The following is a 47922-nucleotide window of genomic DNA, read 5'->3' as shown; positions in this document are numbered from 1 at the left end:
TCGTCGAGGACGCCTGGCAGCGGCCGGGCGGCGGCGGCGGACGCAGCCGGGTGCTGGCCAAGGGCGCGCTGTTCGAGCAGGCCGGCGTCAACTTCTCCCATGTTTATGGCGATGCGCTGCCCGCTTCCGCCACCGCCCATCGGCCGGAACTGGCCGGCCGCGGCTTCCAGGCCATGGGCGTATCGCTGGTGATCCATCCGGAGAACCCGCACATCCCCACCAGCCACGCCAATGTCCGCTTCTTCATCGCGGAGAAGGACGGCGAGGCCCCGGTGTGGTGGTTCGGCGGCGGCTTCGACCTGACGCCCTTCTATCCGGTGGAGGCCGACGCGGTGCACTGGCACCGCGTGGCCCGCGACTTGTGCCTGCCTTTTGGCGAACAGGTCTACCCGGACTACAAGCGCTGGTGCGACGAGTACTTTTTCCTGAAGCACCGCAACGAGGCGCGCGGCATCGGCGGCCTGTTCTTCGACGATCTGAACGCCTGGGGCTTCGATTCCTGTTTCCGCTTCATGCAGGCGGTGGGCAACGGCTTCACCGATGCCTATCTGCCCATCGTCGAGCGTCGCCGGCACGACAGCTGGGGACAGCGCGAGCGCCAGTTCCAGCTCTATCGCCGCGGCCGATATGTAGAATTCAACCTGGTCTGGGACCGCGGCACCCTGTTCGGCCTGCAATCCGGCGGCCGCACCGAATCCATCCTGATGTCGATGCCTCCGTTGGCGCGCTGGGAGTACGATTACCAGCCGGAACCGGGCAGCCCGGAAGCGGCGCTGAGCGAACGCTTCCTGACGCCGCGCGACTGGCTGGCCTGAGCCGGCGCAGCGGCCCGGCCAATCACAAGGACCACGAAATCGGGTATCCTTGCGCAGCCATTCATAATCATTCACACAAAATCCGTTCCGCATGAGCCAACCCCTTTCCTCGGCCGGCCGCTCCGGCCTTGCCGCCCGTTTCCGTGTGGAAACGGCGCTGTGGCTATTGTTCGCCGCCATCTGGTTTGGCTCGCTCGGCTACCGCGGGCTGATACACGCCGACGAGGGCCGCTACGCCACGCTATCGCTGTTCATGTTGCATAGCGGCGACTGGATCACCCCGCGCCTGAACGGTCTGCTGTATTTCGAAAAACCGGCGCTGCAATACTGGATGGGCGCGCTGAGCTTCGCCGCCTTCGGCGTCAACGAGTTCGCCGCCCGCTTCTGGCCGGGCCTGACCGGCTTCTTGACGGTGGCGATGTGCGGCTTCACCGCGCGCCGGCTGTGGGGCGTCGATGCCGGTCGCTACGCGGCGCTGGCCGCCGGCAGCTGCGCCTGGATCATCGCCAACAGCCACTTCCTGGCGCTGGACATGGGGGTCAGCTTCTTCCTGACCGTGGCGCTGTGCGGCTTCCTGCTGGCGCAGCATGACGGCGCCGACGCGCGCGCAAGCCGCAACTGGATGTGGGTCACCTGGGCGGCGATGGCCGCCGCCACGCTGAGCAAGGGCTTGATCGGCCTGCTGATTCCCGGCGCCACCCTGGTGCTGTACAGCCTGCTGAACTGGCAATGGGCATTCTGGAAGCGCATGCACTGGCTCAGCGGGCTGGCCTTGTTCCTGCTGCTGACCGCGCCGTGGTTCATCCTGGTGTCGCAGCGCAACCCCGATTTCGCCCATTTCTTCTTCATCCGCGAGCACCTGGAACGTTTCCTCACCACCGAGCACAAACGCACCGGCGCGCCGTGGTATTTCGTGCCCTATCTGCTGCTGGGCCTGCTGCCCTGGACCAGCTTGCTGCCGGCGCTGTGCCGCGACGGCTGGCGCGAGCCGGGCGCGCGACTGCGCGTCGGCCGCCTGTTGCTGATCTGGTCGGTCTTCATCTTCGCCTTCTTCAGCAAGTCCAGTTCCAAGCTGCCGTCCTACATCCTGCCGATGTTCCCGGCGCTGGCGCTGCTGCTGGCGCCCACGCTGCAGCGCATGCCGGCCGCCGCGCTGAAAAAGCACCTGCTGCCGGCGCTGCTGCTGTGGCTGGTGGCGCTGGCCGTGTATCCCTTCGTCGACCGCTTCGCCTCCGAGGACACGCCGCTGCCGGTGCTGCACGGCTTCGCCCATTTCGTCGCCGTCGCGGCGCTGCTGTTCCTGGGCTGCGCCGTCGCCGCCTGGCGCCTGCTGGGCCGCGAGCGCAAGCTGGCCGCGCTGAGCTGGCTGGCCTTCGGCAGCCTGCTCGCCGTCAGCATCGCCGCCGCCGGCCATGACAGCTACGGCAAGCTGAAGGGCAGCAAGGAGATCGTGGCCCAGATTCAGCCTTATCTGCGCGCGGACACGCCGGTGTTCTCGGTGCGTTACTACGACCAGACCTTCCCCTTCTACCTGGGCCGGCCGGTCACCCTGGTGCAGTTCGTCGACGAGTTCGAATTCGGCGAAGGCCAGGAACCGCAGCGCTGGATGCCGCGGCTGGAACAATTCGTCGCCGCCTGGAACGCCGCGCCGCGCGCGCTGGCGATGACCGACCCCGCCACCTTCCAGGAGCTGCAAGCGCTGCGCCTGCCGATGCGGGTGGTGTACCAGGACCCGCGCCGCATGGTGGTGGCCAAGCCCTGAAACTGCTAAAACCAATGGACTCTTTATGAAGTTGATCGAATTCAGCCTGATCCTGCTCGGCGTCTTGCTCAATGCCGCCGCCCAGCTGTGCCTGAAAGCCGGCGTGCGCCAGATCGGCCATTTCGACTTTTCCGCCGCCAACGCGCTGCCGATAGGCTGGTCGCTGGCCACCAATCTGCCCATCATCGGCGGCCTGTCCTGCTACGTGGTCAGCGTGGTGGTGTGGATCATGGCGCTGTCGCGGGTGGAAGTCAGCGTCGCCTATCCCATGCTGTCCATCGGCTATGTGGTCAACGCGCTGCTGGCCTACTGGCTGTTCGGCGAAGCGCTGAGCGCGCAGAAGCTGATCGGCATCGGCGTCATCATCATCGGCGTGGTGCTGGTGGCACGTAGTTAAGGCTTATTTTTGCCACGGAAACACACGGAATGACACGGAAAATAAAACGCCCACTCAGCAGCAGACAAGATTCAATGATGCAAAACGAATTTGAATGACTGTTTTTGTCCGTGCATTTCCGTGTGCTTCCGTGGCTAATTTTCAGGGTTTGAATATGGATTTTCTACCGTTTACCCGCCCGGACATCGACGAAGCCACCATCGCCGCCGTCGGCGAGGTGCTGCGCTCCGGCTGGATCACCACTGGTCCCAAGTCCCGTCAGTTGGAAGCCGAGCTGTCCGCCCATGTCGGCGGCCGTCCGGTGCGGGTGGTGGCCTCCGCCACCGCAGCGCTGGAAATGGCGCTGCAAGTGGCCGGCGTCGGCCCCGGCGACGAGGTGATCACCTGCCCGCTGAGCTGGGTGGCCACCGCCAACGTGATTCTGAAAGTCGGCGCCAAACCGGTGTTCGTCGACGCCGACCGCGCCAGCCGCAATATCGACCTGAACCTGGTGGAAGCGGCGATCACCCCGCGCACCCGCGCCATCATCCCGGTGGACCTGGCCGGCTTGCCGGTGGACCGCGACCGCCTGTACGACATCGCCAAGCGCCATCGGCTGCGCGTGATCGAGGACGCCGCCCAGTCCATGGGCGCCAACTGGCGCGGCCGCCGCATCGGCAGCGACGGCGACCTGGTGTCGTTCAGTTTCCACGCCAACAAGAACATGACCAGCGGCGAAGGCGGCTGCCTGGTGCTGAACGACGAGGACGAGGCGCGCCTGTTCGAGAAGCTGCGGCTGCAGGGCGTCACCCGCCACGCCGACGGCGGCATGGATGTGGACGTGCTGGGCGGCAAGTCCAATATGACCGACATCGCCGCCGCCATCGGCCTGGGCCAGCTGCCGCGGCTGGAGGGCTTCAACGCCCGCCGCCGCGCACTGGCCGCGCGGTATTTCCGCCATTTCGACCGCGCGCTGGGCTGCGAGCTGCCGTTGGAAGACATGTCCCAGAGCAACTGGCATATGTTCCAGCCGCTGCTGCCGCTGGATCGGATGAGCATTGACCGCGGCGAATTCATCGCCCGGATGAAAGACCTGGGCATAGGCGTGGGCGTGCACTACCCCGCCATGCATTTGTTCACCCTGTTCCGCGAGATGGGCTTCCAACCGGGTGATTTCCCGGTGGCGGAAGACATCGGCCGCCGCACCGTCACCCTGCCGCTGTTCCCGGCCATGGCCGACGAGGACGTGGAACGCGTGTGCGCCGCCGTGAGCGGCGTGCTGAAGCCCGTGCTGAGCGTATAAAACATTATGAAAAGCGTAATCGATCTTTCCGTCGTCATCCCGGTATACAACGAGCAGGACGTGCTGCCGGCGCTGTTCGACCGCCTCTACCCGGCGCTGGACGCGCTGGGCGTGTGTTATGAAATCGTCTTCGTCAACGACGGCAGCCGCGACAAGAGCCCGGCCATGCTCGCCGCGCAGTTCGACCAGCGCCCGGACGTGACCCGGGTGGTGCTGTTCAACGGCAACTTCGGCCAGCATCGCGCCATCCTCGCCGGTTTCGAATACAGCCGCGGCGAACGGGTGGTGACACTGGACGCCGACCTGCAAAACCCGCCGGAAGACATCAAGCTGCTGCTGGCGGAAATGGACAAGGGCCACGACTACGTCGGCTCCATCCGCCGCCAACGCAACGACAGCCTGTGGCGCCACCTAGCCAGCCGCGCGATGAACCACCTGCGCGAGAAGCTGACCCGCATCAAGATGACCGACCAGGGCTGCATGATGCGCGCCTACAGCCGCCGCATCATCGACACCATCAATCAGTGCAACGAGCTGCACACCTTCATCCCGGCGCTGGCCTACCAGTTCGCGCAGAATCCGACCGAAGTCACCGTCGGCCATGAAGAACGCTTCGCCGGCGAATCCAAGTATTCGCTGTACAGCCTGATCCGTCTGAATTTCGATCTGATGACCGGCTTCTCCATCGTGCCGCTGCAGTTGTTCTCGCTGCTGGGCATGCTGGTTTCCGCCGGCTCCGGCGTGCTGGTGGTCTACCTGGTGCTGCGCCGGCTCATCGTCGGCCCGGAAGTGGGCGGACTGTTCACCCTGTTCGCCATCGCCTTCCTGCTGATCGGCATCGCGCTGTTCGGCATCGGCCTGCTCGGCGAATATATCGGCCGCATCTACCAGGAAGTGCGGGATAGGCCGCGCTATGTGATCGGCGCGGTGCTGGAGCAAAAGGACAAGCCATGAAAGCCGTGGTGTTCGCTTATCACAATGTCGGCGTGCGCTGCCTGAAGGCGCTGCTCGGCGGCGGCGTGGAGGTGGCGCTGGTGGTCACCCACCGCGACAATCCCAAGGAAAACATCTGGTTCGCCAGCGTGGAGCAGGTCGCCCGCGACCATGGCATCCCGGTGATCACCCCGGACGACCCGAACACGCCGGAAGTGCTGGCCCGGGTGCAGGCGGCGCGACCGGACTTCCTGTTCTCCTTCTACTACCGCCACATGCTGAAGGCCCCGCTGCTGGAGTGCGCGGCGCGCGGCGCCTTCAATATGCACGGCTCGCTGCTGCCCAGATACCGTGGCCGGGTGCCGATCAACTGGGCCATCATCCACGGCGAAACCGAAACCGGCGCCACCTTGCACGTGATGAACGTCAAACCGGACAACGGCCCCATCGTCGATCAGATGGCGGTGCCCATCCTGCCAGACGATAATGCCGACGAGGTGTTCGCCAAGGTCACCGTGGCCGCGGAAATGGTGTTGGCGCGCAGCCTGCCGGCGCTGCTCGCCGGCCAGACTGAATTCCGCCAGCAGGACTTGAGCCTGGGCGGCTATTTCGGCGGCCGCAAGCCGGAGGACGGCCGCATCGACCCGCTGGCCGGCGCCGCCCAGCTGCACAACTTCGTGCGCGCGCTGAGCCACCCGTTCCCGGGCGCCTTCGCCGACACCGAAAGCGGCCGGCTGGTGATCTGGAAAACGCTGCGCGCCGGCAGCCACGGCCAGGCGCTGCAAGGCGCGCGGCTGCGCGCCGATGACGGCGCCTTGTGGCTGGAAGCGGTGGACGGCGGTTGCCTGAAAGTATTATCCGCCACGCTGGACGGCGCGCCGCTGGAACAACTGGCGGAACCGCTGGCGCTGAATTGACACGACGGTGACAGGGCCGCGGCGCCCTTCGCCGCGCGAAACACTTATGCAAATCAAGGTCCCCCAAGGGGACGATGAAGGAAATCTCAATGAAAAAAGTACTGATCCTGGGCGTGAACGGCTTCATCGGCCACCACCTGACCAAGCGCATCATCGAAACCACCGACTGGCACATCTACGGCATGGACATGCACGATGACCGCGTGGCCGAGTGGAAAGACCATCCGCGCTTCCACTTCTTCGAAGGCGACATCACCATCAACAAGGAGTGGATCGAATACCACGTGAAGAAGTGCGACGTGGTGCTGCCGCTGGTGGCCATCGCCACCCCATCCACCTATGTCAACAATCCGCTGCGCGTGTTCGAGCTGGACTTCGAAGCCAACCTGCCCATCGTGCGCCAGTGCGTGCAGTACAAGAAACACCTGGTGTTCCCGTCCACTTCGGAAGTCTACGGCATGTGCCATGACGAAGAGTTCGACCCGGAGAACTCCGAGCTGATCTGCGGCCCGATCAACAAGCCGCGCTGGATCTACTCCTGCTCCAAGCAGCTGATGGACCGCGTGATCCACGCCTACGGCATGCAGGAAGGCCTGAACTACACCCTGTTCCGCCCGTTCAACTGGATCGGCGGCGGCCTGGACAATATCAACACGCCGAAGGAAGGCTCCAGCCGCGTGATCACCCAGTTCCTGGGCCACATCGTGCGCGGCGAAACCATCAAGCTGGTGGACGGCGGCCATCAGAAACGCGCGTTCACCTATGTCGACGACGGCATCAGCGCGCTGATGAAGATCATCGAGAACAAGGACGGCAAGGCTTCCGGCCAGATCTACAACATCGGCAATCCGACCAATAACTACTCCATCCGCGAACTGTCCGCGATGATGCTGGACCTAGCCCGCGTCTACCCGGAATACCAGCTGAACGCCGACAAGGTGAAGATCGAGGAAACCACCTCCGGCGCTTACTACGGCAAGGGTTATCAGGACGTGCAGAACCGCGTGCCCAAGATCGCCAACACCATGGCGGACCTGGACTGGAAGCCGAGCGTGACCATGGCCGACGCGCTGCGCGGCATCTACGACTACTACCGCGACCAAGTGGCCGCCAGCCGCGACCTGTCCGAGTAAGCGGCTCCCGGCGCCAGGCGAGATAGAAAGTCCGGCGCCGGTTTCAGAGATACCCCATGAAAAAACTCGCCCTTAAAATCGACGTCGACACCTGGCGCGGCACCCGCGACGGCGTGCCGCGGCTGATGCACATGCTGCAGCAGCATCACGCCAAGGCCACGTTTTTGTTCAGCCTGGGTCCGGACCACACCGGCCGCGCGATCAAGCGGGTGTTCCGCCCCGGCTTCCTGTCCAAGGTGTCGCGCACCTCGGTGGTGGAGCACTACGGCATCCGCACCCTGCTGTACGGCACCGTGCTGCCCGGCCCGGACATCGGCAAGCGCGAAGCCGAGCTGATGCGCGAAGTGCGCGCGCAGGGCTTCGAGGTCGGCATCCACACCTGGGACCACATCAAGTGGCAGGACTACGTCGCCGGCAAGGACGCCGCCTGGACCCGCGCCGAAATGCGCAAGGCGGCCGAACGCTTCGAACGGATCTTCGGCGAACCGGCGCGCACCCACGGCGCCGCTGGCTGGCAGATCAACGACGCGGCGCTGGCCTATGAGCGTGAACTGGGCATGCTTTACGCGTCCGATGGCCGCGGCAGCCACCCGTTCCAGCCGGTGGACGCCGCCGGCCAGCCCTTGGGCGTGCCGCAGCTGCCCACCACGCTGCCGACGCTGGACGAGTTGATCGGCCTGGACGGCCTCACCGCCGACAATGTGCACAAGCACATTCTGGAACTGACCGAGGACGAGCCCGCCACCGGCCATGTCTACACGCTGCACGCCGAACTGGAAGGCCTGCGCCTGGGCTACACCTTCGAACACCTATTGGTGGGCTGGAAGGCCCAGGGCTATCAGCTGTGCAGCTGCATAGAACTGTTCAGCAGCCTGGACGCCGCCTCCCTGCCCAATGGCCGCGTGGTGATGGGCGAGATCCCCGGCCGCAGCGGCACGCTGGCGTTGCAGGCCTGAATTCAGCCGCCGGCCAGCCGGTCCAGCAGCGCGCGCAGCCGTTCCATCCGTTCGGCCAGCCCCTCGGTGATGCCCTGCAGCAGCATGTCCTCCAGTCCTCGCGCCAGCTCGGCCAGTTCCGGCTGGCGCATGGTCAAGGCCGCGCCGTAAATGCGATGCAGATGCTGGCTGGCGGACGACCATTGCGTGTTCTGAATCGCCAGCACCGCCTTGTGGTAATCCCGCTCGTTGTGCTCGACGAACAGCGTCCATAAATCTTCCGACTGCTCCGAACGCTGCGCCGCCACCGCCGGTAGCGCGTCCGGCAGCCACAGAAACAATATCTGCTGCAAGTCCTTGATCCGCAATGGCTTGACCAACACCCCGTTCATGCCGCTGCTCATGCACTTTTCCCTGTGCGCATCGTCATTGGCCGCCGAGATCGCCACGATGGGCACCAGCGCGCGGCCCTCCGCCCGTTCCTGCGCGCGTATCCGCCGCGCCGCCTCGTAGCCGTTGATATCCGGCAGGCTGCAATCCATCAGAATCAGCTGGATATCCGGCTTGCCCTTCAAGATGGACAGGCTGCTCAGTCCAGTGCTGGCCACCGTGGTGGCGCAGCCCAATTGCCGCAACTGCTCGCAGATCATCAATTGATTGGCCGGGTGATCCTCCACCACCAACACCAGTTGTCCCTGCCCCACTTTTTGCGGCGGCTCCGCCAGCGGCGGCTCTGGCTCCCGCCGCGCCAGTTCCTGCCCCAATTGCACCGGCAGCGTGATGGTGAAGGTGGCGCCGGACACACCATCGCTGTCCAGCGCGATGCGTCCTCTCATCAGCTCCACCAAGCGCTTGCAGATGGCCAACCCCAGGCCGGAACCGCCGAATTTGCGGTTGATGTCGGCATCCGCCTGCACGAAAGCGTCGAAAATGGTTTTCTGCGCCGCCAGCGGCACGCCGATGCCGGTGTCCATCACTTGGCACACCAGCCAGCCACGCTCGGCGCCCGGCTTGCCTTCGCGGAAATCCGCCTTCAGCGTCACCGCGCCCTGGTCGGTGAACTTGATCGCATTGGAAATCAGATTGTGCAACACCCGCTGCAGGTGCGAAGGGTCCAGGCATAGCGCCCGCGGCGGCAGATTGCAAACGTAATGCAGCTCCAGCCCCTTCATCTTGGCCGCCAGCGCATACAGTCTGACCAGCCCTTCCAGAATGCCGCCGACATCGACGAAGAACGGTTCCAGCCGCTCCTGGCCGGCATCCAGCCGCGAGGCGTTGAGAATATTGTTGAGCAATTGCAACATGCTGTTGGCCGCCAGATTGGACTGCAGCACCAATTCGCGCTGCTGCTCGCCCAGCGGCATGGTTTGCAGTAACTCGCCGGCGGCGATGATGGCGTTCATCGGCGTGCGGATTTCATGGCTGACCACCGCCAGAAACTCGCTCTTGGCCGCCTCGCCCATCCGCGCCTTGCGCAGCAGCTTGGTGGTGGTGCGTATCGCCAGCAGCAGCGCGAAGAACAGCAGCACCAGCACGATGCCCTCGCCGGCATAGCTGCGGAACACATTGTAGACCGACGGCCGCGCCGCCACCTGCTCCTCCCAGGCGGAGCGGGCCGCGTCGACATCGTCGGCCGACATCCGCTCCAGGCTGCGCCGCAAAATGGCATAGAGCAGCGGCTGGCTCTTGCTGACCCCCATGCGGTAGATCGCGTAATAGCCCGGCAGCGCGCCGGAACTGGTCAGTTCGGGAAAACGATGGCGCAGCAGGAAGCGCGCATAGCTTTCCGGCACCAGGCCGACATCGGCGCGCCGCTCCTGAATGGCCAATAGCGCCTGCGTCGGCGTTTCCACCGGCACCAGTTTCAGGCTGGCATTGTCTCCCAGCAGCCAGGAACGGGAATTGTCGTTGAAGATGAAGGCGACCTTCTGGCCGTGCAGATTGTTGAAGTCGTAGACCACCGGATGATCGCGGCGGGTGATCGCCATCAAGGGCTGCGAGGAGTACGGCTGAGTGAAATAGTAATGCTTGTTCAGGTTCAAATCGCCGATCGCGTCCTGATTGATGCTGGCCAGCATCATCGCCCGCCCGCCCAGGGTGGCCGCCATCAGTTCCTGGACCGAATGCGCCTGCACGATATTGAAGCGCAGCCCGGTCTGCGCCTCGACATATTGCAGGAAATACGCCTCCATGCCCTTGAAGGGCACGCCGCTGTTCTTGCGCTCCGGCAATGGCTTGGACCTGAGCACATACACATCCACCACCGGGTGCTGCCGCGCCCATGCGGCCTCTTCACGGGTCAGCCAGGTCTTGCCGACCGGATCGCCGCAGCCGGACAGCAAGCCCAGCAGCAACACCCAGACGCTCAGGTGTAGAAGTCGCACCATTACTCCAATTTGGAATGCAGTAAAAACAGCTCGCGGTCAGTGCTGATGCCCAGCTTCTGGAACGCCGCCTTCTTCTGGGTGCTGACCGTCTTGATGCTGCGTGAGAATTTGTCCGCGATCTGGCTGGTGCTCATGCCGTCCAGACAGCAACGCACCACTTCGCGCTCACGCGGCGACAAGCGCGAATAAGGGTCCAGCGTGTTGCCGTCCCCTCGTTTACAGTCGCCCGACAGCAGCAGGTCCATCTCGCTCATCATTTTGGCGGTCAGATACACCCGGCCAGCATGCACGCTGCGGATCGCACCAGCCAGCGCGTCCACCGGCTGCGCCTTGCTGAAAAACCCTCTGGCGCCCGCGCGCAACATCAAGTTGATGGTGCCGACCAGGTCCACCGACGACAGCACCAGGATCTTGCACTCTGGATAACGCACGCTGATGGACTGGATCAGGTTCAGGCCGTCCACTTCGTCGCTGCCCAGGGAGAAATCCATCAGCAGCACGTCCGGCAGGCGTTCGCGGAAAACCGACAACAGCTGGGTGCTATGGGCGAAGCTGCCGATGATCTCGAACTCCGGGTAGCGCTTGAGGCTGGCCTCCAGCCCTACCCTGACCACGTCGTGATCATCCAGGATCATCAGCGATATTCTTTTTTTCATGCCATTCTCATTAAAATTGGCTCAATATGGTTAGCGTCGCGACTTGCGGAAACCATTCCCGGATATCCCCTCCCCCGCAAGCCTGTGTCGTGACGCAACCATCCCTAGCCGCTGTCGCCGCGCGCGCCGCGCCGGCATCGCGTCAATGCCACGCCATCCGCTCCTGCTGCAACAATTCGATGTAGCGCTGCGGCGCCATCGGGCGATGCAGGCCGAAGCCCTGGCCCACTTCGCAGCCCATCTCCCGCAAAGCCTTGATATGCCTTGAGCTCTCCACCCCTTCCGCCACCACCTGCAGCTTCAACTCCTTGCCCAGTTGGATGGAGGAACGGACGATTTCATAGTGCCGCGAGCTTTCCAGCATGGAGGCGACGAACAACTGGTCCAGCTTCAAGGAAGAGAAAGGCATGTCGGACAGCATCTTCAACGAGGAAATGCCGATGCCGTAGTCGTCGCAGGCGATGCCGAAACCATTGGCGCGCAGCTGGTTCAGCGCCACCATCAGGTCCAGGCCGATTTCAGGCTCAATGTTTTCCGTCAGCTCTATCACCAGCAAGGAACGCGACAGCTTGGCGCGGTCCCAGCGCGACATGATCTCGCTGACGATATTGGGCGATGCCAACGTGCCGGCCGAGGCGTTGATGGCGATGGGCAATTGCACACCCTGCCCGGCCAAGGCCTGCTGCGTGGCGATCACCCCGCCCAACACATGGAAAAACAACAACAAATCCAGACCCAGCTTGTTCACCACCGGCAAAAACACCGCGGGGCGGATATTGCCGCGGGTCGGATGCGAACAGCGCGCCAGCGCCTCGGCGCCTATCACCGCGCCATCGCGCAGCCGCACCAAGGGCTGCAGGTCAATCGAGATCGTGCCCTTGGAACACAGCGCCTCTATCACCTCCTGCTCGCTGAACGGACGGGTGCCCAGCCGCCCCGGCACGCCATGGGCGCCGGCCGCCTCGGCCATGGCCGCGCGCGCCTGCACCACCTGGCGCAACAAACGCAAACAGGCATCGGCATCCATGGGCAGGCTGGCCGCCCAGACGTAGTTGAAACCCGCCTCGCGCGCCAACCTCACATGGGACTCCTGCAAAGTCTTGCTGGCCCGGCTGTGCCACAGCAACATCGGCGCATCCGCCAGTTCGCCGCGGCGCAGGCCGGCATGCACCTTCGCAACCAGCTCGGCGCCGCCGCCATCGGGCATCTGGATATCGCAAATCAGCAAGTCCACCGGCTCGCGCAACAGCTCCTGTTCCGCCTCGCGAATATGGCCGCAACAGCGGATATTGCGAATACCGGCCTGCAACAGCAGGCGCTGGAGCGGTTCGCTTTCCCGCTGCGGCCCGGACACCAGCATAATGTTAAGATTTTCCATCGATTCCCTACCTTTTGGAATACCGGCAGCCTGATATCCGCAAATATGGCATTTGCGCGCTGTCGTTTTTCAACATCCCAAAAGCATGCATTAGATAAGCTTAATTGCCAGGGTTCCTTGTTTGGCTTTTAAATGACAATGTGGCATCACAGTGCCGCGTAAGCTGGAATCGCGTCAATGAATCTAAAGAATCGTTCAACAATCCCTGCCAGACCTCCCGCCAGCACCATGCCGCCGGCAAGGCCTTGATTCACATCACAGCACCACATGACAAAGGGATTTTTATTTTTTATTGCTTCATCAGTCATTTATTTGGAAAAAGCCACCTTTCCATAAAAACCACTGGTAAACGCAGCGACCCATCATCGCCACTTTCGCCCAGCGCGTCCCTGTATTTAATCAAGCTTAATTGCGCTGCTTTAATTAGGCTTTACCAGACCATAGTAAAAAGCGTCCCCAAAACCACAAATAGGATTTGTCTTAAATTACATCGCATACATCTTTTGATGCTCATTTAATTTATTTTAGATATTAATGTTTTGGTAAATATTAATGAATTAAATAAGCGAACACCATATGCAACGCTCAGGAAAAAGGACGCACCAGCGCAGATGGAGCATTGAGCAAGACAAAGGGGAAGCAACAAATTTATCCGCTAGATGGTCTGGGTCTGACAGCAGGCCCGCCGCGGCATCGCTGCGCGGTCGGCCAACTCTCAAATGCGGAACAATGGAGGGACGGAAGTGGACATCAGACAGGTGGCGACGCCCCCTGTCTGGCGAGAAGACTCAGGGTGAGCAGCGACGCTCAATCTCGCTTGTTCAGACGCAAAGTCAGCATCAGCTCGCCTTCGCCATCGTTCTGCGACTGGATATTCTTCAAAGTAATGCCGCTAGGCAGCAACACGCTGATGCCGTGGCCGACACCATACTTGGACAAGGTTTTTTCCAGTTGCCGCGCCACCCCCTTGGCCGGCAAGCGCGCCTCTTCGTCCAGCGCGAAGCCATAGGATTCGGCGGCGGAACCCATCGCCTGCTCCACCTGTTCACGCGGCACGAACTTCTCGGCGGCGCTGGCCAATTGCCTGGCCGATACATCCTCCTCGCCGCTCACCAGATTGAGAAACTCGTCCTTGAAGCGCGCCTGCTGCATGGGATCGTCGATTTCCTCGGACAGCTGTTCCACCACGCTGGCCATCATCTTGCTGCTGGAGGCCTTGTCCGGCACCCGCATCGCCTTCAGGAAATCCTCCAGCCAGAACTTGGCCTCGCGGCTGAGTCGATCCACCGCGTACACCGTGGGACCGTGCTCCAGGATCAGCGCGCCCTTGTCGATCAGCCGCGGATTGATGCCCGAGGCGTGGCTGATGTCGAACACATCGCCGGACTCCACCACGGTGAGGAAATCATCGCGGATCTCGGACTTGAACACCCCCAGCGCGCGCAGTTCGCGGTCGCCGTCATTGAGACCGGAAAACAAGATCACCAGCAAATCGCCGGCATTGATGTTGGGATGCTGCGAACGCGCATACAAATGCTTGGCGATGCGCTGCGACACCTCGAGGAAATCCAGCTCGCCGCGGAAGAACTGGCGGGTGAAATGGTAAATCTCATTGAGATTGAGATCGGACTCATGGAAAAACTGGTGCTGGCGCTTGTCCGACACGATGTTCTTCAAATAGCCGCCCAGCAGCAAGGAAGACACTTCCTCGTCCACCGCGCTGGCCCGCTCGGACAGACGCGCGCCCTCGCCGCGCGAGGCATTGCCCACCCGGTGCACCACCAGCCGCTCCACTCTGCATTCGCCTATCGCCAACATGCCCACGCTCCCGCCTAAAATCGAATGCGCGATTATTGCCACTGCGCCCGGGCTTGGCAACCGCGAAAGCGGCCTGCTATTCCGGTAAAGCCAGCGGATCGTCGGTCAGGGAGTCCGCCAGGAAGTCCATCAGCAGACGCACCTTGGGCGACAGTTGACGGTTCTGCGGCGTCAGCGCCCAAATGCCTTCGTCCGGCTCGCGGTAATCGGCCAGCACTTCGACCAGTTCGCCGCTGGCCAGGCCGGCGGCGACGTAGTAATCCGGCAACTGCGCCAGGCCCAGCCCCTGCCGCGCCGCGTGCGCCAGCGCGTGGCCGCTATTGCAGCGCAGGCTGCCCTTGACCCGCACCTGCCGCCGCCGGCCGCCATCCAGCAGATGCCAGTGCTCGCTCCCCAGCGACAGACAGCTGTGGTGCTCCAGATCCGCCGGTTCCAACGGCCGGCCATGCAGCGCCAGATAGGCCGGCGCCGCGCACACATGATGACGGCGCGAGGCCAGCCGCCGCGCCATCAGCGAGGAATCCTCCAGATGGCCGATGCGAATCGCAAGGTCGTAGCCGTCCTGCACCAGGTCCAGCACCTGATTGGACAGGTTCAGCGTCGCTTCCAGCTGCGGATGACGCTGCAGGAAGCGCACCAGCAAAGGCGCGATATGGCTCTGGCCGTAAGCCAGTGGCGCGGTCAGCTTGAGCTTGCCCTGAGGCTGCGCCTGGTGGCGCGAGATCGCCTGCTCCGCCTCGGCCAGCGAATCCAGCAGCTGGCGGCAGTGGCGCAGATACAACGCTCCGATCTCGGTCAGCGCCTGATGGCGCGTGGTGCGATACAGCAGCTTGGCGCCCAAGCGCTGCTCCAGCTGCGTGACCTGGCGGCTGACCTGGGCGACGGAAATGCCCAGCGCCTGCGCCGCCTTGGTGAAACTGCCCTGCTCCGCCACGCTGACGAATTCGCAAATGCCTTCCCAACCCAACATTATTTCACCTCGGAAAAAATCATTTACCAATTGCGACGATTATCTATTCAAACGAGGGAAATACAATCAAAGTTTTGCCGTCGCGGCCTTCGGCCCGCTACGGCGATCCAACACCAAGGAGAGCTCATGAGCCAGGACATCATCAAGTGCAAGGCCGCCGTGGCCTGGGCCGCGGGCCAGCCGCTGAGCATAGAAGAAGTGGAAGTGCAGCCGCCGCGCGCCGGCGAGGTGCGGGTGAAAATGGTGGCCACCGGTGTGTGCCACACCGATGCCTTCACCCTGTCCGGAGAAGACCCGGAAGGCGTGTTCCCCTGCATCCTGGGCCATGAAGGCGGTGGCATCGTCGAATCCGTCGGCCCCGGCGTCAGCAGCGTGGCGGTGGGCGATCATGTGATCCCGCTGTACACCCCGGAATGCCGCGAGTGCAAATTCTGTCTGTCCGGCAAGACCAATCTGTGCCAGAAAATCCGCGCCACCCAGGGCAAGGGCCTGATGCCGGATGGCAGCACCCGCTTCTCCAAGGACGGCAAGCCCATCTACCACTATATGGGCACCTCCACCTTCGCCGAATACACGGTGCTGCCGGAAATCTCGCTGGCCAAGGTCAACCCGGCCGCGCCGCTGGAAGAAGTGTGCCTGCTGGGCTGCGGCGTCACCACCGGCATGGGCGCGGTGATCAACACCGCCAAGGTCAAGGCCGGCGACAGCGTGGCCATCTTCGGCCTGGGCGGCATCGGCCTGTCCGCCATCATCGGCGCGCGCATGGCCGGCGCCGGCCGCATCATCGGCATCGACATCAACGACAGCAAGTTCGAGCTGGCGAAAAAGCTGGGCGCCAGCGACTGCGTCAACCCCAACGATTTCGACAAGCCGATCCAGGACGTGATCGTGGAGATGACCGACGGCGGCGTCGACTTCTCCTTCGAATGCATAGGCAATGTCAAAGTGATGCGCGCGGCGCTGGAATGCTGCCACAAGGGCTGGGGCGAATCGGTGATCATAGGCGTGGCCGGCGCCGGGCAGGAAATCTCCACCCGTCCGTTCCAGCTGGTCACCGGCCGGGTATGGCGCGGCTCCGCCTTCGGCGGCGTGCGCGGCCGCAGCGAGCTGCCGGACTACGTGGAGCGTTATCTGAAGGGCGAATTCCGCCTGGACGACTTCATCACTCACACCATGCCGCTGGAGCGCGTCAACGAAGCCTTCGATCTGATGCACGAGGGCAAGAGCATCCGTTCCGTGATCCATTACTGAGCCGGAGACCCGAGTGAACCTGGAAAACATCAGCGCCAACAAGTCGTTCGGCGGCTGGCAGCGGCAGTATCTGCATGATTCGACGACGCTGGGCTGCCGCATGCGCTTCGCCGTCTATCTGCCGCCGCAGGCCAGCCCGCAGCGGCGCGTGCCGGTGCTGTACTGGCTGTCCGGCCTGACCTGCACCGACGAGAACTTCATGCACAAGGCCGGCGCTCAGCGCGTGGCCGCCGAGCTGGGCCTGGCCATCGTCGCGCCGGACACCAGCCCGCGCGGCGCGGACGTGGCCGATGACGAAGCCTTCGACCTGGGCCAGGGCGCCGGCTTCTACCTGAACGCCACCCAGGCGCCCTGGGATCGTCACTACCGGATGTACGACTACGTCAGCCAGGAGTTGCCGGCGCTGATCGCCGCCCACTTCCCGGTGACCGGCAAGCCCGCCATCGCCGGCCATTCCATGGGCGGCCACGGCGCGCTGATCTGCGCGCTGAAACGGCCGCAGGACTATGCGTCGGTGTCGGCGTTCAGCCCGATCTGCCATCCGCTCAACGCGCCCTGGGGCCAGAAGGCCTTCGCCGCCTATCTGGGCGAAGACCGCGACACCTGGCAGGAATGGGATGCCAGCCTGCTGCTCGCCGCCGCGCCGCAGCGCCTGCCGCTGCGCGTGGACGTGGGCCTGGCCGACAGCTTCCTCGACACCCAGCTGCAGCCGGAAGCGCTGGAGCAAGCGGCCCAGGCCTGCGGCTATCCGCTGGAACTGTACCGCCACGCCGAGTACGACCATAGCTACTACTTTGTCGCCAGCCTGATCGAGGAACAGCTGCGCTTCCATGCGCGCCATCTCGGCCTGTGACACGGCGGAACGCAAAAAAGCCAGGCATAGCCTGGCTTTTTTGTTGAATCTGGTGGAGGGAGAAGGATTCGAACCTTCGAAGGCAGAGCCGTCAGATTTACAGTCTGATCCCTTTGACCGCTCGGGAACCCCTCCAGAGAGAGGCGCATAATATAGCTCCTCGGCGCCGGCGTCAATCCTCCGCGCGCCATCGCCTGTCCTGGCCACCGCCGCCGCGCCTGTGGATTTGGCAAATCTGCGCGCGCCGACGCGCAGCCTCGCCAAGAAATCCAGCCTTGCCATTGGCATGATCTCCGCCATCAGGGACTCGCCCTGACCACTGGAGACAACAATGCCCAAGCTCCCTCTCGCCGCGCTATGCCTGAGCCTCGCCGCCGCCTTGCTCGCGCAGCCGGCGCTGGCCGCGCCCAAAGCGCAGAAAGTGCCGCACCAGGCCCAGGCGCAAGCGCGCCCGAAACAGGCGCCGCCGCCGCGGCAATGGCAGCAACGTCCGCCAAGCGACGCGCAATCCCGCTACCGGCTGCCCGACGCCAAGACCGTGATCGGCAAGCCCAAGAGCAAATTGATTGCCCACGCCGCCACCGCCCAATGCCAGGACATGAAAGTCATGGCCGGTTACAGCGGCGCGGCGCTGGCCAACTACCTGGTGGGCCTGCCCGACTACACCTGCACCTACGGCCTGTTCTCGCTGGACAGCAAGCTGGCCGCCACCCTCTACAGCCCGGCCAACCTCAACGCCGTCGCCGGACGCTTCGCCCAGGAAGCAGCCGCCTACAACGCCGGCTCCATGGCCCTGGTCAACCTCACCCTCTATCTGCGCGCCGGCTACTACCTGGCCAGCGGCGGCACCCTGCCGGCGCCGGACGCCAATCTGCAAACCGTGCTGCGCCCCGGCATCAAGCGGCTGGCCGATGGCAGCGCGCTGTTCGCCGCCAATGCCCAGGCGCCCACCACCGCCGGCGAAGTGATGAAGCTGATCACCAATATGGCGGACGAGGCCTACTACCTGCCCAGCATGCGCGCCATCGTGCAGCGCTACACCAATGACGCCACCCAGCCCAACGCCGCCCAAGCGCTGCGCGAAACCACCGCCAGCCAGGGCTTCACCGGCGCGCTGACCGTGTTCTTCTACGCCCACGGTCGCGCCAACGCCGCGCCGCTGCTGCAGAACGACGGCAGCTATTCGGCGGCGCTGACCCGCTTCGCGCAAGCCAACAAGGCCGCCCTGCTCGGCACCGAGAGCGCCTTCCAGCTGGGCGACGCCACTCGCGAAGGGCTGCGCTTCATGCAATACCCGGCGCTGAAACCGGCGATCAAGCCGCAGGCGCAAGCCATCCTGGCCGCCAGCAGCATGACCGGCAACGACAATGAACTGTGGCTGGCCGCCGCCGAAGCGGTGAAGTATTACGATGCCGCCAGCTGCGCCGACTACGGCACTTGCAACTTCGAAACCCGGCTCGCCGACGCCATCCTGGTCAACCGCTACACCTGCAGCGCCAGCATCCGCATCCGCGCCCAGGAAATGAGCCAGGAACAACTGCAAAACTCCTGCGCGCTGCTGCAAAAAGAAGAGTCCTACTTCCACCAGATGCTGCAAACCCGCAAACAGCCGGTGGCCAACGACAACAACACCTCGCTGGAAGTGGTGGTGTTCGACGATTACAACAACTACGCCAAGTACGCGTCGGTGATCTACGGCATCAGCACCGACAACGGCGGCATGTATCTGGAAGGCGATCCGGCCGCGGCCGGCAACCAGGCGCGCTTCATCGCCCACGAAGCCTCCTGGCTGCGCCCAACCTTCAAGATCTGGAACCTGGAGCACGAATACATCCACTACCTGGACGGCCGCTTCGACATGTACGGCGACTTCGGCGCCAGCACCCGCCAGCCCACGGTGTGGTGGATAGAAGGCCTGGCCGAATACCTGTCGCTGGGCAATGGCAACCAGCCGGCGATAGACGCCGCCCGCAGCGGCAACTACGCGCTGAGCCAGATCTTCGGCAACACCTACGACATGCCGGACTACGTGACCCGCGCCTATCGTTGGGGCTATATGGCCACCCGCTTCATGATGGAGCGCCACCGCGCCGATGTGGACGGTTTCCTCACCCGCTTCCGCAGCGGCGATTACAACGGCTACATGGACCAGATGCGCCTGATAGGCAAGCGCTACGACGCCGAGTTCGCCAGCTGGGCGCAAAGCGCCACCACCGCCGGCCAGCCGCCGCTGCCGTCCGAGCCCGGCCTGCCGCCGTGCAAGGAAACCTCGCCCAACTACCTGGGCAAAAACTGCGCCATCGGCGGCCTTTCCGCTTCCACCTCCGGCGCGGCCTACGCCGCCATCCTGCTGCCGGCCGGCGCGCGCAACCTCAAGCTGTGGACCAGCGGCGGCAGCGGCGACGTCGATCTCTACGTGGCGCTGGACCGCTACCCGACGCCGGCCAGCTATGACAACGCCTCGGCCGGCGCCGGCAACGAGGAAAGCGTCAGCATCGCCGCGCCGCAGACCGGCCGCTGGTACTACCTGACGCTGCAGGCGCGACAGGCGTTCGCCAATGTCAGCGTCAGCGCCAGCTACGATTAAGACCCGTTAACAAAACCCCTGATCCTGAGCTGCGCCTCCCTGTCGTGCCACGGGTACTGCCAGCGGCGGCGCGCCTTGGATCAGGTTCTCTGCTTGGTTTTGTTCGCGGTTCTAAACGTTCACCCGCAAGCGCCAGTCCTTGAACCGGCCCAACGCGCCCATGCCTTCCGCCGCGGCTCCCGTCGCGGCGGACTTGCAAAACGCATGAAAGTAATGCATTTTATTTTCAAGAAATGCCAATTGAATGACAGGAAGATTGATTAGATAGACAAACCCACCGCCGGCCCGCCGGCGCCGCTCAAGGACAAGCGCCGCGTCCATGCAGCTTCTTCATCCCTACATCGTCAGCGACCTCAACGCCATGCGCTCCATGGCGTCGTTGTTCGATCCGCTTCCCGATGTGGTCTTCTCGGTCAAGGACCTGCAATCCCGCTACCTGGCGTTGAGCGAGGGCTGCGTCGGCCGCTGCGCCTTGCGCAACAAATGGCAGGCGGAAGGCATGACCGCGCATGAGCTGTTTCCCAGCGCCATGGCCAACCGCTACCGCGATCAGGACCGGCAAGTGTTCGCCGAGTCCCAGCCCATGCGCAACCGGCTGGACCTCACCGTCTACCACGACCGCGCGCCTGGCTGGTGCCTGACCAACAAACAATCGCTGCACCACCCGGACGGGCGGCTGATGGGCTTGGTCTGCATCTCCAAGGACCTGACCGAGCTGACGCGGGAACGGCTGCTGGACGAGCGCTTCGCCGCCTGCGTCGATCACATCCAGACCCAATACCATCGCCCGCTGCGGCTGGAAGAACTGTGCGAATTGTCCGGCCTCAGCATCGGCCAGCTGGACCGGCGCATGAAGCGGGTGTTTCAGGCCAGCGTCGGCGAATTCATACGCCGCACCCGCATGGAAGCCGCCAGCCACGCCATCCAGCACAGCGGCCAGCCGCTGGCCGACATCGCCGCCAGCTGCGGCTTTTCCGACCAGAGCGCGCTGACCCGGCTATGCCGGCAAATGCTGGGCCTCAGCCCGCGCCAGCTGCGGCTGCGCACACTGTCCCAACGGCGCTAGCCCGCGCGCCAGGCCGCCACCGTCGCCACGCTCAACCAGGCCGCGCGCAGAATGCGCTCGCAATCGGCGAACGGCGCCTTGCCGCCGTCCAGCATGCCGTACATGCCCTCGAACAAACGCACCAGGAATTCGGTGGCGATGCGCACATCGGTCTCAGGCGGCAGCTCGCCCTGGGCAATCGCGCGCCGCAGCTGGCGGCGCACATAATGCAGGGTGGCGCGGTCCATCAGCTCGCGGCGGCGCAGAATGCCGCGGTTCTCCCGGTTGCGCTCGCACTTGTGATACAGAAACTCCGTCACCCGCTGCGCCGGCCCCGGCTCGTGAAACTGGCGCAGGTAATACATGCCCACCGCCACCAGGGTGTCGCCCGCCGACGCCTGCTCCGCCGGGAAACGCAGCGCGTCCAGTTCGAACACGCGGTCCACCATGGCCCGGCACACTTCCATTTTGTTGTCGTAATGGCCGTAGACCGCGCCGCGCGACACCCCGGCCTCATCGGCGATCTGCGCCATGGTGGCGCTGGCCACCCCCTGGCGCAGAAACACCCGTTCCGCGCCGTCCAGGATCGCGTCCCGGGTCTTTTGCGATTCTTCCTTGGTTTTTCTGGCCATATCCGCCTCTGAACTTTTCCCCAGATGCTACCTCAAATGATTAATTAATCAACCGTGATTGATTAATTAAACGGACGACACTCGGCGCGCTCAAGGCAAGGCGCGCCGGCCTGGCGTCCCTCGATCTTTTGAAACTCTTCTTAGGCACTACCCATGTCACACACAACGACAAACCACCGCGATCTGGACACGTTGCCGGTGTCCAAACTGTTCTGGCAATACACCATTCCCTCCCTGGCCGGCATGCTGGCCACCGGCCTTTACGTGGTCATCGACGGCATCTTCGTCGGCCACTTCGTCGGCAGCCACGGCCTGGCGGCCATCTCGCTGGCCTACCCGCTGGTGATGCTGCAAGTGGGCCTGGGCGCCATGCTGAGCATGGGCGCGGCCACCCGCATCGCCATCCTGCAAGGCGGCGGCGACTACGCCGCCGCGCGCGGCACCCTGGTTTCCGCGCTGGCCTTGCTGGCCTTGATCAGCCTGGCCATCCCGCTGCTGGGCCTCACTTATCTGGACACCCTGCTGCAATGGCTGCAAGCCGACCAACAGCCCGCGGTGATGACCGAGGCGCGCAACTACCTGCAATGGATGCTGGGCGGCGCGCTGTTCACCATGGGCCAGATGGTGGCCACCTATCTGCTGCGCAACGACGGCCGCCCGCGGCTGGCCACGCTGCTGATGGTGGTGGGATCGCTGCTCAACGTGGTGTTCAACTACCTGTTCGTCGGCGTGTTCAAGCTGGGCCTGGCCGGCTCGGCCCAGGCCACGCTGCTGTCCGAATCGGTGGTGATACTGGCCGGACTCGGCTATTTCTTCACCCGTCACGCGCGGCTGCGGCTGCGGCTCTCGCATCTGCGGCTGGACTGGCGCTACTGCGGCCCCATCCTGGCGCTGGGCCTGTCCAGCCTGTTGATGGAGTTCAACCTGGCCTTGCTGATGTTCGCCCACAACTTCCAGCTGCTGCGCTGGGGCACGGACCTGAGCGTGGCCGCCTACGCCACCGCCGGCTACAGCGAAGCGCTGTTCACCCTGGTGGTGCATGGACTGGCGGTGGGCCTGCAGCCGCTGCTCAGCCACTCCACCGGCGCGGGCCGGCCGGAGCGCACCCGCGAAGCGCTGCGCTACGGCCTGCGCGTGACCCTGCTGCTGGGCGTGACCGCGCTGGCGGTGGTGCAGCTGTTCCCCACCCTGATCGTGCGCATGTACAACAGCGAAGACCAGGCGCTGATCGCCGCCGGCAGCCACGCGCTGCGCCTGCACCTGCTGGCCATGCCCTTCGACGGGCTGGTGATCGTGGGCATTCTCGCGCTGCAAGCGATGGCGCTGACGCGGACGGCGCTGCTGCTGACCGTGGGCAAGACCCTGCTGCTGCTGCCGGCCTTATGGCTGCTGCCGCTGTGGCTGGCGCTGGACGGCGTGTGGCTGGCGATGCCGCTGGTCAACTTATTGCTGGGCACCGCCGCCGCGCTGGCCCTGTGGGGCGCGCTGCGCCGGCTGAAACGCGAGGCCGGCGCGCCAGCCGCGGCGTGATCCATACCGTTCTCGACACAATGGCCGGATTTCCGGCCATTTTTTTTAGGCATTGGCGAACCGGTTCCAATTGCCATTGTCTATATCCTTCGCGCGCTCGCTCGCGCCTCCTTGCTCTCGCATCCCGCGCCGGCTCCCGGCCGCCCCCACACCTTGTCTTGTTTCGAGGTCGCGGGATCGCGGGCCGATTCGTATAGTGATAACACCCGTCTGTTGGCAACCACGCCGCGGCTTGACTCCACCCCGTCAATAACAAGGAAAACAATGTCTCTGACCACCATTCCCCGCTGGACCGTCGCCGCCCCGCTTGTCGCCTGGGGCGCAATCCTGGCCTCATCCTCATTTTCTTCCTCCGCCTGGTTCATCGCCCTGCTGGCGGTGCTGCTGGCCGGCACCGTCTTCGCCGCCGTCCATCACGCGGAAGTGGTGGCCCACAAAGTGGGCGAGCCTTATGGAACGCTGATCCTGGCGCTGGCGGTGACGGTGATTGAAGTGGCGCTGATCGTCTCCTTCATGCTGGCCGGCGGCGAAAGCAAGCTGGCGCTGGCGCGCGACACCATCTTTTCCGCCATCATGATCACCTGCAACGGCATCCTCGGCATCTGCCTGCTGCTGGGCGGCTTGCGCCATCGCGAACAAAACTTCCAGCTCAGCGGCGCCAAGGCGGCGCTGACCGTGCTGGCCGCCATCTCGGTGCTGGCGCTGGTGCTGCCCAACTACGGCACTAGCGAGCCCGGCCCGCTGCTGTCCTCCTCGCAGCTGGCCTTCACCGGCGTGGTGTCGCTGGTGCTGTACGGCGCCTTCGTCTTCGTGCAGACCATACGTCACCGCGACTACTTCCTGGTGGAAGGCAGCCATAGCGAGGACGAACACGCGCCGCCGCCGTCCGCCAAAGTGACCATGATCAGCCTGGCGCTGCTGCTGGTCTGCCTGGTGGGCGTGGTCAGCCTGGCCAAGCTGCTGTCGCCGTCGATCGAAGGCTTCGTGGAAGCCGCCGGCGCGCCGGCCGCGGTGGTGGGCATCATCATCGCCGCGCTGGTGCTGCTGCCGGAAGGCCTGGCCGCCGCCAACGCCGCGCGCGCCGACCGGGTGCAGACCAGCCTCAACCTGGCGCTGGGTTCCGCCTTGGCCTCCATCGGCCTGACCATTCCCACCGTGGCGATGATCTTCGTCGTCATGGGAGAACCGCTGATCCTGGGCCTGGAAAACAAGGAAACCATCTTCCTGGTGCTGACCCTGGTGGCCAGCTCGCTGTCCTTGTCGGTGGGCCGCACCACCATTCTGCAGGGCATCGTCCACCTGGTGATCTTCGCGTCCTTCGTGTTCTTCGCCATCAGCCCCTGAGTTTTCCAGGCGCAAAACAAAACCGCCACCCGTTGCCGGCTGGCGGTTTTTTCATTGGCGGACCTGGTTCTCAGAACCGGTTCATGATCTCGCGAGCTAAGGCGAGACAAGGCGAAAACGGCTGAGAAAGCGGAGTGTACACACGGTACATGAGCATTTCGAAGCCGGTACTCACCGTGTGACGCTCCACGACGCGCAGCAGATCATAAACAGGTTCTCAGGCCCGCATCGCTTCCAGCACCTTGGCGCTGTCCACGATCTGCACGAACTTGACGATCTTGCCGTCCCGCAGCGTGTAGATGTGGGCGAAAGAAGCGACGAAGCCCTTGCCGGTGGCGCGGTAAACGCCGTGATAGAAGCCCTGGGCGATCACGTGATCGCCGGCGTCGTAGAAGCTGTCCACCGCCGCGCGGTAGCCTTCCCACTCGCGGCCCAGCCGCTCGTGCACGTTCTTGACGATGGATTCCGCGCCGACATAGGTGCCGGCATAGGGGAAGCCGGCGGCTTCGGTCCATTCCGCATCCGGCGCCAGCGCGGCCAAGAGATTGCGGCCATTGGCCTCGGAATCGCCTTCATAAGTGGCGCGGACGATGTCCACATTGCTCAGGTGGCCCTGGCCGGGGGTGTGATTAACGTTCATGGTGTTCCATCCAAAAATCGGTTTGCTCATGCCCTTCCTTCATTGCGGCAACACACAGCTGTCCGGCCCGCAGACCAGCGCCTCCGTCGTCGTGGCGGCCGCGGCCGGCAACGCCTGGCTCAGACGGGCGCGCCAGGCGTCCGGCCGGCCCAGGTAGGCGCCCAGGTCCAACACCGTCAGCTGGCCGTTTTCCTCCAGCGCCAGCGTGGGGAAGCCCTGGCCGCCCACTTGCGCCAACAGCCGGCGGCTGTCCTGGAAGTGAGCGTTGGTGGCCGCGCCTTCCAAACGATGGAAAGCCGCGGCGAACGCTGCCGCGTCCAGACCGATGTCGGCGGCCAACTCGGTCAACACCTCGGTTTCGGCAATGCGGCGGCCTTCGACGAAATGGGCGCGCTGAATGCGGTGCAACAGCGCCAGGCCCTGGCCGGCCAGTTCCTCCGCCGCCAGCATCGCGGTGGTGGGCGGCGCGGAATCCATCACCGCGCCATGATCCTTGAGCAGGCCATCGAAATAAGCGGCGCCAAACGGCTGGCCGGACACTTCGGCGATGCGGCGGTCGTGCGGCAGCACGAACTGCCGCCACTCCGGGCTGACCTGGCGGCGATTGGCGCCCACCATCATGCCGCCGCCGTGAAATTCCACCGCCAAGCCCGGCACGGCGCGCGCAATCTCCAGCAAGGGCGCGGCGCCGTAGCACCAGCCGCACAGCGGATCAAAAATATAGTGCAAAGTCGCAGCGGACATAGCGGTTTCCTTTCTTGCGCCGCCCGCGACGCGGGCGGCCATACATTCAAATCATCAGACGTAGCAAGCATCAAGGGCGGCAAACGAATCCTGAGGCAAGGCGCGCCGACGCCGGCAGCACATGGAGTACGGCAAGCGGCGCCGCGCGGCATCAGGACTTTCGCTGGCTGCCCTCAGAGCCTTATTGCGGCCATTTCATCTCGCCCTTCAACACCTTGGCGCTCAGCTCCAGATCGGACACGCCGTCCAGCTTCGGATAACGCTGCTTCATCGCCGTCACCAGCTCGGCCGAATTCTTGGCCTTGGGCAGTTCCGCTTCCAGCGTCTTCAGGTAGTCGCTGGTGAACTTCACCGAAGCCAGGGTATGCGGCGCGTTGTTCAGGAAATGGCCAGGCACCACGACCTTGGGCTTCAGCGCTTGCAGGTTCTTCAAGGACTTCTGCCAGTCGGCGCGGTCTTTCGGGGTTTGGGTGTCCGCGGTCCAGACATGCATATTGCCGTAGGTCAGCACGCCGCCCATCGCGGTCTTGATCGACGGCGCCCAGATATAGGTGCGGTCCGGGGTCGGGCCTTTCAGACCCATGACCTGCAGCTTCTGGCCATCCACTTTCAGGGTGTCGCCCTGGATGGGTTCCGGCACGATCACGGTCTTGGGTGCGTTATCCTTCAGGATCGGGCCCCAGTAAGCCATCTTGCCGTCCTTGCTGGCCTTGATCGCTTCAATGGTGGCCGCGGTGGCCAGCACCTTGACGTCCGGGAAAGCGGCCTTGATCACGTCCAGGCCAAAGTAGAAGTCCGGGTCCGGATGGGAGATGAACACCGTGGTCAGCTTCTTGCCGCTGGCCTTGACCTTGGCCACCAGGGCTTCGGCGTCGTTGCGCTGGAACTGAGCGTCGATCAGCACGGCCTCGCTCTTGCCGGTGACCAGCTCCGAGGACACCGGGAACAGGCTCTTGGCGCCGGGGTTGTAAACGTCGACTTTCAAAGCCTCGGCTTGGGCGAAGGTGGCGGACAACAACAGGGCGCCTGCTACAAAGCTGCCGGAGATGCGGTGTTGAATCATGATGGTTTCCATTTGAGTGTTTGGGATCGGTCGGCTTGGTAGCAAGCCTGATGTGAATCATAGATTGCTATTTTCGAATCAAAAACCGGATAATAAGCAATGGTTAGTTGCATAAATCGAGCAAATCATGGATAGGATCACCGCGGCGCAAGTGTTTGTGACCATCACCGAGCGCGGCAGCCTGGTCGCGGCGGCGGACACGCTGGACATGTCGCGGGCGATGGTGACCCGTTACCTGGCGGAAATGGAAGAATGGGCCGGCACCCGGCTACTGCATCGCACCACGCGGCGGCTGAGCCTGACCCCGGCCGGCGAGGAAACGCTGGCGCGTTGCCGGCAGATGCTGGAAATCGCCGGGCAGATGCCGGCGGCCAACAGCGCCGACCCAGGCCAGCCTCAGGGCCTGCTGCGCATCAGCTGCGCGCAATCGCTGGCGCAGGACGCGCTGGCGGCGGCGATGACCGAGTTTCTGCGCCGCTACCCGCAAACCGCCATCGATCTGCAGATCAGCAACCGCGCGGTCAATCTGGTGGAAGAAAGAATCGACCTGGCCATCCGCATCACCAATGCGCTGGACCCCAATCTGATCGCGCGGCCGCTGGCCAGCTGCGCGTCGGTGATCTGCGCCTCTCCGGCCTACCTGGCCGCCCACGGCGCGCCCAAGCGGCTGGAGGATTTGTCGCTACACAACTGTCTGACCTATTCCTATTTCGGCAAGAGCTTGTGGCGCTTTCAGCGTCACGGCGAGCAGTTGGCGGTGCCGGTCAGCGGCAATCTGAGCGCCAATGAATCCATGGTGTTGTTGTCCGCCACCGCGGCCGGCGCGGGCATCGCCTTGCAGCCCTTGTATTCCGCGGCGCCGCTGATCGCCAGCGGTCAGTTGGTGGCTTTGTTGCCGGAGTATCAGCCGCAGGAGTTGGGCATTTACGGTATTTACGCTTCGCGTCGGCAGATGCCGGCCACCTTGCGGGCGATGCTGGATTTTCTGGTGGAGCGTTTTGCCAGTGATCCGGCCTGGCAGGCGCGTACCGCCGGGGGCTGAGGTCGGGTGGGTATGGGTGGCTCGTGACTTCGTGAACAGGCTTCACACCCTACAGCCCGGTAGCTTCATGAAGGTTATTTTCTGTTGAATCCGCTACGCGGATATTGATTTAGGGCCGGTTCCGCCCGGCGAACGGGGAGGGGGCGGACCGCCGCCCCCTTCCAGCCCCCCTCGTCCCCCAGGACGCGAAACCCCGAAGAAAAAGGGGTCTGCAAGGCGCGGCTGAACTCGCGATTTGCTAACGTCAAATCGCTCAAACAAAGCAGCCGCTTAAAACCTTGCAGACCCCTTTTTCTCCGGCGCGCCCCGAGGGGACACTTGGGCGCTACACGAGGTGGTCTTTTTCTTGAAAAGAAAGAGTGATTTGACCTCGTGAGTTATTTTTGTGGATAACCACCCAGTTTGCCCCCGCCTGTGGATATCTCGAAAGAGCCAAGAAGAAACCACGTTTGCAACGCGCTCCAGGTCCCTTCAAGCCTGCCGCCGGGTGGCAGGCCCGAGATTTTAGCTACTCAGAAACTTCGCTTCGCTCGTTTTAAGCGGCTGCCTGTTCGAGCAGCGCAGACATCAGCGCGCCATCACTGATGCCAATCAAAGATTCACATATAGAGAGTTCAGCCGCACCTCGGATCTGACAAGCTCCGGCGAGAAGCCGCAGGCCAAGCTAGTACCTTCGTGGGGCACACCACATACGTAGTTTCTTTTGGGGAGCACGGTTTATCCATAACAAAAGGCAATGGAGCCAAGTTACCCACAAGAATGGCCCACTTCGTTAAACCACCCCTCTTAATTCAAAAAAGACCACCTCGTGTAGCGCCCAAGTGTCCCCTCGGGGCGCGCCGGAGAAAAAGAGGTCTGCAAGGTCTTAAGCGGCTGCTTTGTTTGAGCGATTTGACGCTAGCAAATCGCGAGTTCAGCCGCGCCTTGCAGGCCTCTTTTTCTTCGGGGTTTCGCGCCCTGGGGGACGAGGGGGGCTGGAAGGGGGCGGCGGTCCGCCCCCTCCCCGTTCGCCGGGCGGAACCGGCCCTAAATCAATATCCGCGCAGCGGATTCAAAACCAGATCACTCAACTAGTAAGCCACGCTCAAGCAAAGCAACCACCCCACCTTGACCCCAACCGCCCCCTCGGCAACAATCCCCACGTTGCCGCCCACATGCGGCACACGGGATTGGCGTCCCGTCGCTAGCATTAACCCCGGACCCGCGCAGCAATTGCGTGGCCTGCTTTACCATCCATGACCACGCCATTCAGCAGGTGCATGGTGGACTATGAGTCGGCACGGACAACGATTTGATTTATTTAGACGCCAATCCTGTTCCCTCTTTATGGGCTCAGGTGCTTCATCTTGTGTCATTCACTAGGAGAAACACCATGCAACACGCTCAAACCTTCCCCCCTCGTCGTCGCTACAAACTGAACACCCTGGAACAACAGGAAACCCTACTTCCCTTCGTCCACCTCTGCCCCGGCCGCACCTATGCGCATTACTGGCACATGCCCGCCCCCAGCAAGCATGCGCCCACTGACCACGCCTACGGCCGCGAATGCGCGGCCCACCTGCTGCAATGGCTGAAGGACAACCGCGCATACGTCGGCAAAGGCCTGCTCAGCCGCGTCGCGCGCGACATCGACTTTGACGACCGCGATGGCCGCGGCCAGTGGATGGGCTTCTTCAACTATCTGGAAATCATGATGCTGCTGGGCGCCGACCGGGTCCGGGTCTATCGCCATGTGGATAGCCAACACCAGCTTTACCTGGCACAAGAACAGCGTTTCAGCCTGGAGGCGCGTTTCCGCCGCATCCGCTTGCGCAATAGCTAGCACACCGGGCTCGCCGCGCCGTGGGGGCTGCGCCTTCCCTCACGGCGCCGCCAGATAATCCTGCAGGCACGCCTGCAAATACTCCCGCAAGGCCACCACCGCCGGCGACAACATCAGCCGATGCGGCGTCACCAGATACAGCGGCGTCGCCTCGGTCTGCCAATCCTTCAACAGCAACAGCAAACGGCCGGCGCGCAGATCGTCCAGCACGTCCAAACGCGATTTATAGGCGATGCCCAGCCCGTCCAGCGCCCAGCGCCGCACCACCTCGCCATCGTCGCTCTGGCGGCGGCCGTTCACCGTCACCTGCTCGCGCAGCGGGCCCTGGCTGAAACTCCAGCGCTCATGCAAGGCCGCGCCCAATACCAGCCGCAGGCATTGATGGCGGCGCAGTTCCTGCGGCGATGTCGGCCGGCCGTGACGCGCCAGATAGTCCGGCGATGCGCACAACACCCGCCGGTTGTCCGGCGCCAGCGGCAGCGCCACCAGGCTGGAGTCTTCCGGCACGCCGTAGCGCAGGGCCACGTCCACCGGCTGCCGGTACAAGTCCGCCACCCGGTCGCTGATCCGCAATTGCAGGCTCAGGCCGGCGTGCCGTTCCAGGAAAGCGTCCAGCCAGCCGCGCAGCCGGCTGCGGCCCAGATCCGACGGCATCGACAACGACAGTTCGCCACTCAGCGCCTGCCGTTGCTGCGCCAGGGCCTGGCCGCCGGCCTGCAAGGCCTCCAGCGCGGCGCGCGCATGAACCAGATAGCGCTCCCCGGCCAGGGTCAGCCGCAGGCTGCGGGTGGAGCGCGCCAGCAATTGCGCGCCCAGCGTCTGCTCCAGCCGCTTCAGCGCCGCGCTGGCCACCGCCGGGCTCAGATCCAGCTGCCGCGCGGCGGCGGACAGGCTGCCGTTGTCGGCGGCGTGGATGAAGACTTGCACATCCTCGATTCTGACCATGATTCTCAAAATATTTTTGAAACTGAATCGAATTCTAGCTGGCTTTTCGCTGCGGCGAACAGGAATAGCATAAGCACCATCAAGACCGGGCCCTATCGGCCCGCCACCCTAATGGAGCCTGCCAAGATGAAAGCCATCGCCTATTACCAGAACCTGCCGATCGAGCACCCGGAGTCCTTGCTGGATGTGCAATTGCCCGAGCCCGCCATCGGCGAGCATGACCTGCTGGTGGAGGTCAAAGCCATTTCGGTGAACCCGGTGGACACCAAGGTGCGCGCCGGCGCGGCGCCGGAAGCCGGCCAAGCCAAGGTGCTGGGCTGGGACGCCGCCGGCGTGGTGCGCGCGGTGGGCGGTAAGGTCAGCCTGTTCCAGCCCGGCGACAAGGTGTGGTATGCCGGCGCGCTGCACCGCCCTGGCGCCAATAGCGAATTGCACGCGGTGGACGAGCGCATCGTCGGCCGCATGCCACACAGCCTGGATTTCGAGCAGGCCGCCGCCCTGCCGCTGACCGCCATCACCGCCTGGGAGCTGCTGTTCGACCGGCTGCGGGTGCTGGACAACCATGCGCCCAGCGGCCAGAGCCTGCTGGTGGTGGGCGCGGCCGGCGGCGTCGGTTCCATCCTGGTGCAGCTGGCGCGTCAGTTGACCGGCCTGACCGTGATCGGCACCGCCTCGCGGCCGGAAACCCAGGCCTGGGTCAAGGAGCTGGGCGCTCATCATGTGATCGACCACCGCCTCCCGCTGAGCGAGGAGCTCAAGCGCATCGGCTACCCCAGCGTCGATTACGTGGCCAGCCTGAATCAGACCGACGCCCACTTCAAGCAGATCGCCGCCGCCATCGCGCCGCAGGGCAAGCTGGCGCTGATCGACGACCCGGCGGCCCTGGACGTGCGCGAGCTGAAGCGCAAGAGCGTGTCGCTGCACTGGGAGTTCATGTACACCCGTTCCTTGTTCGGCACCGATGATCAGATCGAGCAGCACCACCTGCTGAACCGGCTGGCCGAGCTGGTGGACGCCGGCCTGGTGCGCAGCACGGTGGCGGAGCGCTTCGGCCGCATCGACGCCGCCAATCTGAAACGCGCCCACGCCTTGCTGGAGAGCAACCGCGCCAAGGGCAAGATCGTGCTCTCGGGTTTCTAACAAGCTGTTCACGATCTGCTGCGCGTCGTGAAGCGTTGCACGGTGAGTACGAGCCCAAAATGCTCATGTACCGCGCGTACATTCCACTTTTTCGCTCGTTCTCGCCTTGTCTCGCCCTCGCTCGCCAGACTTTGAGCCGGCTCCAAGAGCGGCTTCACTCCTCCGCGCCGGCGGCGACGCCTCGCCGCCGGCCTCATGCCAGCGCGCTAAGCATCCTCATCCGCCGCTGAAATCGCTTCACAAGGCGCGGCCGGCACGGAATAATGGCCTGCTGGCTGTCTTTAACAATCCGGGGAACGAGATCACGAATGCGCACGCTTTCGCCTCCGGCCCCGCCGCAGGCCTGGCCCGTCCCGCCATTCCACCCTCCGTTCCCTCAGCCGGCCAAACCGGCGGCGCAAGCGTTCCCTGCCGCCAAAACTTCGCGTAATGGCCTATACCAAGCCTGATGCCGGAGCGAAACCGGAGCCGCCGCCCGCGCAACAGCGTACACAGGTTCAGAGACATAACCATGGCGCAAGGCGCAGCCGCGCCGCCATCTGTTGGGACACTCATATGCCTGATGCCAAATCATTGCGGAGCCAGCCGATACAAATCGCCTTGCTGGATGATCACCTGATGGTGCTGAACAGCCTGGCCGGCCTTCTGGCCGATGAAACCGACTTGAACGTGACCGGACAGTTCATCAGCAGCGCGCCGCTGATCCAGCATCTGGCGCAGTGCGACGCGGTGGACGTGGTGGTCACCGACTACGCGCTCAGCCCCGGCGACATCGACGGCTTCAGCCTGATCCGCGGCTTGCGCCGGCGCTTCGCCAAGGTGCGCATCCTGGTGATGTCGGCCTATTACACCCCGGCCACGGTTGCGCTGGCGCTGCGCTGCGGCGCGCACGGCTTCATCGGCAAGGAGCAGAGCCTGGACGAGCTGGCCGCCGCCATCCGCCTGCTGGCCGACGGCCACAGCTATCTGAGCCCGGACATGAGCGCGGCGCTGGACGAAACCTGCGCCAATCTGCCGGCGCCGCAGAAAGCGATGCTGCGCAGCCTGCTGGACCTCCCGGAACTGTCCCCGCGCGAACGCGAGGTGCTGCGCTGCTGTCTGGACGGCATGACGGTCAGCGATATCGCCGTCAAGTTCTCGCGCAGCATCAAGACCATCAGCAATCAGAAGCAGTCGGCGCTGAAAAAGCTGGGCCTGCGCAGCGACAACGAGTTGTTCAAGCTGCAAAGCCGGCTGGTCAATCCCTGACGCCATGCGCGCCCGCCCCTTGCTGCCCTGCTGCCTGTTCCTGGCGCTCAGCCTCTTGTCAGGCCACGGCCACGCCGGCTTCAGCGCGGCGGAACGCGCCTGGCTGGCCAAGCACCCGGTGGTGCGCTACGCGATAGACCCGCACGGCTGGCCCATCGAATACATGGAGGACGGCGAGCACCGCGGCCTGACCCAGGCCTATCTGAGCCGCATTTCCGAGATCAGCGGCCTGCGCTTCGAGCTGGTGCCGGTGGCCAACCGCCAGCAGGCGGTGGACATGATGCTCAGCGGCCACATCGATCTGCTCACCGCGCTGTCCTCCGGCCTGATCCCGCCCGAGGTGAGCCGGCGCATCCGCTTCAGCGATCCTTATTTCTCCGGCAGCACGGTGCTGGTCACCCAGCCGAACAAGCCCATCGTGTTCAGCACCGCCAAGCTGGCCGACAAGACCATCGCGGTGGAAAGCGGCGACCCCTACGAATACTTTCTGCGCGAGAACTTCCCGGCCGTCGACATCGTGGCCACGCCCACGCCGCTGGCGGCGCTGGACGCGGTGGCCGACGGCAAGGCCTACGCCGCGGTGGGTCTGGACGCGGTAATGCAGTCGGTGATCCGCCGCCGCTATTACGGCGCGCTGCGCATCGCCGGCAGCGTCAGCGAAATGCCCAGGCTGGTCTCGATGGCGGTGAACAAGAACCAGCCGCGGCTGCTCTCCATCATCAATGGCTCGCTGGAGCAGCTGACCGCGGACGATACCCAGCAGATACTGGAAGGCTGGCTGCAGACCACCGACTACGGCGCGCCGTCCTGGCGCTCCATCGCCCGCTATTACGCGCTGGAATTGAGCCTGGCCGCGCTGGCCTTGCTGCTGCTATTGGTTTTTGCCCAGCGCGCCCACACCGCGCGCCGCGCCGCCCAGCGCAGCGAGGCGCAGAAATCCACTTTTCTGGCGGTGATGAGCCATGAGATCCGCACGCCGATGAACGCGGTGCTGGCCTCGGTGGAGCTGCTGCGCCAGGCCGAGCTGCCGCCGCGCGAGCGCGAGCTGGCGGCGCTGGCCAATGCCTCGGCGGTGAATTTGCTGGAGCTGCTGGACAATGTGCTGGACGTGTCCAAGCTCAACGCCCAGCGGCTGCGGCTGGAGCCGCTGGCCACCGACGCGGCGGCGCTGGCCAGCGGCGTGGCGGCGATCTACCGCGCCTGCGCGGAAAAAAAAGGCCTGACGCTGCAACTGGAAATGAAGGAACTGTGCCGCCGCCAACTGGTGGTGGACCCGGTGCGCCTGCGCCAGATCCTGAGCAATCTGCTCAGCAACGCGGTCAAGTTCACCCGCCACGGCACGGTGCGTTTGAATCTGGAATTGCAAGACATCGAGCAGGACAGCGCGCAATTGCGCGTGCAAGTCAGCGACACCGGCATCGGCATCCCGCTGGAACAGCAGACCAAGCTGTTCCAGGAATACGCGCAGGCGGACGATACCCAGCGCCGCTACGGCGGCGCCGGGCTGGGTTTGTTGATCTGCCGGCAATTGGTGGAGTTGATGGGCGGCCGCATCGCGCTGACCAGCCAGCCGCAATGCGGCACCACGGTGACCTTGTGGCTGCCGGTGCGCCATGCGCCGGCCGAGGCCGCGGCGCAAGCGGAGCCGGATGTCGCCAGCGCGCCGGCGGCGATCAATGAGGACTGCGACCCCATCCTGGTGGTGGAGGACCAGCCGGCCAATCGCTTCATCATCGCCCAGCAGCTTTTGCAGCTGGGCTACCGCGCGGTGACAGTGGAAAACGGCGCCGCCGCGCTGGCGTTGCTGGACCAGGGCCAACGCTTCGCCATGGCGCTGCTGGACTGCAATCTGCCCGGCATCAGCGGCTACCAGCTGGCGCTGCGGCTGCGCCGCCACCCGGCCTTGCAGTGGCAGCCCCACTTGCCCATCATCGCCATCTCGGCCACCACCGGCATAGAACACCAGCAACGCTGCCTGGACAGCGGCATAGACAGTTGCCTGACCAAGCCGCTGCGGCTGGCGCAGCTGGAGCAAATGATGAGCTTGTGGCTGGACCACCACCCGGCTCCGCAGCCGCCGACGGTGCCGGACAACGCGCTGGCCCAGTTGCTGAGCCACAGCTGCGACGCCGACGCCGCCGCGCTACGTCAGGCGCTGCAGGCGCGGGACTGGCAGCAGGCCGAGCATTACGCGCACCGCCTGCACGGCGTGGCGCTCAGCGCCGGCCTGCCACGGCTGCCGGCGCTGGCGGCGGAGATGCAGACCCTATTGCGCCAGGCGCAGCCGGACGCGGCCCGGCTGCAGCACCTGTTTCAGGCGCTGGAGGCGGCGCTGCCGCAATCGGAGCCGAGCGGCGACAGCTGAGCCACGCGCTCGGCCAGCCGCCGTTCCACCACCTGACAGACATGGGCCACGGTCTTGATGTCGACGATGTCGTCGACGCCAATCTCGATGCCGAACTCATCGTTCAGCAACAGCACCATGTCCAGCAGCTCCATCGAGTCCGCGTACAACTCGTCCACCAGCCGCGCCTGCGGCTGCAGCTTGGCTTCTTCCACCGACAGACAGCAGGCCATCACCGCCACCACATGCTGCTCAAGACTGACTGCCACGGTTGCGCTCCCGGATGCGGTTGGGGTCTAGATGCAGGCCGTCGGTGGTCAGGGTGACGCCGGAAGGCGAGCTCAAGGCTTCGCCGCGCCGCGATTCGGCGACGGCGTCCAGGCCCAGCCCGCTCAGCAGTTCCACCACCAGCGGGTTGGCCGGCTTGCCGCGCGGCAGCAGATTGGCTTCGCGGATCAAGGTGCGCGCAAAACTGCCCAGCGCCTGGCGCTGCCGCTCCAAGCCCGGATGCTCGGCCAGCACTTTCCGCAGTTGCGCGGCGTCGTCGCCCAGCGCGCCCGCCTTGCCGTCGGCAAAGTCCTTCAACACGCCGCTTTGCTGAGTGCTGTTGCCCGGCAACACGCGGTTGCGCAACGCTTCAAACTCGCGTCGTTGCGCGAAGGGCTGCGTCGCGTCGGGTTCCAGGGCGCCGCGCACCGCGCGGATCAGCTCGCTGCCGGCGTCCAAGGCGAAGGCGCGGCTGCGCAGATAAGCCTGGGTTGGCAACGTGTACAGATTGCCGTCGCGGAACTTGAGCCCGTCGAAGCCGCCGCCGTCTCGTTCGGCCGTCGGCGCCGTGGCGTCCGCCGTCGGCGCGCGGCCAAGCCGAGACGCTTGTCCATTGGCTTCCGGTTCGCCGGCCGCGCTCTGGCCGGCTGCGGCGTTCAAGACTTGGGACAAGCCATCCGCCACCTGTCGCGCGGCCTGATGCAGACTCGAGCCGGCATCGGCGGTCGGCGCGTCTCCGGCCGACAAGCGAACCGCTTGGTCCAGCGGCGTGCTGGCCGCTTGCTGGATATCCACGCGTTCGGCCCGCAACTCGCCTTCCACGCGCCGGCCGGCCGCGGTGTCCAGCACCTGGGACAAGCCGTCGGCTACCTCGCGTGCGGCCTGATGCAGGCGAGCGCCGGCATCCGCCGCCGGCGTGTTGCGCGCTTGAAGACCCAAACCGTTCAGAAACTCGCCCAGCAAGGGATTGGCCCGCCCGCCCGGCGGCAACAGATTGGTTTCCCGAATCAGGGTTTGCGCAAAACCGCCCAGCACCTGACGCTGCCGCTCCAGGCCGGGATGTTCGGCCAACACGCCGCCCAGCCGACGCGCGTCGGCCGCCAGCGCTTCCGGCGCGCCATCGGCGAATTGCCGCAGCAAATCGTCTTGCTGCATGCGGCCGCTGGGCAACATCCGGTTGCGCAAGGCTTCGAACTCGCGCCGTTGCGCGAAGGGCTGCGCCGCGTCGGGCTCCAGCGCGTCGCGCAGCGCCTTGATCAGTTCTCGGCCGGCGGCGTGACCGTCCAGCGTCGAATGAAAAATCTGGCTGCGCAGATAGGCCTGGCTGGGCAAATTGCGCAGCGGGCCGCCGCGGAAGGACAGCCCGGCGAACTCGCCGGCCGCCTCGCCGCCTAGGCTGGCGGTTTGCGGCTGCGCTGTCGCGTCGAGCCGCGCCTGGCGCGCCGTCGCGTCCAGCTTGCCCGCTTGCGCCGCGCCGGGAATGGGCGTCGCCAGCGTTTCCTCGCCCAAGGCCGTGTTCATCAACTCGGACAAGGCCCCCGTTACCTGGCTGGCCGCGTCGCGCAAGGCCTGTCCGGCATCGGTCTGCGTGCCCTGCTCCACTCCGGACGACGCGCCGCCGAGGATCGCCGATTGCGGCATGGCCGACGGGCTGAGCCGCGCCTGGCGCGCGGTCGCGTCCAGCTTGCCCGCCTGCGCCGCGCCGGGCGTGGGCGCCGTCAGCGTCTCCTCGCCCATAACCGTGTTCATCAGCTCGGACATCGCCTCCGTCACTTGGCTGGCCGCGTTCAGCAAGGGATGGCGCGTTTCCGACAAGGTAGCCTGCTGCGGCTTGGGCAACTCCTGGCTGCGGGCGACTTGCGGCGCCGGCATGCGCAAGGACGTCACCAGACGCGAGGGCGCTCCGCCATGATGGCGGTTGCCCTTGTGCACATCGCCCAGATACATGTCGCCGCGCTTGTCCCAACGCCGGTTGTCCTGACGATTGTCCTGACGGTTATCGTTATTGGTGGTGTAGTAGTTATTTACCACCATCGGCTGCTGCGCGCCCCCCGGCTCGGTCGGGCCTGGTTGAGGGCCTGGACTGGGATCGGGCTGACCATCTCGCGCGGGGTCCGGTTGTTGCGGGCCTTTCGGGTCTTGTCCCAGCCCCGCCAGCACGCTGCGCAGCAGCTGCGGCAGAATCGCCACGGTGTCGAGGTCGCGCGCCTGCCGGCCCAGGCTCGGCCCGCTCAGCCCCAGCATCTCGCCGCGGCTCTGGCGCAGCGCGTCGAAGGCCAGCTTCGCCGCGCTGTCCACCAGTTCCATCACTTTCTCGCCGGTGGCCGCATCCAGTGAACGCCCCAGCTGGGTTTCGACATAGGACAGGATGAAGGTGCTGACCTCGCGCTGCATGAAGTCGTTGCCCAGTTTCATGGTGTCGCCGCCGCAATGCTGGTGTGCCAATAGCGCCAGCTTGTGCTCCAGCTGATTGCGCAGCTGGTATTGCTTATTGGTGCTCTGGGTCCACGGGCCGAAGGCGGATTTGGCGCCCAGGCCGTCTTTCAGGACTCGGGCGGTGTATTGCTGCGCCAGATCGTCCAGGGACTTGGCATCTTGCGGGCTCAAGTCCGGCTGCTGCTTGAGTTGCGCGTAGACCTTGGCGAACTCCGCGATTTCCAATTGGGCGTAGACATTGGGCGAGGCCAGATAGAGCTTGTCCAACGCCTTGGCGTCCGTCGAGGCGGCGAACAAGGCCGCCACGCTGTCGCGGGTGTGCTGGGCCTTGAAGCTGGCCGGATCAATCAGCGAATGGCGGCGCGCCGGCGTGGCGGCGCTGCTGCGCCCGCCGCTGAACTGCTCCGAGAGCGGGGTGGCCGGCCGCCGCGACGCGTCCGCCGGCATGGACAGGGAGCGCGTCAGAAGGGGGGATGCGCCGGTAATGGGCATGGTGTGGTTCTCCTAAGCCTTATCTAGAGTGGCTAAGAACCTGTTTACGATCCGCTGCGCGTCGTGAGGCGTGACTCGGCGAGTGCTTCGAAATGCTCATGCACGGTGCGTGCGCTCCGCTTTTTCGGCTGTTTTGGCCTGGTCTCGCCTTGGCCCGCGAGATCGTAAACGGGTTCTAACAGAAGTCAGTGGCACGGCTGAGGCGGGACGCGCCAACAGTCATTGGCGCAACCCCGCATCAGGCCTTGGTTAGCCTTGCAGGAAGGACTTGGCGGTTTCCGTGCAGCTGCTGATGGTGCTGCTGAGCACCTTGACCAGGTTGTCGAACAGCGAGTTTGCGTTGCTGTATTTCTGGGTCAGCGTTTGCAAGGTGTTCTTCAGGTTTTCTTCCTGCGCCTTGAAGCCGGACTGCCAGGACTGGAATTTGGCGTTGTCCATTTCCACCTTCTTGTCTTTCGCCGGCTCGCTGCCGCCGGCCAGGCCTTTCAAGGCGTCCATCATTTTCTGCACCGGACCGGTGTCGATGACCACCACATAGCCGTCGCCTTTTTTTTGCACACAGCTTTCCGGTAGACCCAGCTCCTTGGCCCATTTTTTCGCCTCGGCCTCGGTCGTGGTGCCGCTGGTGGGGAATAACACCGTGTTCTCGTATTTCGCCTTCAATGTCTTCAGCGCGTCATACAACTCGCCCACGCTCAGGGTGACTTTGTCGCCCTTGTCGTTGGACGAGATCCAGCCGGCCATCTTGGACAGGATGTCGCTGAACTCCTGGTAGAACTCGATGTATTTGCCCACCACGTTCTCATACACGCCCAGGTAGCCGTCCTTGATGTTGCCAATGGACTCGCTGATCATTTCCCACAGTTCGCGGTCGGAAATCATGTCCTTGCCCGCGCCCGGCGCCGGGGCGGAGAACAACATCGGCTCGGCAAATTCCCGCGCCGTCGGCGGGGCGTCGGCCAGCGTGTCGGCGATATCCGCCTGCAACTTCGACTTTTGCTCGGCGGACATCTCGTAGCCGCTCTGCGCCACGCTATTCAAGCCGCCGCTGAGTTGCTGAGTCGTCAGGGTCTGCGTGTCGCGAGCCTGGTCCAACGCCCGCGTCAAGGCGCCGCGCTGAAATGCCACGCGCTCGGCCGGCGGCTGCTCGCCGCCAGCAATCGCCGCCTGCCAGCGCTGGTCGGCCAGCTTGCTTTCATACGTGGTCTGCCCTTCCACGACGCGACGGATGGTTTCATTGGCCTGGCGCAGCGCGTCGGCCTTGCCCTGGGCGCTATTGAGCGCGGACAGCTCCGGCCCTTGCGGCGCGGCGGCGCGGGTTTCGACAGCCTGGCCGGCGACATCGGCGCGCGGCGCGGCGGCCGGGGTTTCAGCGAGCTGTGGCCGCGTCAGTGGCGTGGAAAGAGTGGTTTGAATGCCGTTCATGGGGATTCCCCTGCATGGCCAGCGCCGAGGCAGGCGCCCAGGCGCTGGCGGGATGAATGGTGAGGAAGGCCGGCCCGACCGGAATGGCCGGGCCGGCGGACGGAGCCTGGGACGGCCCCGCCCGGTTCCGGGCTAGCGGATCAGGCGCGGATGTTGCCGGCCACCGCGCCCATGGCCGCGCTCTTGGACTGGCTGATCGTGTCCAAGGTGCGCAGCAGCTCCTGGATGAAGCTGTCGGATTTGCGGCTGCTCTCGCGGGTTTCCTCGGAGGCGGTATTCGCCACGCGGCTGGAAGCCTGGCTGATCTGCTGCTCGGACTGCTCCAGCGTGGCGGCGTAGCGGCCGGAGCCGCCGGCGATATTGCTGGCCGCGGACGAGCTGTCCATGATGGCCCGGCCGGTGGTCTTCTTGGCCTCGGCCTTGAGCTTGGTGTCGTCCATGGCCAGCTGTTCCGCCTGCCCCTTCACCGACAAGTTCTCGCCGGCGCCGCCCAGCGCGGTTTCATGCTCCTTGGACAAACGCTGCTTGCTGGACTGCAGGCCTATCGTGTCGCCGGCCATGCCGTCGGCCACGCTGCCGGCGGCATTGGACTGCGCGTTCAACTCGCCCGCGCCCGGCTTGGCCGCGCCCGGCTGCTGCGGCTTCAGGCCCACCTGCTTCAGGCTGTCGGCGTCGGTGCCCAGCTTGACGGTGTTCTGACGGCCCAGCGCGGACTGGATGTTGCGGCCCTCGTCGCCCAGCTTGGCCAGTTTGGGCGCGTTGTTCTTCAGCGCGCCGCGCTCGGCGCTCAAGCCGCTCAGGTTTTTCTTGGCGCCAACGCCGGTGATGGCCATCTGGCCCACGCCCTGGGCGATGCTGCTGGACAGATTGGCCACGCCCTCGCGCACCATGGAGGCGGCGGTGGCCTTGGTGGCGTCGAAGCCCACCAGCGACAGCTTGCTGCTCAGCGTGTTGTCGGCGGTGCGCAGCGCCGACATCAGCACGATGGCGGCCACCATCAAGGCCGCGCCGTTGGGCGCCATGCCGCTGATGTCGAAGGGCTTGCCCTGCTCGGCCTGCTCCTTGACCTTGTCGTTCACCAGCTTGCTGACGCCGGACTCGACCTTCTGATACACCGCGCCCAGGTCCTGGACGAAGGCCGGGTCCTGCGCTTTTTCGCTCAGATAGCTCTTCAGCGCGTCGGTCACTTGCTTGCTCACCTCGGCGGACGGCGGGCGCAGTTGCGGGCCGCTCATCGCCTCGGCCAGCGCCTTGCCGTCGCGGCCGGCGCTGTTCAGGATGGGCAGGATGTCCTTGATGTCCACCAAGGACTTGGCGACAGGTGATTTTTCAGCCGCGCCGGATTCAAGCGCCGCCGGAAACGGATTGTGGGTGGAAACACTGCCGATAATAGTTGCCATAATATTCTCTCCTAACTCAAGCGTGACTCTGACGCAGCACGAAACGACCGGCTTCGGCGTTCTGCTGCAACGCGGAAGACATCATCGTGGTCAGGTCCTGAGTGACTTTCTGGGTGCTGGCGAACACTTCCACCGCCTGCTTCAGCCATTGTTCGATCTGGTCCATCGCGGCGCGCGCCAGGGTGAAGTCGGCCAGCATGTCGCTGGCGTTCTTCATGAACACGCCCTGCGCCACATTGCCGCCGGCCTGGGTGGTGGCTTGCGCCACTTCCCCGCCCACCACCACGCGGTTGAGGGTGTTGGCCATCAGTTGCTTGGACGCGGCGTCGGTGCGCAGGCCCAGGCTGTTGGCCAGGCGCTGGAAGCCCTGGGTCAACATCTTGCTGCCGTTCTTGGCCAGTTCCTTCAGCACATTGGGCACCATCTTCTTGATGGCGTCGCCCATCAGCTTGCTGAGCGCGCCACCCAGCTTGCTGGCGGCGCCCTTGCCCACCACCGCCACCACCACCATCACCGCGACCATGGCCACCGCGGCCAGCACCGCGCCGATGATGGAACCGGCCAGCTCGGCGGTCTTCTTGTCCACCCCCATGCTTTCCAGCGCCTTGGTGATGGCTTTGCCTAGCAGATCCATCAAGGGTTTGAGCACCTTGTCCATCAAGGGCTTCAACGCCTCTTCCATGAAGGACACCCCGGTGGTGGCCTTGACCACCTCGTCCGCCACCATCAGCGCGACGCCAATCGCGGCCAGCGCCAGGCTGGCGCCGCCGGTGAATGCTGCGGCCACGACGCTGATCACTGTCAGCACCGCGCCTAGAATCTTGCCAATGCACCCCATGGTGCGATTGAGTTCTTCCGCCTTGCGCACTTCTTCCTGGTACTCGGCGGATTTTTTGTCCATTTCCTTCTGGCGGCCTTCCTGCATGGCCTGGAACAATGCCAGATCGCTTTTCAGGCTTTCTTCGCTGTTCTTGCCCACCATCTCGACGAACATCGCCATCAGCATGGTCAGCTTGGCCACGCCGGTCAGATGGTCCTCCGCGGCCTGCTGCCCCGCGCCGCCCTTGGTATTGAGCCCTTGGGCCTGGGTCAACAGCGAGTCCGCCTTGGCGGTCTTGTCCTTGGCGAAGTTGTGCGCGTCGGTGGCGGCCTGTTCCGCCTTGTCGGCCTTGAGCTTGGCGGCCTGCGCCTCGTTGGCGGCCTGATCGCGCGCCGCCAGCGCCTGCTGGTAGCCGGCGTCTTCCGGCGTCAGCCCGTCCAGCTTGGCCTGAGCCTGGGCCAGCTTCTGCTTGGCCGCGTCCAGCGTGGCCTTGGCCGTTTTCAAATCGCCCAGCGCGGTCTGGTAGGCCTCGGTGGCCTGTTCCGCCTCGCCGATCGCCAGCTGCAACTCGTCCGACAGCTTCTGGCCCATCGCCGCTTGCGATTCCATCATCGCGCGCCAGGTGGCGATGCGGCTTTCCAGCTGCGACAGCGAGACATTGCCCAGCAAGGACATCAACTGTCCCAGCAGCAGCGTCAGCTTGCCCGCGCCGTCCAGCTCTTCCTTGGCCTTGGCCGTGGGCTGGGTCAGCGGCGGCGTGTTCAAGTCACTGCGCGGCTTGGCTGCGCCGGCGTCGTCGCTGACGCGCAGCGTGAACAGCGCTTGCGCCGACTTCTGCGCGGCGTCGACGAATTTCTCGCTCGCCTGGGTGTTGCCCGATAGCGCTTTCGCCAGCTCGGCACTGCCAAGATTAAAGCCTTGACCGATAGTATTACCGCTCATGCTTGCTCCTTTTCCTGCTGACGGGATTGCTCGGCCTCCGTCTCCTGCAAGCTGTCCAGATACACTTGGGCCTTGGCGCGCAGCGACTCGTCGTCGCTCTGCTCGCACACCAGCTCGAAACACTGCCTGGCCTTGGCCGCCTTGCGCATGAACAGCTGGCACTGGCCGGTGAAGAACACCGGCCGGTAGTCGTTCTTGCTCAGGGCGAAGGCCACCGCGTACAGATCGGCGGCCTTCTGGAACTGTTTCTTGAGCTGGCACACGGCGGCCAGTCCCATGATGTAATCGGAGTTGTAGAAGTCGTAGATGCACAGAAAGCGGAAGAAGGTTTCCGCCTCGTCGAGCCTTCCCTTGTTGTAAAAATCGTAAGCGTGGGCGTACAGGCCTTCCATCATGTCCGGCGGAATGCCGTGCACGTCTTTCAGGGTGGCGCCCTCGCTTACCGCTTCCCAGACCATCTCTGCCAGGCGCTCGTCGCTGACATTGTCTTCAGGGTTCATCAAACATCTCCTAGTCGCTGTCACCAACCCGGCAGAGCTGGCTAGAGACGACGGTTGTCTTGGGTATGGAATGACCGTCGTCGCTGTCATTTAACAGCGCGCGGCCGGGGGAAACATTCAGGAATCGCTCATGGCGACGGCGCAGCGGCTATCCGGGCGTGTTCAATATGGCCTGCCGCCTCGCGGGGGAGGGTTGGCGTTGCCGCCCCACCGGGCGGGCTCTTGGGGCGCGTCTATGCGCTCAGCCGTCCCGCTCGTCTCGTTTATCCACAGAGGCGGGCTCGGCGGCGGATTTATCCACAACCGGCCCGGCGGCGTTCGCGTCTTTCCCCCGCTCCGCCGCCGCTAGCGGCGATGGTTCCGGCTCCGGCGCTTCCACGCCGGCGTTTTCCACCTGCTCCAGCCACATCAGCAAGCGCAGCACTTCCTCCACCTCGTCCAGGCTGACCAGGGAATAACGGCGGTGGCTGGCGAAGATGCGCCGCGCCAGCGGGATGTCGCGCACCACCGGCACCCCCACTTTTTCCGCGTAGGCCCGCACCGCCAGCGCGCGCTGATTGGTCTCCATCACCGAGATGAAGGGAATCGGCAGCAGCTCGGGCTTGAAATAGATGCCGACGGCGATATGGGTGGGGTTGGCCACGATCAGGCGCGAGTTTTCGATGTCGGACTTCACCTGCTCGGACAGGATTTCCATGTGCGCCTCGCGACGGCGCGACTTGATCTCCGGGTTGCCCTCCTGCTCCTTCATCTCGCGCTTGACCTCCTGCTTGTCCATCTTCATGTCCTTCATGAACAGGAAGTACTCGGCGATCGCGTCCAGCAGCAGCACCGCCACGATGCAGCCCAGACAGGTCAGCACCAGCGCCAGCAGCAGCTCGCGCCAGATCGCCGCCATGCCGATCGGGTCGCCGTTGAGCTGGGCGAACAGCAGCGCCTTGTGCTTGTGCCACAGCACCAGCACCGCCACCACGAAGCTGGTCAGGTAGAGCAGCGCCTTCACCGCTTCCTTCACCGTGCGCAGGCTGAACAACTTCTTGAAGCCGTTCACCGGATTCAGCGCTTCCAGATTGAGCTTCAAGGCCTCGCTGGCCAGCACGAAGCCGCTTTGCAGCAGGGAGGGCAAGGCGGAGGCGACGATGCACAGCAGAAAGATGGGCAGCAAGAGCTTGATGCCCAGCCAAACCACCGCCTGGGCATAGCCCTGCATGTCCTGCTGGAAACCGCCGGCGATCACCTGGCGGAAAGCGCCCATCAATTCCACCAGCGAGCCGAAGGACACCAGATAGGCGACGCCGCACAGGGTCAGGCAGGCCACCACCAGGTCGCGGCTCTTGAAGGACTGGCCCTTCTTGGCCGCGTCCTGCAAGCGCTTGCGCGTAGGTTGTTCGGTCTTGTTCGACATCTCAGCGCACCGGCGCGCCCAGCCAGCCGGGCAGCGCCGCCGCCGGCACCACCAGCCGCGCCACCGTGTCCGGCAGCACCGGGCCGAAATACATCAGCATGATCAGCAAGGCCACCGCGCTCTTCACCGTCAGCGACACCGCGAAGGCGTTCATCTGCGGCGCGAAGCGCGACAGCAGGCCCAGCACCGCCTCGGACAGCAGCAAGGCCGCCACCACCGGGCTGGCCAGCACCACCGCCTTGCTGATCACCTGGTTGAGCAGGCTCAGCGTCGGCGTCAGCGCCGGCGTGCACACGCCCAAGGGGTCGCACAGCTGATAGCTCTGGCGGAACAGGTCCAGCATCAGGCCCATGCCGCCGCCTTGCAGATAGACCGCGGCGGCGAACAGATTGAACAGATTGGCCAGCTCCGAGGTATCCACGCCGTTGGCCGGGTCTATGCTGCTGCTCAGCGTCGCGCCGCGCTGGTTGTCTATGATGCTGCCCAGCGCGTGGAACACCCAGAACGGCCAGGCCAGCAGGCAGCCCAGCAGCAGGCCCACCGCCACCTCGCGCGCGATCAGCGCGAGGAAGGGCAGCGCCTGGAAGGCCGGCAGCGCCTCCACCGGATGCGGCCACAGCCCCAGCGCCACCAGCATGGTGGCCGAGGTGCGCACCACGCCGCTGAGCACATTGCTGTTCAGGAAGGGCAGGATGAAGAACACCGGCGCCACGCGGGCGAAGCCGAGCGCGGCCGCGGCCACCCAGCCGTGAATTTCGAAGAACAGGCCGAACTGCATCCGCCTCAGCCCCGGGCCAGCGCCATGCGCATCACCTCCCGGCCGAAGCCGAGCAGGGTCTCGCCGTACCAGCCGGACAGCAGGAACAGGCACAGGCTGACGCCGAACAGCTTGATGCCGAAGGGCAGCGTCTGTTCCTGCAACTGGGTCACGGTCTGGAACAGGCCCACCAGCAGGCCGATGGCGGTGGCGACGATGATGGGCCAGGCCGACATCAGCAGCACCAGGTACAGCGCCTTGTTGCCGGCGAACACCAGATCATTCATAGCAAAACTCCAAAATTGAGGCGGGCGGCATGGGCAGCGCCGACTCCAAGAAACTGTTTCAAAGTCTCGCGAGCTAAGGTGAGACAAGGCGAAAACGGTTGAGAAAGCGGAATGTACAAGTGGTACATGAGCATTTCGAAGCGGTACTTACCGTGTAACGCATCCACGATGCGCAGCAGATCGTAAACAGGCTCCAAGACTCGGGAAGCAAAACCGAGCGCAGCGACCGAGGCAAGGCGCGCCGACGCAGGCAGTACCCGTCGTACGACAAGGAGGCGCAACGCAGCATCGGCGGTTTTGCCCCCTACGAAGCCAGGTCCAGGTACTGCAACACCAAGCCCTTGGACAACAAGGTCCAGCCGTCCAGCGCCACGAACAGCACCAGCTTGATCGGCACCGAGATCGTCACCGGACTCATCATCATCATCCCCAGCGCCAGCAGGATGCTGGAGATCACCAGATCCACCACCACGAAGGGCAGGTAGAGATAAAAGCCGATCTTGAACGCGCTCTTGATCTCGCTGAGCGCGTAGGCCGGCAGCAAGGCGAAGATGGACGGCTGCTCGTCGGCCTCGGCATTGCCGGTTTCGCGCTCGGTGCGCTGCGCCTGGGCCTTTTCGAAGAAGCTCACCAGTTCCGGGTCGGAATACTTCTGCAAATAGCCGCGATAGCCGTCCAGGCCGTTCTCGACGAAGTTGCTCACCGATTCCACGCTGTTGAAACTGACCTGCTCTTCCTGGTAATGGCTGTAGGCCTGCTGCGCGATCGGCAGCATCACGAACATCGACAGCATCAGCGCGATGCCGTTGAGCGTCATATTGGACGGCACCTGCTGCAAGCCCAGCGCGTTGCGCACCATCACGAACACGATGGAGAACTTGATGAAACAGGTGCCGGAAGCGATCAGGAAAGGCAGCAGCGTGGCGAAGGCCAGCAGCGCGATCAGCGAGATATCATTCGACATCGGCGGCTCCGCCCAGCCACTCCGTCACTTCCACCCCCAACTGGCCGGCCAGCTGCACCAGTTCGCCGCGCCCCAGCAAGGCGCCGTTGGCGCGCACTTCCACTCGTCGCTCGGCGTCGGCCGGCAGTTCCAGCAAGCGGCCGCGGCACAGCGCCTGCAATTCCGCCAGCGTCATCCGGCTACGGTGCAGCACGAATTCCAGCTCCACCGGCAATTGGCCCATATCGCGCGCCGGCGCTTCCGGCTCCGCCGCCTGTTGCGTTTCATCCCATTCCATGACGATTCCTTCCTCATACGTTTGATAAGTGCCCAACGCGCGGTCGTGGCAGCGCACCGCCGCCGCCGGCTGGCGGATCAGCAGCACATCGCCGCGGCCCACCTCGCGCAGCAGGCCCAGGCTGATGCGGCTGTCGCCGATGACGAAGCGCAGCGGCCAGCTGAGCCGGCCCGCCAGCTCCGGCGCCTCGTCGGCGTCCACTTCCGGCGTCTGCTCCAGCCACAGCGGCCCTTCGGCGCTCATCACCCGCAGCAGCGGCTGGCGCGGCAAGGCGTCGCTCGGCCCGGCCTCGCCCAGCCGCAGGCGCTGGTAAGCCAGCTCCGGCATCGGCAGGCTC

Annotated in this window: 42 protein-coding genes and 1 tRNA gene; 19 read left to right on the top strand and 24 right to left on the bottom strand. The window is 64.5% G+C overall.

From position 1 onward, the window contains the following. From hemF to LQT98_RS01135, 8 genes are all read left to right on the top strand, one after another. On the top strand, positions 1 to 815 hold an 815-nt coding region (gene hemF / locus LQT98_RS01170), incomplete at its 5' end, for an oxygen-dependent coproporphyrinogen oxidase (RefSeq protein WP_231460832.1). Positions 816 to 906: 91 nt separating this feature from the next. Then, entirely contained in the window at positions 907 to 2577 is a 1671-nt protein-coding gene (locus tag LQT98_RS01165) for a glycosyltransferase family 39 protein (RefSeq protein WP_231460831.1), read from the top strand. A 25-nt stretch (positions 2578 to 2602) separates the two neighbouring features. Continuing rightward, positions 2603 to 2974 carry an SMR family transporter gene (locus LQT98_RS01160; protein WP_048409357.1) on the top strand — a complete coding sequence of 124 codons (372 nt, stop codon included), beginning with the start codon at positions 2603 to 2605 and terminating at the stop codon, positions 2972 to 2974. Positions 2975 to 3128: 154 nt separating this feature from the next. Continuing rightward, positions 3129 to 4256: a DegT/DnrJ/EryC1/StrS family aminotransferase gene (locus LQT98_RS01155; RefSeq protein ID WP_231460830.1), complete on the top strand. Its 1128-nt coding sequence runs from the start codon at positions 3129 to 3131 to the stop codon at positions 4254 to 4256. Positions 4257 to 4262: 6 nt separating this feature from the next. Continuing rightward, a complete protein-coding gene (locus LQT98_RS01150; RefSeq protein WP_048409355.1) occupies positions 4263 to 5210 on the top strand; it encodes a glycosyltransferase in 948 nt (315 codons plus the stop codon). Further along, positions 5207 to 6106 (top strand): formyltransferase, encoded by a 900-nt coding sequence (locus LQT98_RS01145; RefSeq protein WP_231460829.1) that lies wholly within the window; start codon positions 5207 to 5209, stop codon positions 6104 to 6106. The genes LQT98_RS01150 and LQT98_RS01145 overlap by 4 nt, the downstream gene beginning before the upstream one ends. Positions 6107 to 6195: 89 nt before the next feature. Beyond that, positions 6196 to 7239, top strand: a complete 1044-nt coding sequence (locus tag LQT98_RS01140) for a bifunctional UDP-4-keto-pentose/UDP-xylose synthase (protein ID WP_048409353.1) — start codon at positions 6196 to 6198, stop codon at positions 7237 to 7239. 56 nt (positions 7240 to 7295) lie between these two features. Beyond that, a complete protein-coding gene (locus LQT98_RS01135; RefSeq protein ID WP_048409352.1) occupies positions 7296 to 8195 on the top strand; it encodes a 4-deoxy-4-formamido-L-arabinose-phosphoundecaprenol deformylase in 900 nt (299 codons plus the stop codon). A gap of 2 nt (positions 8196 to 8197) precedes the next feature. Here the strand turns inward: LQT98_RS01135 and LQT98_RS01130 are convergent, their stop codons facing one another. The 6 genes from LQT98_RS01130 to LQT98_RS01105 all read right to left on the bottom strand — a co-directional run bounded on the left by LQT98_RS01130 (position 8198) and on the right by LQT98_RS01105 (position 15383). Then, positions 8198 to 10561: an ATP-binding protein gene (locus tag LQT98_RS01130; protein ID WP_231460828.1), complete on the bottom strand. Its 2364-nt coding sequence runs from the start codon at positions 10559 to 10561 to the stop codon at positions 8198 to 8200. Beyond that, entirely contained in the window at positions 10561 to 11217 is a 657-nt protein-coding gene (locus LQT98_RS01125; RefSeq protein ID WP_053074328.1) for a response regulator transcription factor, read from the bottom strand. Before LQT98_RS01125 ends, LQT98_RS01130 begins: the two co-directional genes overlap by 1 nt. 142 nt (positions 11218 to 11359) lie before the next feature. Further along, positions 11360 to 12595 carry an EAL domain-containing response regulator gene (locus LQT98_RS01120; RefSeq protein ID WP_231460827.1) on the bottom strand — a complete coding sequence of 412 codons (1236 nt, stop codon included), beginning with the start codon at positions 12593 to 12595 and terminating at the stop codon, positions 11360 to 11362. Positions 12596 to 12741: 146 nt separating this feature from the next. Continuing rightward, positions 12742 to 12903, bottom strand: a complete 162-nt coding sequence (locus tag LQT98_RS01115) for a hypothetical protein (protein WP_231460826.1) — start codon at positions 12901 to 12903, stop codon at positions 12742 to 12744. 499 nt (positions 12904 to 13402) lie between these two features. Continuing rightward, positions 13403 to 14413, bottom strand: coding sequence for a nucleoid-associated protein (locus tag LQT98_RS01110; protein ID WP_231460825.1), 1011 nt, complete (start codon positions 14411 to 14413; stop codon positions 13403 to 13405). A 76-nt stretch (positions 14414 to 14489) separates the two neighbouring features. Continuing rightward, positions 14490 to 15383, bottom strand: a complete 894-nt coding sequence (locus tag LQT98_RS01105; protein WP_231460824.1) for a LysR family transcriptional regulator — start codon at positions 15381 to 15383, stop codon at positions 14490 to 14492. Between the two features lie 126 nt (positions 15384 to 15509). Here LQT98_RS01105 and LQT98_RS01100 point away from each other — a divergent pair, with 126 nt between their 5' ends. Then, complete coding sequence (locus LQT98_RS01100; RefSeq protein WP_048409348.1) at positions 15510 to 16634, top strand: S-(hydroxymethyl)glutathione dehydrogenase/class III alcohol dehydrogenase; 1125 nt, start codon at positions 15510 to 15512, stop codon at positions 16632 to 16634. A gap of 19 nt (positions 16635 to 16653) precedes the next feature. After that, the gene (fghA, locus tag LQT98_RS01095) at positions 16654 to 17487 is read left to right on the top strand and encodes an S-formylglutathione hydrolase (protein ID WP_231460833.1); all 834 of its coding nucleotides are present in this window, start codon (positions 16654 to 16656) and stop codon (positions 17485 to 17487) included. A 50-nt stretch (positions 17488 to 17537) separates the two neighbouring features. Here fghA and LQT98_RS01090 read toward each other — a convergent pair. Beyond that, positions 17538 to 17622 (bottom strand) — tRNA-Tyr (locus LQT98_RS01090). A gap of 196 nt (positions 17623 to 17818) precedes the next feature. Between LQT98_RS01090 and LQT98_RS01085 the strand changes: the two genes are divergently transcribed. Next, complete coding sequence (locus LQT98_RS01085) at positions 17819 to 20074, top strand: M9 family metallopeptidase (protein WP_231460823.1); 2256 nt, start codon at positions 17819 to 17821, stop codon at positions 20072 to 20074. A gap of 111 nt (positions 20075 to 20185) precedes the next feature. Here LQT98_RS01085 and LQT98_RS01080 read toward each other — a convergent pair whose 3' ends face one another. Then, positions 20186 to 20395 carry a hypothetical protein gene (locus LQT98_RS01080; RefSeq protein ID WP_231460822.1) on the bottom strand — a complete coding sequence of 70 codons (210 nt, stop codon included), beginning with the start codon at positions 20393 to 20395 and terminating at the stop codon, positions 20186 to 20188. On the opposite strand from LQT98_RS01080, the gene LQT98_RS01075 reads away from it, so the two are divergent. Further along, positions 20394 to 21140, top strand: coding sequence for an AraC family transcriptional regulator (locus tag LQT98_RS01075; RefSeq protein ID WP_231460821.1), 747 nt, complete (start codon positions 20394 to 20396; stop codon positions 21138 to 21140). The two genes, LQT98_RS01080 and LQT98_RS01075, sit on opposite strands and share 2 nt — an antisense overlap. Here the strand turns inward: LQT98_RS01075 and LQT98_RS01070 are convergent. Then, complete coding sequence (locus tag LQT98_RS01070; protein ID WP_231460820.1) at positions 21137 to 21751, bottom strand: TetR family transcriptional regulator; 615 nt, start codon at positions 21749 to 21751, stop codon at positions 21137 to 21139. The two genes, LQT98_RS01075 and LQT98_RS01070, sit on opposite strands and share 4 nt — an antisense overlap. Before the next feature lie 153 nt (positions 21752 to 21904). On the opposite strand from LQT98_RS01070, the gene LQT98_RS01065 reads away from it, so the two are divergent. Together LQT98_RS01065 and LQT98_RS01060 are read left to right on the top strand one after the other, a co-directional pair. Next, on the top strand, positions 21905 to 23281 hold the full coding sequence (locus LQT98_RS01065) for an MATE family efflux transporter (RefSeq protein ID WP_231460819.1): 1377 nt from the start codon (positions 21905 to 21907) through the stop codon (positions 23279 to 23281). A gap of 264 nt (positions 23282 to 23545) precedes the next feature. Beyond that, a complete protein-coding gene (locus LQT98_RS01060) occupies positions 23546 to 24625 on the top strand; it encodes a calcium:proton antiporter (RefSeq protein WP_231460818.1) in 1080 nt (359 codons plus the stop codon). Between the two features lie 217 nt (positions 24626 to 24842). Here LQT98_RS01060 and LQT98_RS01055 read toward each other — a convergent pair whose 3' ends face one another. From LQT98_RS01055 to LQT98_RS01045, 3 genes are all read right to left on the bottom strand, one after another. Further along, entirely contained in the window at positions 24843 to 25265 is a 423-nt protein-coding gene (locus tag LQT98_RS01055; protein ID WP_231460817.1) for a nuclear transport factor 2 family protein, read from the bottom strand. Positions 25266 to 25304: 39 nt separating this feature from the next. Beyond that, positions 25305 to 26009 carry a DsbA family protein gene (locus tag LQT98_RS01050; RefSeq protein WP_269325886.1) on the bottom strand — a complete coding sequence of 235 codons (705 nt, stop codon included), beginning with the start codon at positions 26007 to 26009 and terminating at the stop codon, positions 25305 to 25307. A gap of 181 nt (positions 26010 to 26190) precedes the next feature. Further along, positions 26191 to 27072, bottom strand: coding sequence for an MBL fold metallo-hydrolase (locus LQT98_RS01045; RefSeq protein WP_231460816.1), 882 nt, complete (start codon positions 27070 to 27072; stop codon positions 26191 to 26193). A gap of 127 nt (positions 27073 to 27199) precedes the next feature. On the opposite strand from LQT98_RS01045, the gene LQT98_RS01040 reads away from it, so the two are divergent. Together LQT98_RS01040 and LQT98_RS01035 are read left to right on the top strand one after the other, a co-directional pair. Continuing rightward, complete coding sequence (locus tag LQT98_RS01040; protein WP_231460815.1) at positions 27200 to 28114, top strand: LysR family transcriptional regulator; 915 nt, start codon at positions 27200 to 27202, stop codon at positions 28112 to 28114. A 1372-nt stretch (positions 28115 to 29486) separates the two neighbouring features. Then, entirely contained in the window at positions 29487 to 29936 is a 450-nt protein-coding gene (locus LQT98_RS01035; RefSeq protein ID WP_231460814.1) for a hypothetical protein, read from the top strand. Between the two features lie 39 nt (positions 29937 to 29975). Here the strand turns inward: LQT98_RS01035 and LQT98_RS01030 are convergent, their stop codons facing one another. Beyond that, entirely contained in the window at positions 29976 to 30881 is a 906-nt protein-coding gene (locus LQT98_RS01030) for a LysR family transcriptional regulator (protein ID WP_231460813.1), read from the bottom strand. Between the two features lie 126 nt (positions 30882 to 31007). On the opposite strand from LQT98_RS01030, the gene LQT98_RS01025 reads away from it, so the two are divergent. The 3 genes from LQT98_RS01025 (at position 31008) to LQT98_RS01015 (ending at position 35634) form a co-directional block, all read left to right on the top strand. After that, positions 31008 to 32021, top strand: a complete 1014-nt coding sequence (locus LQT98_RS01025; protein WP_231460812.1) for a zinc-binding alcohol dehydrogenase family protein — start codon at positions 31008 to 31010, stop codon at positions 32019 to 32021. Between the two features lie 555 nt (positions 32022 to 32576). After that, the gene (locus tag LQT98_RS01020) at positions 32577 to 33269 is read left to right on the top strand and encodes a response regulator transcription factor (protein ID WP_231460811.1); all 693 of its coding nucleotides are present in this window, start codon (positions 32577 to 32579) and stop codon (positions 33267 to 33269) included. A gap of 4 nt (positions 33270 to 33273) precedes the next feature. Beyond that, positions 33274 to 35634, top strand: a complete 2361-nt coding sequence (locus tag LQT98_RS01015; protein WP_231460810.1) for an ATP-binding protein — start codon at positions 33274 to 33276, stop codon at positions 35632 to 35634. Here the strand turns inward: LQT98_RS01015 and LQT98_RS01010 are convergent. From LQT98_RS01010 to LQT98_RS00960, 11 genes are all read right to left on the bottom strand, one after another. Then, complete coding sequence (locus LQT98_RS01010; protein WP_231460809.1) at positions 35583 to 35882, bottom strand: acyl carrier protein; 300 nt, start codon at positions 35880 to 35882, stop codon at positions 35583 to 35585. The genes LQT98_RS01015 and LQT98_RS01010 overlap by 52 nt on opposite strands. Beyond that, positions 35866 to 38808, bottom strand: a complete 2943-nt coding sequence (locus tag LQT98_RS01005) for a hypothetical protein (RefSeq protein ID WP_231460808.1) — start codon at positions 38806 to 38808, stop codon at positions 35866 to 35868. Before LQT98_RS01005 ends, LQT98_RS01010 begins: the two co-directional genes overlap by 17 nt. A gap of 249 nt (positions 38809 to 39057) precedes the next feature. Beyond that, positions 39058 to 40233 carry a type III secretion system needle tip protein SctA gene (gene sctA / locus LQT98_RS01000; RefSeq protein WP_231460807.1) on the bottom strand — a complete coding sequence of 392 codons (1176 nt, stop codon included), beginning with the start codon at positions 40231 to 40233 and terminating at the stop codon, positions 39058 to 39060. Between the two features lie 140 nt (positions 40234 to 40373). After that, positions 40374 to 41633 (bottom strand): IpaC/SipC family type III secretion system effector, encoded by a 1260-nt coding sequence (locus LQT98_RS00995; protein WP_231460806.1) that lies wholly within the window; start codon positions 41631 to 41633, stop codon positions 40374 to 40376. Between the two features lie 16 nt (positions 41634 to 41649). Continuing rightward, on the bottom strand, positions 41650 to 43395 hold the full coding sequence (gene sctE / locus LQT98_RS00990; RefSeq protein ID WP_269325885.1) for a type III secretion system translocon subunit SctE: 1746 nt from the start codon (positions 43393 to 43395) through the stop codon (positions 41650 to 41652). Further along, positions 43392 to 43895, bottom strand: a complete 504-nt coding sequence (gene sicA, locus LQT98_RS00985; RefSeq protein ID WP_231460805.1) for a type III secretion system translocator chaperone SicA — start codon at positions 43893 to 43895, stop codon at positions 43392 to 43394. The genes sctE and sicA overlap by 4 nt, the downstream gene beginning before the upstream one ends. 241 nt (positions 43896 to 44136) lie before the next feature. Then, positions 44137 to 45300 (bottom strand): EscU/YscU/HrcU family type III secretion system export apparatus switch protein, encoded by a 1164-nt coding sequence (locus LQT98_RS00980; protein ID WP_269325884.1) that lies wholly within the window; start codon positions 45298 to 45300, stop codon positions 44137 to 44139. Between the two features lies 1 nt (position 45301). Then, positions 45302 to 46078 carry a type III secretion system export apparatus subunit SctT gene (gene sctT, locus LQT98_RS00975; protein WP_269325883.1) on the bottom strand — a complete coding sequence of 259 codons (777 nt, stop codon included), beginning with the start codon at positions 46076 to 46078 and terminating at the stop codon, positions 45302 to 45304. 5 nt (positions 46079 to 46083) lie between these two features. After that, positions 46084 to 46344, bottom strand: coding sequence for an EscS/YscS/HrcS family type III secretion system export apparatus protein (locus LQT98_RS00970; protein ID WP_019104573.1), 261 nt, complete (start codon positions 46342 to 46344; stop codon positions 46084 to 46086). A 304-nt stretch (positions 46345 to 46648) separates the two neighbouring features. Further along, positions 46649 to 47308: an EscR/YscR/HrcR family type III secretion system export apparatus protein gene (locus LQT98_RS00965; protein ID WP_231460804.1), complete on the bottom strand. Its 660-nt coding sequence runs from the start codon at positions 47306 to 47308 to the stop codon at positions 46649 to 46651. After that, positions 47298 to 47922 (bottom strand): YscQ/HrcQ family type III secretion apparatus protein (locus tag LQT98_RS00960; protein ID WP_231460803.1); only part of this gene is annotated, 625 nt, incomplete at its 5' end. The genes LQT98_RS00960 and LQT98_RS00965, both read right to left, overlap by 11 nt.

The organism is Chromobacterium aquaticum (assembly GCF_021129195.1).
Taxonomy (GTDB): Bacteria; Pseudomonadota; Gammaproteobacteria; order Burkholderiales; family Chromobacteriaceae; genus Chromobacterium; species Chromobacterium aquaticum.
Note: the sequence above shows the minus strand (reverse complement) of the source record. Positions and strands in the feature narration are given on the sequence as shown.

What these genes read in the sequence shown, in the direction of transcription:
- LQT98_RS01005 (WP_231460808.1), bottom strand. Translation starts at nt 38,808, where the DNA reads ATGCCCATTACCGGCGCATCCCCCCTTCTGACGCGCTCCCTGTCCATG.
- LQT98_RS01020 (WP_231460811.1), top strand. Translation starts at nt 32,577, where the DNA reads ATGCCTGATGCCAAATCATTGCGGAGCCAGCCGATACAAATCGCCTTG.
- LQT98_RS01025 (WP_231460812.1), top strand. Translation starts at nt 31,008, where the DNA reads ATGAAAGCCATCGCCTATTACCAGAACCTGCCGATCGAGCACCCGGAG.
- sctA (WP_231460807.1), bottom strand. Translation starts at nt 40,233, where the DNA reads ATGAACGGCATTCAAACCACTCTTTCCACGCCACTGACGCGGCCACAG.
- sctE (WP_269325885.1), bottom strand. Translation starts at nt 43,395, where the DNA reads ATGAGCGGTAATACTATCGGTCAAGGCTTTAATCTTGGCAGTGCCGAG.
- LQT98_RS01100 (WP_048409348.1), top strand. Translation starts at nt 15,510, where the DNA reads ATGAGCCAGGACATCATCAAGTGCAAGGCCGCCGTGGCCTGGGCCGCG.
- LQT98_RS01165 (WP_231460831.1), top strand. Translation starts at nt 907, where the DNA reads ATGAGCCAACCCCTTTCCTCGGCCGGCCGCTCCGGCCTTGCCGCCCGT.
- LQT98_RS01045 (WP_231460816.1), bottom strand. Translation starts at nt 27,072, where the DNA reads ATGATTCAACACCGCATCTCCGGCAGCTTTGTAGCAGGCGCCCTGTTG.
- LQT98_RS01060 (WP_231460818.1), top strand. Translation starts at nt 23,546, where the DNA reads ATGTCTCTGACCACCATTCCCCGCTGGACCGTCGCCGCCCCGCTTGTC.
- LQT98_RS01030 (WP_231460813.1), bottom strand. Translation starts at nt 30,881, where the DNA reads ATGGTCAGAATCGAGGATGTGCAAGTCTTCATCCACGCCGCCGACAAC.
- LQT98_RS01080 (WP_231460822.1), bottom strand. Translation starts at nt 20,395, where the DNA reads ATGGACGCGGCGCTTGTCCTTGAGCGGCGCCGGCGGGCCGGCGGTGGG.
- LQT98_RS01160 (WP_048409357.1), top strand. Translation starts at nt 2,603, where the DNA reads ATGAAGTTGATCGAATTCAGCCTGATCCTGCTCGGCGTCTTGCTCAAT.
- LQT98_RS01075 (WP_231460821.1), top strand. Translation starts at nt 20,394, where the DNA reads ATGCAGCTTCTTCATCCCTACATCGTCAGCGACCTCAACGCCATGCGC.
- LQT98_RS01015 (WP_231460810.1), top strand. Translation starts at nt 33,274, where the DNA reads ATGCGCGCCCGCCCCTTGCTGCCCTGCTGCCTGTTCCTGGCGCTCAGC.
- LQT98_RS01070 (WP_231460820.1), bottom strand. Translation starts at nt 21,751, where the DNA reads ATGGCCAGAAAAACCAAGGAAGAATCGCAAAAGACCCGGGACGCGATC.
- LQT98_RS00970 (WP_019104573.1), bottom strand. Translation starts at nt 46,344, where the DNA reads ATGAATGATCTGGTGTTCGCCGGCAACAAGGCGCTGTACCTGGTGCTG.
- LQT98_RS01135 (WP_048409352.1), top strand. Translation starts at nt 7,296, where the DNA reads ATGAAAAAACTCGCCCTTAAAATCGACGTCGACACCTGGCGCGGCACC.
- LQT98_RS01105 (WP_231460824.1), bottom strand. Translation starts at nt 15,383, where the DNA reads ATGTTGGGTTGGGAAGGCATTTGCGAATTCGTCAGCGTGGCGGAGCAG.
- LQT98_RS01155 (WP_231460830.1), top strand. Translation starts at nt 3,129, where the DNA reads ATGGATTTTCTACCGTTTACCCGCCCGGACATCGACGAAGCCACCATC.
- LQT98_RS01120 (WP_231460827.1), bottom strand. Translation starts at nt 12,595, where the DNA reads ATGGAAAATCTTAACATTATGCTGGTGTCCGGGCCGCAGCGGGAAAGC.
- LQT98_RS01150 (WP_048409355.1), top strand. Translation starts at nt 4,263, where the DNA reads ATGAAAAGCGTAATCGATCTTTCCGTCGTCATCCCGGTATACAACGAG.
- LQT98_RS01140 (WP_048409353.1), top strand. Translation starts at nt 6,196, where the DNA reads ATGAAAAAAGTACTGATCCTGGGCGTGAACGGCTTCATCGGCCACCAC.
- LQT98_RS01110 (WP_231460825.1), bottom strand. Translation starts at nt 14,413, where the DNA reads ATGTTGGCGATAGGCGAATGCAGAGTGGAGCGGCTGGTGGTGCACCGG.
- LQT98_RS01050 (WP_269325886.1), bottom strand. Translation starts at nt 26,009, where the DNA reads ATGTCCGCTGCGACTTTGCACTATATTTTTGATCCGCTGTGCGGCTGG.
- LQT98_RS00995 (WP_231460806.1), bottom strand. Translation starts at nt 41,633, where the DNA reads ATGGCAACTATTATCGGCAGTGTTTCCACCCACAATCCGTTTCCGGCG.
- LQT98_RS01040 (WP_231460815.1), top strand. Translation starts at nt 27,200, where the DNA reads ATGGATAGGATCACCGCGGCGCAAGTGTTTGTGACCATCACCGAGCGC.
- LQT98_RS01035 (WP_231460814.1), top strand. Translation starts at nt 29,487, where the DNA reads ATGCAACACGCTCAAACCTTCCCCCCTCGTCGTCGCTACAAACTGAAC.
- LQT98_RS00965 (WP_231460804.1), bottom strand. Translation starts at nt 47,308, where the DNA reads ATGTCGAATGATATCTCGCTGATCGCGCTGCTGGCCTTCGCCACGCTG.
- LQT98_RS00980 (WP_269325884.1), bottom strand. Translation starts at nt 45,300, where the DNA reads ATGTCGAACAAGACCGAACAACCTACGCGCAAGCGCTTGCAGGACGCG.
- LQT98_RS01115 (WP_231460826.1), bottom strand. Translation starts at nt 12,903, where the DNA reads ATGACTGATGAAGCAATAAAAAATAAAAATCCCTTTGTCATGTGGTGC.
- sctT (WP_269325883.1), bottom strand. Translation starts at nt 46,078, where the DNA reads ATGCAGTTCGGCCTGTTCTTCGAAATTCACGGCTGGGTGGCCGCGGCC.
- LQT98_RS01145 (WP_231460829.1), top strand. Translation starts at nt 5,207, where the DNA reads ATGAAAGCCGTGGTGTTCGCTTATCACAATGTCGGCGTGCGCTGCCTG.
- LQT98_RS01125 (WP_053074328.1), bottom strand. Translation starts at nt 11,217, where the DNA reads ATGAAAAAAAGAATATCGCTGATGATCCTGGATGATCACGACGTGGTC.
- LQT98_RS01085 (WP_231460823.1), top strand. Translation starts at nt 17,819, where the DNA reads ATGCCCAAGCTCCCTCTCGCCGCGCTATGCCTGAGCCTCGCCGCCGCC.
- LQT98_RS01130 (WP_231460828.1), bottom strand. Translation starts at nt 10,561, where the DNA reads ATGGTGCGACTTCTACACCTGAGCGTCTGGGTGTTGCTGCTGGGCTTG.
- LQT98_RS01055 (WP_231460817.1), bottom strand. Translation starts at nt 25,265, where the DNA reads ATGAACGTTAATCACACCCCCGGCCAGGGCCACCTGAGCAATGTGGAC.
- sicA (WP_231460805.1), bottom strand. Translation starts at nt 43,895, where the DNA reads ATGAACCCTGAAGACAATGTCAGCGACGAGCGCCTGGCAGAGATGGTC.
- LQT98_RS01065 (WP_231460819.1), top strand. Translation starts at nt 21,905, where the DNA reads ATGTCACACACAACGACAAACCACCGCGATCTGGACACGTTGCCGGTG.